Here is a 54,966-nt window from a genome sequence, read left to right as displayed (position 1 = left end):
GGTGCCTCTGCTCACCGCGTGGTTCGGGCTGGGCGAACTGGCGAAGTGGGTATTCGTCGCCCTCGCCGCTTTCTTTCCGTTGTTTGTCGCGACCCAACGCAGCGTCGCCAACCTCTCGCCGCAACTCAACGAAGCCGCGCAGGTCCTTCGCCTGAGCCTCGGCCAGCGTCTGCGTCGCCTGGTATTGCCGGGCGCCGCGCCGGGGATTTTCGCCGGGCTTCGACTGAGCCTGATCTACGCCTGGCTCGGCACCATCGGCGCCGAATATTTCATGCCGTCCAACGGCGGCATCGGCAGCCAGATGATCGGCGCCCAACAACTGCTGCGCATGGACCTGATCATGGCCGGGATGCTGCTGGTCGGCCTCACCGGCGCCCTGCTCAACCTCATTGGCCAACGCCTGGAAATCCGCGCCACCCGCTGGAGACACGCATGAACGCACCGATTGTCAGCTTCAACCATGTAGGCAAATCCTTCGACGTCGACGGTTTCGAACTGGAGGCGATTCGCGAATTCAACCTCGACATCGCCGAGGGCGAATTCGTCGCCATCGTCGGCTCCAGCGGCTGCGGCAAATCCACTTTGCTGCGTTTGCTGGTGGGCCTCGATACGCAATTTCGCGGTCAGATCACAGTCGATGGCAAAGCCGTCAACGGCATTGGCGGCGAGCGCGGCATCGTGTTTCAGGAACACCGTTTGTTCCCGTGGCTGACCGTAGCCGACAACATCGGGCTGGGTCTGGTCAACGAGCCGCTGAGCGCCGCTGAAAAACAGCAACGCATCAACGATTTCATCGAGCTGGTGGGCTTGCGCGATTTCACCCGCGCCTACCCGCATCAACTCTCCGGCGGCATGGCCCAGCGCGTGGCGATTGCTCGCGGACTGGTGGCGAGCCCACGGATCCTGTTGCTCGACGAACCCTTCGGCGCCCTCGACGCGCTGACCCGCCAGCAGATGCAGGACGAGCTGCTGGCGATTCGCGAACGGGCAAAGATCACCACGATTCTGGTCACCCACGATGTCGAGGAAGCGATCTTCCTCGCCGACCGCGTGGTGGTCATGGAACCGCGCCCCGGCCGGATCAAACAGGTGGTGGACATCGCCCTGCCCCATCCGCGCCAGCGCAGCAGTTTCGACTTCCACCAGTTACGCGAAGAACTGCTGCACGAACTGACCAGTGACGACCATTACCAACCGAGCGCACCGGTGCAGATCCGCGATCTGCCGCTGTCGTTCATTGCCTGCTGAACAGGAGCCTGTTGATGCCGCAACGTCCCAACTTTCTGGTGATTCTGGCCGATGACCTCGGCTTCTCCGACATCGGTGCCTTCGGCGGCGAAATCGCCACGCCGAACCTCGATGCCCTGGCCAACAACGGCCTGCGCCTGACCGATTTTCATACCGCACCGACCTGCTCGCCGACCCGCTCGATGCTGCTCACCGGCACCGATCACCACATCGCCGGCATCGGCACCATGGCCGAAACCCTGACCCCGGATCTGATCGGCAAACCGGGTTACGAGGGCTACCTCAACGACCGTGTCGTCGCGTTGCCGGAGTTGCTGCGCGAGGCCGGTTACCAGACCTTGATGAGCGGCAAATGGCACCTGGGCCTGACCGCCGAACTGGCGCCCCACGCCCGAGGTTTCGAGCGTTCGTTCTCGCTGCTGCCCGGCGCGGCGAACCACTACGGATTCGAACCGACCTACGATGAACACACGCCCGGCCTGCTGAAATCCACCCCGGCGCTGTACATCGAGAACGACACGTTCATCGACGAATTGCCGAAGGATTTCTATTCCTCCGACGCCTTCGGCGACAAGCTGTTGCAGTACCTCAAGGAGCGCGATCAGAGCCGGCCGTTCTTCGCCTACCTGCCGTTTTCTGCGCCGCACTGGCCGTTGCAGGCGCCCGCCGACATCGTCGAAAAATACCGTGGCCGCTACGACGCGGGGCCGGAAGTGCTGCGCCTCGAGCGTCTGGAAAAACTCAAATCGCTGGGGCTGATCGAGCCGGATATCGAGCCGCATCCGCTGATCCAGCTGACCGCGCAATGGGACGCGCTGAGCGATGAACAAAAACGCATTTCCGCCCGGGCGATGGAGGTCTACGCAGCGATGGTCGAGCGCATGGACTGGAACATCGGCCGCGTCGTCGACTACCTGCGCCAGCAGGGCCAGCTCGACAACACTTTCATCCTGTTCATGTCCGACAACGGTGCCGAAGGCGCACTGCTGGAAGCCTTCCCGAAATTCGGTCCGGAGCTGGTGACGTATCTGAGCCAGCACTACGACAACAGCCTCGAAAACATCGGGCGCGCCAATTCCTACGTTTGGTACGGGCCGAACTGGGCGCAGGTGGCGACCGCGCCGTCACGCCTGTTCAAGGCCTTCACCACCGAGGGCGGGATTCGCGTTCCGGCACTGCTGCACTATCCGCAGCTGCCGCTGAAGGGGCAGATCAGCCATGGTTTCGGCACGGTGATGGACATCACGCCGACCATCCTCGATCTGGCCGGCGTGCGCCATCCCGGCAAGCAGTGGCACGGCAAACCGGTGGCGCCGTTGCGTGGTAAATCGTGGCTGGGTTTCTTGTCCGGCGAAACGGCGCAGGTGCATGACGAACACACCGTTACCGGCTGGGAGTTGTTCGGGCGCCGGGCGATTCGGCAGGGGCAGTGGAAGGCGGTGTGGATCCCCGGGCCGGTGGGGCCGGCGACATGGCAGCTTTATGACCTGGGCAGTGATCCGGGGGAGATTCATGATTTGGCGTCGAGTCAGCCGCAGAAGCTTGAGGCGCTGATTGAGCATTGGCAGCGGTATGTGGAGGAGACCGGGGTGATTTTGAGTGAGTCGCCGTTTCAGCCGGATTGAGGGGGGCTGATGTAAGGCTATCGCCGGTTCGCCGGCGATAGCTTCGGATACCTTCAAGCCTGAGCCGTCTGCACTTCTTTCTGCTGGACTTCTTCCTTGCGAACAAACCTGTTCGCCCGCCCAAACGTCCCGAAATCGTTAAACCGAACCCCCATCTCCCGCATCACCTTATGCGCCACCGGCACCGTCAGCTGGCGAATATAAAACGGCTCCTTCACCACAAAATGATGAATCCCGTGACTGCTGCCGAAGTTGAAGCAGAACGCCTGCAACGGCCACAGCCACCACGGATTCAACACCTGGCACTGCTGCAGCACATTACCCGGCTCCACATCCCCGTAGTAATGCATGTTCGAACTGATGAAGTGCAGGCAAAAGGTGCGCAATACATTCGGGCCGATGATCACCACGGCGGCGATGTCGATCACCTGCATCACCGACAACGTGGTCGCTGACCATTCGATCGGCGAGCCCATCAAGTAAGCGATTCCATTGGAGGCATGGAACCCGAGAAACACATACCAAGCCCCCCAATGCACCAGCGCCAGAGGTGCGTAGACCTTCAGGGTGCGTTTGATGATGCTGAATTTATGCGCCCAGGTCTTGGCCCGAAGCATGCGGATGAACGCCGACATCACGTTGTCGCCGACCATCAGCAACCGCGCGAAACCCCACGGTTCGCCGTTGGTGATTGCCCGTTCTTCCATATCGGTTTCAGTGCCGGACACCTTGTGATGATTGAGGTGCAAATGGCGACGGATCCACGGGTTGATCGTGCTCGGCCGCGCCAGCCACACCAGGCCCATCATCAGGTTGTGCGGCACGCGCTGTTTGCGGAAATACATGCTGTGAATCAGGTCATGTTCGAGCTCATGGGTCAGCGAGGCGAAAAACGCGTTGAGCAACAGGCACGCCCACCACGCCATGTGCCCGGTGATGTAGAGCGCCGCCGAACCGATCATCCCGGCCAGGGCAAACGCCAGAATCCCCGCGCCGAGGGCGTCCTGATGCTTGAGAATCGGGTAGCGCTCGCGCAGCTCGACGCCCTTGGCCAGCACTACTTCGCGAATATGCGCTGATCGCTGGGCAGCATTGTGTCGCTGGGGACTTGCAGAAGTACGGTCCATGCTTCCATCCTCTGGTTATTGATGTTCGTATCCTGCCCCGCGCAGATTTCGAACGCGGTAGCCGAGAACGCCAACCTGTTGACCGGAAGCGCCAATCAGCATGAAGGAACCGACTTCTCTCGCCAGCTGGACCCGTGCCCTGCGCAAGCAACTCGACGCGCTGGGGCTGGACAGCACTGCCCTGTGTCAGCAGGCCGGACTCGATCCGCAACTGATGGACGACCCGAACGCCCGCTATCCGTTGTCCGCGACCACACGCCTGTGGGAAATCGCGGTGCAGGTCAGCGGTGATCCGGCAATCGGTTTGCGAGTGTCGCGGTTCGTCAGCCCCACGACGTTTCACGCGCTGGGCTATGCGTTGGTGGCCAGCGGCAGCCTGCGTGAAGTGTTCGAGCGGATCGTGCGTTATCACCAGGTGGTCAGCGACGCGCTGGAACTGGAGCTGACCCGCACCGAAGACCGCTATCGGTTTCGCCTGAAAATCCCGACCGACAACCCCGCTCCGGCCTTCGAAGCCATCGACGCCTTCGCCGCGATCTACGTGCGTACCTGTCGCAATCGCCTGGGCCGCGACTACGCACCACTGGCGGTTTATCTGCGTCGCCCGGAACCAGCCGATGCCCATCAATGGCACAAGGTATTCCGCTCGCCGGTGCATTTTTCCGCCGAAGAAGACCGCATCGAATTCGCCCTCACCGACTTCGACAGCCACCTCGACGACGCCAACCCGGAACTGGCCGAGCACAACGAGGCAGTGCTCAAACGCACCCTCGCCCAGCTCCAACCGCTGACCTGGGAGCGCAAGGTGCGCGACGCCATCGAAGAACAACTGCCCGAAGGCGAACCCAGCGCCGAACGCATCGCCCAGGCCCTGCACTTGAGCCTGCGCAGCCTGCAACGGCATCTGGCGGACGAGGGTTGTCGCTTCGACACCCTGCTGAATGAAAGCCGCGAGAACCTCGCGCTGCTGCACCTGCGCGATCCGCAATGCTCGCTGAGCGAGGTCAGTTATCTGTTGGGATTTGCCGACACCAGCAGCTTCAGCCGCGCGTTCAAACGCTGGACGGGGATGACGCCGGGGCAGTTTCGGGATCAGTTGCGCTGACGGGCCTGGAATTTGTACTGAATCGACCAGCCTCTTCGCGGGCAAGCCCGCTCCCACAAGAATTGGGGCGTACAAAAAAATCCGTGTCACACCTCGACCATTGTGGGAGCGGGCTTGCCCGCGAAAGCGCCCGTCAGGTCACCACAAACCCCAGTTCAAACACAGTGCGATTTGCATCACTACTCACCCGCACCCGCCCCCCATGCAACTGCATGATCGACTGCACGATTGCCAGTCCCAATCCGCCGGAATCTCCCGGCTCCGCGCGGGACGGGTCGACGCGGTAGAAGCGGTCGAACAGTTTGCCCAGATGTTCATCTGCGATGACCGGTCCGAGGTTGTGGACCTGCAGCCAGCACATGCCTGGTTCATCGCGTCGGCGCAGGCTGATGATCGAATCGGCGTCGGCATGGCGTACGGCGTTGGCCAACAGATTGCCCAACGCGCGTTGCAGCAGTTGCTGATCCGCCAGCAACTCTCCACTGAACGTGTTTTCGAGGCGGATTTCCCGGTCATCGGCCAGGGCTTCGAAGTAGTCGCACAACTCATCACCGATTTCGTGCAGTTCCAGCGTGCGCAGATCGAGCGCTCGCTCAGCCTGCTCTGCGCGGGCGAGAAACATCAGGTTTTCGGCCATGCGCTTGAGCCGTTCGAACTCTTCCATGTTCGAGGCCAGCACTTCCTGATACTCGGTGCTGCTGCGCGGGTAATTCAGTGCCTGGCCGTTGCTGGCGAGCAAGGTGTGCAGCGGCGTGCGGATTTCATGGGCGAGGTCGGCGGAAAACTGTGAGAGGCGCTGGAAGCCGTCGTCCAGCCGCACCAGCATGCCGTTCAGCGCGTGCACCGGTTCCAGCAATTCCGCTGGCGTGCCGGCGGTGGGGACGCGTTGGTCGAGGCTGCGCAGGTCGATGCCGCGCAGTGCTTCACTCAGCTTGCGCAGAGGCCGCAAGCCTCGGCGCAACAGCGCCAGGCCCAGCGTGAAAGCGAGTACGGCACCCAGGCCGACGGCCAGATACAAGCGCAGGCGATAGCTGCCGAGCATCTGTTCGCGCTCGCTCAATACCTTGCCGGCGATCACGGTCAGCGCTTCGCCGTTCGGCCCTTGAGCCTGACCTGACAACAGGGCCAGCTCGACACCGTCCGTTGCCTGCCAGGTCAGCACATCGCGGCGTTGCGGCGGTTGATCCCGGGGGATGGCCTGCACGGACGGCAGTGCGCGTTGGCGAGGGTTGATCGTGATCACATTCGAGCCATCCGCGCGTTGCACCAGCAGCAGACTGTCTAGGTTGCCGAGCATGTTCTGGTACAGCCGTGGCCGCGCCTGCAAGGCGTCGAGGCTGTCGCTGTCGGCGAGCAGCGCGCGCACCTGCTCCAGACGACCGAGCAACGCCATGTCGTCGCGCCAGGCGATTTCCGAGGCCAGCGAGCGATACAGGAACACGCCGATCGCGCTGAGTACCAACGCACAGACGGCGGCGAACGCCAGGGCCAGGCGCCAGGCGATGGATCTAGCGCGCATCGTCGGGCGCTTCGAGTTGATAGCCGACCCCGCGCACGGTGTGGATCAGTTTGGGCATGTACGGATCATCGACTTTCGAACGCAGCCGACGCACCGCGACTTCGACCATGTTGGTGTCGCTGTCGAAATTCAGGTTCCACACCTGCGAAGCAATCAGCGTACGCGACAGCACTTCACCCTGACGGCTGGCGAGCAAATGCAGCAGGGCGAACTCCTTGTTGGTCAGGGCGATGCGCTGACCGCCACGGCTGACCCGGCGGCGCAGCACGTCGATTTCCAGATCGGCGATGCTGTACGACTCGGCTTCGCGCATCGGCCCGCGCCGTAACAACGTCCGTACCCGCGCGAGCAATTCAGCGAAGGCAAACGGCTTGAGCAAATAGTCATCGGCTCCCAGTTCGAGGCCGCGCACGCGGTCTTCGATGGCGTCCTTCGCCGTCAGGAACAGCACCGGCGTGGCGCCGCGCTGACGGATCAGCTGCAGCAGTTGCCAGCCATTGAGGCCCGGAAGCATCACGTCGAGGATGATCAGGTCATATGCCTGCTGCTCAATGAAGTAGCGTCCATCGAGGCCATTCAGCGCCACGTCCACGGCAAAACCCGACTCACCCAGCCCTTTGGCGAGGAAATTCGCGGTTTTGGCTTCATCTTCTACGACCAGCAAACGCATGGCACACCTCGATTGATCAGAGACACAGGCTAGGCCCCTTCGGCGCCGTTGCCCATTACAAACTTGTAATCCGGCTGACGAGGTTTCGACGGGGACCGGCGGATAAGGTGGCGGCCTTCGCTTTTTGGAGCCTGCCCATGACCGTTAAATACTTGGTTGCCAGCCTGACAATCGGCCTCAGCAGCGCTACGTTTGCTGCGCCTGAACTGCCCCGTCACACCGATCTCGATCTGAAAACCGCACGGCTGCTGGCCGACACAGCGCTGGAAAACTGCACCGGCACGGTGTCGGTGCTCGACCGTGGCGGCAACCTGTTGGTGACCTTGCGCGGCGACGGTATCGGCCCGCACAACACCGCCGCCAGCCAACGCAAGGCCTACACCGCGCTATCGACGAAGACCCCGACCCGGTTGTTCGCCGAGCGCGCCCGCAGCAACCCGGAAACCGCCAACCTCAACACCCTCGATGAGCTGTTGTTACTCGGCGGCGGCATCCCGCTGTTCGCTGGCAAGGAACTGGTTGGCGCCATGGGCGTAGCCGGTTCCGGTGGCGGCGAGCAGGACGAAAACTGCGCGATCAAGGCTGCCGAAATCGTCGGCCTGTCCCTCAACCGTACTTGAACCCAGGAGCATCACCATGACCCCACTGCGCATGACTTTCGCCGCGCTTGGCTTGAGCGCTTTTTCGAGCCTGGCGCTGGCCGCCGGCAACCCTCTGAGCGTGCACGTACTCAATCTGGAAAACGGCCTGCCGTCGCCGGGCATCAACGTGACGCTGGAACGTCATGTCGGCCAGGACTGGCAGCCGCTGGTGCAGGGCACCACCAATGAACAGGGACGGATCGCCGAACTGTTCCCGTCGAACAAACCGTTCGAGGCGGGTGAATATCGGGTGGTGTTCAAGACCGGCGAGTACTTCGAAAAGGCGAAGCACGAGACGTTTTTTCCGGAGATTCCGGTGATCTTTAAAGTGAAGCAGACGGATCAGCACTATCACATTCCGTTGCTGCTGAGCCCGTATGGTTTCTCGACCTATCGCGGTTCGTAAGCCACATACAATTCCCCTGTGGGAGCGGGCTTGCCCGCGATGGCGTCGTGTCAATCGACATAGAGGACAACTGACAGCCCCCAATCGCGGGCAAGCCCGCTCCCACAGGGATAGTAGTGAACACTAAAGTGTGGCAAGTGCCCGCAGGCGATCAGTGTCGAGGATTTCGATTTCGCCATAACTCAAGCCGATAATCCCCTGCCCCTGTAACTCCTTGAGGATCTGGTTGGTGGTCTGCCGCGACAGCGACAGCATCGACGCCAGCTGTTCCTGGGGCAGTTGCAGCACGCGGCGTGGCGGATCGAGTTCGCCGTAGCCTTCGGCGATCATCAGCAGGCGATGAGCCAGACGCGCCGGGGCCGGCAGCAGGCTCAGCTGTTCGAGATTGATGAAGGTCAGGCGCAATTTGTGGCTCATCAGCAAGGCCAGATGCCGCCAGTAGACGGGATGTTCGTCGAGCAGTTTCAGCAGCGTGGCCTGGGGAATGTTCAGCAGGGTACAAGGCCCGACCGCGTAGGCATCGTGCGTGCGAGGCTGGCCGTCGAACAGGCAGATTTCGCCAAACCAGTGCGGCGCCTCCACCAGGCTCAGCAACGCCTCCTTGCCCTGCTCGCTGACCGCGCCGATGCGCACCGCGCCGTCGAGCACCGCGTACAGCCCGCATGGTGCATCGCCGCGCTGGAACAAGCGCTGTCCCGCCGCCAGCCGCCGCTCCCGGGCCGCCGCCAGCAGACTATCCTGAAAGGACGAAGGCAGATGACTGAACCATTGCCCGGTCAACAGACGCTCGCGCCAGACCTTATCCATGCGTTCTCCTAAAGATTGTCGCCTGCCTGACAGAGCGAGCCGTGAACCCGGGGCATGATTCGATCACCCTACAGGAGGAACAACAATGAAAAGCCTCGTCGATCATTTGAGTCAATACGCCGCTTACCACCGTGACCCGCGCAACATCGCCAGCCACTTTATCGGGATTCCGCTGATTGTGGTGGCGGTGGCCGTGCTGTTGTCGCGGCCGGAATGGTCGGTGGGCGGCTTGTGGATTTCCCCGGCGGTGATCGCGGCCCTCGCTTCGGCGTGGTTTTACCTGCGCCTGGAGCTGAAGCTCGGGGTTCTGATGACCGGGTTGATGGGGCTGTCGGTGTGGGCCGGGCATGTCCTGGCGCAGCAGAGCACCATGGTCTGGCTCAGCAGCGGTCTGGCGATGTTTTTGATTGGCTGGGTGATCCAGTTTGTCGGGCACCACTATGAAGGGCGCAAACCAGCGTTTGTGGATGACTTGAGCGGGTTGATTGTCGGGCCGCTGTTTGTGGTGGCCGAGTTGGCGTTCATGCTCGGGATGCGCCATGAGCTGAAAGAGCAGATCGAGGCGCGGGCGGGTGTGGTGCGGGTCAATCCGAATCGTGCGGCTGTCTGAACCACTGCCCGGCTCGCTCGTTCCCACGCTCTGCGTGGGAATGAATCCCGTGACGCTCCGCGTCACAGTGGACGCGGAGCGTCTATAGCGGCGTTCCCACGCGGAGCGTGGGAACGAGCGAGATCAAACGTTGGCGACTTTCTGCCAGACCTTCGGCTTGAAGAACAACGTCTCCCCCTTCGCCAACCCGGTCAGGCTGTCGTGGTCTTTCACCACTTCCGCCTCGATCAGATCCGTCTGGCCTTCAACCTTCAACGTCACCCGCGTGGTCGCGCCCAGCGGACGGATATCGCGGACTTCAGCGGCGTGGTGATCCTCCAGCTCATGCCGCGACAGCGACACTTCGTGCGGGCGGAACAGCACGTGATTGTCATCGCCCAGATGCAGACGGTTCGAATCGCCGAGGAAGTGATAGACGAAATCGCTGGCCGGGTTTTCGTAGACGTCGCCCGGTGAGCCGATCTGCTCGATCACACCCTTGTTCATCACCACGATGCGGTCGGCCACTTCCATCGCCTCTTCCTGGTCGTGGGTCACGAACACCGAGGTCAGGTTGATGTCTTCGTGCAGGCGCGCCAGCCAGCGGCGCAGCTCTTTACGCACCTTGGCGTCGAGGGCACCGAACGGCTCGTCGAGCAGCAGCACTTTCGGCTCTACCGCCAGCGCACGGGCCAGAGCGATACGCTGACGCTGGCCGCCGGACAGTTGCTCCGGATAACGATCCGACAGCCAGTCCAGTTGCACCATGTTCAGCAGCTCGTGAACCTTGGTCGCGATCTGGCTTTCAGTCGGGCGCTGGTTTTTCGGCTTCATGCGCAGGCCGAATGCGACGTTGTCGAACACGGTCATGTGGCGGAACAAAGCGTAGTGCTGGAACACGAAACCGACGTTGCGATCCCGCACGTCATGGCCGGAAACGTCCTCGCCGTGGAACACGATGTTGCCGTTATCCGGGGTTTCCAGACCGGCAATAATGCGCAGCAGGGTGGTCTTGCCGCAGCCGGACGGGCCGAGCAGCGCCACCAGTTCACCGCTGTGGATGTCCAGGCTGATGTTGTCCAGCGCCTTGAACGCATTGAAATTCTTGCTGACGTTACGCACTTCGATCGACATGAATTATTCCTCCGCGGCGCTGGCGCGCAGGCGGTTGATACGGTTTTCGCTCCACTGCTTGAGCAGCAGGATGAAGAGCGCCAGGATCAGCAACAGGCTCGCCACAGCGAACGCGGCCACGTGGTTGTATTCGTTGTAGAGGATCTCGACGTGCAGCGGCAAGGTGTTGGTCACCCCGCGAATGTGCCCGGAAACCACCGACACCGCACCGAACTCACCCATGGCCCGCGCGGTACACAGCACCACGCCATAGATCAGGCCCCATTTGATGTTGGGGACGGTCACGTGCCAGAACATCTGCCAGCCGTTGGCGCCGAGCAGGCGCGCGGCTTCCTCTTCCTGAGTGCCTTGTTCCTGCATCAGCGGGATCAGCTCACGGGCCACGAACGGCACGGTGACGAAGATTGTCGCCAGCACGATGCCCGGCAGGGCGAAGACGATCTGGATATCGTGATCCTGCAGCCACGGCCCGAACAGGCCCTGGGCGCCGAACATCAACACGTAGACCAGACCCGCGATCACCGGCGACACCGAGAACGGCAGGTCGATCAGGGTCACCAGCATACTCTTGCCGCGGAACGAGTATTTGCTCACGCACCACGCGGCGCTGACACCGAACACCAGGTTCAGCGGCACCGAAATCAGCACCGCAATCACGGTGAGTTTCAGGGCCGACAAGGCATCCGGTTCAAAGATCGCCGTGAAGAACGCGCCGAGGCCGTTCTTCAAACCCTGCGACACCACGATGAACAGCGGCAGCACCAGAAACAGGAAGAAAATCAGCCAGCCGAGGCCGATCAGGATCCGCCGCGAAGTGGCGCTGCCACGGCGGGCGGCGTTGGCCGAGGAAGCGGCCGCAATAGACGATTGGGACATGGTTCGCGCCTCCTTATGGGGTTTCGATGCGCCGCTGCAGCAAGTTGATCAGCAGCAACAGGACGAAGGAAACCACCAGCATCAACACGCCGATGGAGGTAGCGCCGGTGTAATCGTACTGGTCGAGCTTGACCATGATCAGCAGCGGCAGGATCTCGGTTTTCATCGGCATGTTGCCGGCGATGAAAATCACCGAACCGTACTCGCCGACGCCCCGGGCAAACGCCAGGGCAAAACCGGTCAGCCAGGCCGGCAACAGCGCCGGCAGCAGGATGTGACGAAATACCTGCAAAGGTTTCGCGCCGAGGCACGCCGCGGCTTCTTCGACTTCACGCGGGATGTCGGCCAGCACCGGCTGCACCGTGCGCACCACGAACGGCAAGGTCACGAAGGTCAGCGCCAGCGTGATCCCGAGCGGGGTGTAGGCGATCTTGAAACCGAGGTCGGCGGCGAACTGCCCGACCAGCCCGGTCGGCGTGTACAGCGCCGTCAGCGCAATACCGGCCACGGCGGTCGGCAGGGCGAACGGCAGATCGATCATCGCGTCGATCACCTTGCGCCCCGGGAACGTGTAGCGCACCAGCACCCAGGCCAGCAACGTGCCGATGATGCCGTTGATGATCGCGGCGCACAGCGCGGTGCCGAAGCTCAGCTTCAATGCGGCGAGAACGCGGGGCGCGGAGATGATCGTCCAGAACTGGTCCCAGGTGAGTTGGGCGGCGTGGACGAACATCGCCGCCAGCGGGATAAGCACAATCAAGCTGAGGTACACCAAGGTGTAGCCCAGCGTCAGCCCGAAGCCGGGTATGACGGGGGAGATACGACGCGACATAAAAGTCCTTGGTTTGAGAACGCGCAAAGCCCCGAACATAAATCCGGGGCTCGTTTTAGGCTATTGAAACTTACTGCGCCTGATAGATCTGGTCGAACACGCCACCGTCGTTGAAGAATTTCGGCTGTGCGGTTTTCCAGCCGCCGAAGTCCTTGTCGATGGTCACCAGTTCCAGTTTCGGGAACTGCTGGGCGTACTTGGCTGCCACGTCCTTGTCACGCGGGCGGTAGAAGTTCTTCGCCGCTATTTCCTGGCCGGCCGGGCTGTACAGGTGCTTGAGGTAGGCTTCGGCGATCTGCTCGTTGCCCTTCTTCTCGGCGTTCTTGTCGACCACGGCCACCGGTGGTTCGGCGAGGATCGACAGCGAAGGCACGACGATGTCGAACTTGTCCTTGCCGCCGTCTTCTTTCAGCGCCAGGAAGGCTTCGTTTTCCCAGGCCAGCAACACGTCACCCTGACCGTTGTTGACGAAGGTGATGGTCGAGCCACGGGCGCCGGTGTCCAGAACCGGAACGTGCTTGAACAGGGTCTGTACGTATTCCTTGGCTTTGGCTTCGTTGCCGCCGTTGGCTTTCAGGCCGTAGGCCCATGCCGCGAGGAAGTTCCAGCGCGCACCGCCGGAGGTTTTCGGGTTCGGGGTGATCACCGAGACGTCGTTCTTGACCAGGTCGCCCCAGTCCTTGATGCCTTTCGGGTTGCCCTTGCGCACCAGGAACACGATGGTCGAGGTGTACGGAGTGCTGGCTTCCGGCAGACGCTTCTGCCAGTCAGCCGGCAGGGTCTTGCCGAGCTTGGCGATTTCGTCGATGTCGCCAGCCAGGGCCAGGGTCACGACGTCGGCGCGCAGACCGTCGATCACCGCACGGCCCTGCTTGCCCGAACCGCCGTGGGATTGCTGGATTTTCACGGTGTCGCCGGCGTGCTCCGACTGCCAGTACTTCACGAACTCGGCGTTGTAATCCTGATACAGCTCGCGCGTCGGGTCATACGACACGTTGAGCAGTTCGTAATCCTTGGCAACCGCGGAACCGGCAAACACAGCACTGGCCAGGGCGGCCAAAGCGTAACGGCGAATCGACGACATGGTGAAAGCTCCTGGAATTCTTGGTGGTGGCTTTTTCTTATGGATTGCTGGAATCGGGTTGCTCGTTCAACGACCGCAGCCTGTGGCAGCTTCTGCCAACAGCTCCCCGCAGGAGCTGCCGCAGACTACGAATCAGGCCGGTTTGTTACCCGGTTGCTGCAGACGGAATTTCTCTTTGCGTTCGATCTGGACCACCTGGGCGTTATGCACAGTGATTTCCACCGCGCCGAAACGCAGGTCGCGCAAGGCGCTCTGGATTTCGCGCAAGATGGTGCTTTCGTCCTGACCGTCAACGCTACGCAGGGATGCGCTCATGGTGCTGCTCCTTTGTATGGGATATGCCTGGCAGTGGGCGGCACTGCGTTCGGCGTGGGAGCAATATAAGAGAGCTTTGGATATTCTTAAAAAGACTATTTAAGAATGTTTATATAACTGGAAAACATTATGTGGTGCAGCAAGGGTTTGCGGCGGATTTGCCCGTCGGCAAACCCGCCGTAGGCCGCCCTCAACCGATCAAGGGCGCCCGGTTCCAGTCGATTTGCGCTTCCGGGACCGGCCGTCCGAACCAGTAGCCCTGCCCCAGATCACAGGCCTGCCCCAGCAGGAACGCCGCCTGTTCCGCCTGCTCGATACCCTCGGCATGCACCTGCATGCCCATGCTGCGGGCTAGGGCGATGATCACCCGGACGATCGCCGCATCGTCCTCGTCCCACGGCAGGCCGGCAACGAAGCCCTGATCAATCTTGAGCTTCTGCACCGGCAGGCGCTTGAGCCGCAGCAACGACGAATAACCGGTGCCGAAGTCATCGATGGCCAGACGAATGCCCAGCTCGCGCAGACGATGCATCTGTTCCAGCGCGACTTCCGGATCGTCCATCACCGCACTTTCGGTGACCTCCAGTTCCAGATAGGCCGGATCCAGGCCGGTCTCGTGCAGCACCTGCGCAACCTGCTCGTACAACTCGCGACGGGCGAACAAACGTGACGACACGTTCACCGCGACAAACGACAGCACTACTCCCGCCTGCTGCCATTGGCACATCTGCCGGCAGGCCTGCTGCATGACCCAGGCGTCGATTTCCGAGATCAGCCCGGTGCGCTCGGCAATCGGGATGAACTCCGCCGGCGACACCAGGCCACGCTGCGGATGCTCCCAGCGCACCAGCGCTTCGACGCCGATCAGGCGACTGGTTTGCAGGTCGTGTACCGGTTGGTAGTAGACCCGCAGTTCCTGCTGCTCCAGCGCGCGGCGCAACTCGAAGGCGATTTCGACCCGCTGCTGGGCGTGAGCCGTAAGCTCTTCGGTGTACAGCGCGTAGCCATTGCGGCCGCTGCTCTTGGCCTTGAACAGCGCCGCATCGGCGTTGCGCAACAGCTGTTCGGCGCTCAGTGCATCACTGGGAAACAGGCTGATGCCGAGGCTGGCGTTGATGAACAGTTCATGGCCGTCGAGGCAGAATGGCTCCTTGAGCGCATCGAGAATACGCTGAGCCAGCGCTGCCGCCTGTGCCGGCTGTGGACAACTTTCCAGCAGGACCGCAAATTCATCGCCGCCCAGCCGCGCCAGGGTGATGCCCGGCCCGAACAACGCCTGCAAACGCGCCGCGACTGCCTTGAGCAAACGGTCACCAATGGTGTGGCCGAGGCTGTCGTTGATCAGTTTGAAATGGTCCAGATCGATCATCAGCAATGCGCAGCCGCGCTTGTGGGTCTGCGCCGATGCCAGCGCCTGTTCGGCGCGGTCGCTGAACAGCAGGCGATTGGGCAGGTCGGTCAGCGGATCGTGGTGGGCCAGGTGTTTGAGTTCGTGTTCGGAATCCTTGATCGCGCTGATATCGGAGAACACCGCGACGTAGTGGCTGAGCCGACCGTCTTCGTCGCGGATCACCCGGATCGTCTGCCACTGCGGGTAGATCTCGCCGCTTTTACGGCGGTTCCAGATCTCGCCGCTCCACTCGTCCTGCGCCTGCAACGTAGCGAACATCGCCTGATAAAAACCCGGCGGATGGTGCCCGGACTTGAACAGGCTGGGCTGCTGGCCAATCACTTCTTCACGCTGATAGCCGGTGATTTCCATGAAGGCGCGATTGACGTGCACGATCAGCCCCTGCCGGTCCGTGACCAGCACGCCCTCGCGGGTGCAATCGAATACCGCAGCGGCCTGACGCAGGCGTTCGCGATCCGCCTGGCGCTCACGCAATCGGGCGCCGATGCCCAGGCATTCGAACAGCCGCGACCGGGCCAGGAAGATCAACCCGGCGCTGAGCGCTACGAACAGATAGCCGTTGATCAGTTGCCAGCGCAGCAGTTCGTCAGAGTTATCAAAGAAACTGTTCAATAAATAGCCAGTGCCTTGCAGCCAGACAACGGCAAGGACCAGGTAAAGCAGCGCTGCACGCACAGCATCGCGGTATGTGGCAGACATTCGGCCGTCCATGTCCCTACAAAAATGTCGGGATTATAGGTCAAGAAACATCCAGCCATCTCTTATCTGAAAGGGCGACTGGTTTTATCTGTGTGCTTGGTGATAATGCAACGGCTGTTTTTTCTTTATCGAGGGCCCTATAGCCTATGTGGTACGAAGGTTTTCTTGGCTTGTCGGCCTGGTCACTGGTCGCCGTCACCCTGGTGATGACCCACGTGACGATCGTTGCCGTCACGGTCTACTTGCACCGCTACTCGGCCCATCGCTCTCTGGAGCTGAATGCCGGGCTGAAGCATTTCTTCCGTTTCTGGCTGTGGCTGACCACAGCGCAGAACACCCGCGAGTGGACCGCCATCCACCGCAAGCACCACGCCAAATGCGAAACCGAAGACGACCCGCACAGTCCGGTCGTCAAGGGTCTGTCCACTGTCCTGCGCAAAGGTGCCGAGCTGTACCGCGAAGAAGCGCAGAACCCGGAAACCCTGCGCATCTACGGCAAGAACTGCCCCGAAGACTGGATCGAGCGCAACCTCTACAGCCGCTACCGGCTGCTGGGCGTAGCGATCATGGCCGTCGTCGACCTGTTGCTGTTCGGCACCATCGGCATCACCATCTGGGCAATCCAGATGATGTGGATCCCGGTCTGGGCGGCCGGCGTGGTCAACGGTCTCGGCCATGCCGTCGGTTACCGCAACTTCGAATGCCGCGACGCGGCGACCAATCTGGTGCCATGGGGCATCCTGATCGGCGGCGAAGAGCTGCACAACAACCATCACACCTATCCCAACTCGGCCAAGCTGTCGGTCAAGAAGTGGGAGTTCGACCTCGGCTGGGCCTGGATCCAGGTCTTCAGCTTCCTGCGTCTGGCCAAGGTTCAGCGTGTTGCCCCGATCGCCCACCGCGTCGAAGGCAAGGGCAGCCTGGACATGGACACCGCCATGGCGATCCTCAACAACCGCTTCCAGATCATGGCCCAGTACCGCAAGCTGGTGATCGGCCCGCTGGTCAAACAGGAACTGGCCAAGGTCGATCATTCGGTACGCCACCAGTTCCATCGCGCCAAGCGTCTACTGTCGCGGGAAACCAGCCTGCTGGAAGATCGCCACCACGCGCGCATCCAGAGCATGCTCGAGCACAGCCAGGCGCTGAAGGTAATCTACGAGAAACGTCTGGCCCTGCAGCAGATCTGGGTCAAGACCAGCGCAAATGGCCACGACATGCTCGCCGCCATCAAGGAATGGGTACACGAGGCCGAGGCCAGTGGCATCCAGTCTCTGCGTGAATTCGCCGACCAGTTGAAAACCTACTCGCTGCGCCCTGCCGCCGTCTGATGCCGTTGATCGGTGCGCCCCCATTCCAGGGCGCACCCTTCGGAACTTCACCCCCGATCCCCTATCTCAAAGACACTTCGCCACCCCCGGCGGGCTTTCCCGTGGCCGTTGTCGACTTCCCGGCACGCCCTTTGAGATTCGTGTCGATGGTCAACAACAATCAAAAAGACTCATCCCCTCCCCAGTGGCCCGAGGCCGCGCAGACCCTGATGGCGTTGATGCACGCCCAGGGCGAAGTCGCCCGACTGAGCGAACGTGAACAGCTGTTCAGTTCGCTACTGGTCAGCGTCAACGCCGTGCTTTGGGCCTTCAACTGGGAAACCCGTCAGGTGCTGTATGTCAGCCCCGCCTACGAACGGATTTTCGGCCGCTCCGCCGCCCTGCTGCTGGCCGACTACAACCAGTGGCGCGACAGCATCTACCCGGACGATCTGGAATACGCCGAACGCAGCCTCGCCGAAGTGCTGCACAAAGGCGCCGTGGAAGACCGCGAATACCGGATCATCGACGCCGACGGCCAGGTGCGCTGGATCAGCGACAAGTGCTTCATCAACCGTCAGGACGAACCGGGGCAACCGGTGATCATCGTCGGCATCGCCGAAGACATCACCGACAAGAAGCAGATGGAAACCGAGCTGCAACGCCTGGCCACCACCGACGTGCTGACCCAGAGCAGCAATCGCAGGCACTTCTTCGAGTGCGCCCACCGCGAATTCGAAAACGCCCGCCTGCAGGGTGCGCCACTGGCGTTCCTGCTGCTGGACATCGATGACTTCAAAGTGATCAACGACACCTACGGCCACCCGGAAGGCGACAACGTGCTGCAACGAATTGCCGAATGCGGTCGTGCCTCGTTACGCCGGGGCGACCTGTTCGGGCGGATTGGCGGTGAAGAGTTTGCTGCGGTTTTCCCGGGCTGTGCGCCGGACATGGCGATGCAGGTGGCCGAACGGCTGCAACGGGAAATTCAGCGCTTGAACTTCAACCACGGTGATCAGACGTTCGGCATCACCGTCAGCCAGGGCCTGACCAGCCTCACCCCGGAAGACGAAAGCCTCGACACACTGTTCGCCCGCGCGGACGCGGCGATGTACGAGGCCAAACGGCAGGGCAAGAACCGGATCATTTCCGCCTGATTCAAGAGCGGATGCGCAATCAAGCCGCTATTTGCGCATCCGCATCAGCTCCGGCAAGCCGATTTTGAGCAAGCGCGCCGTGCGGCTCTTCGCCAGCTCCTCAACGCCCTCATGCTCGGTCAGCCGCGCCATCTGCGCCGCCATGTTCATCACCAGTGCCTCGCGGGAATACACCCCGCCACCGAGCTGGTAGACCGAGGCAATCAGCTCGCGCAGTTCCAGCGGCAGGCGCCAGCGGGTGCGTAGCGCCGAACCATAAGCTGCACCGAATTCCGCCAGCGCATCGCCGACTTCTTCCAGTTCATCCAGCTCGCCGCCGGCCTGCTTCCACTCTTGAAGACAACGCAGCAACGCCAGATCGCCGAGGCGATGGAGCATCCCGGCGCAGTAGCAGCGTTCCTGATCCAGATCGAGCAGACGCGCCAAGGTGCGGGCGTACTCGGCGGTGTGCAGCGACAAGCCCCAATAGCGCTCGGCGTAATCCGCCAGGCACGGGTCGCTGAGTCGGGCGCTGCGTTTGAGTGCAAGGCCAAGAATCAGATTCATGCTTTGCCCGGTGCCCAGGCGATGCAGCGCCTGCGCCAGGGTCTGCACCGGCGCGCCATGATGCTGAGCGGCGCTGTTCGACGCTGCAATCAACACGGCGGTGATCTGCGGATCGGTGCGGATTTCCTCTTCCAGCAGCTTCAGGTCCAGGCCGTTGGGGTTGAGGCTGCGTTTGACCGCCACCTGCACGTCAGTCATCAGCGGTGCGCCGTCGGCCTGCTCGCGGCGACGTTCGAGGAAAACCGAGAGGGTCATGCCCGGCGCCAGCGCCGGTACTTCACAGAACACTTCTTCGCCGGCATTCAGCAGCAATCCCTGCAAACGCTCGGTCAGGCTTTCCATGTTCAGGGGTTTGGCCAGGTAGGCGGTCGGCGCCAGCGGCAGGGCTTCGCGCACGCTGGCGCTGTCGTTGCGACTGCTCATCAGAATGAACGGCAGCGGCGGATTGCGTTTGCGCTGGCGGACACTGCGCAACACGCTCAAGCCATCGACGCCGGGCAACTCCCAGTCGACGATCGCCAGGTCATAGGGGACTTCGCTGAGCAGCGACATCGCCTCCTGGCCATCAGCGCACAGGTCCAGCCGCGCATCGCAGCGCACATTCAGCAACACTTGTTTGAGCAGGTCACGAGACCACGGGTCGGCCTCGGCAATCAGGACTCTTGGTACAGCGGGTAAATCGACGGCCGTCATGCTCGCCCTCCCTTGCAATGCTTGAACCTTAGCCAATGCTGGCGATTCGGTACAACCTGAAAACCGCGCCCGTGTTTCTCCAGGCATGAAAAAACCCGCCGAAGCGGGTTTTTTGTCGATCCGATCACGCGGTGCTACGGATTACAGCTCCGAGAAGCACTCTTCGATGATCGCCAGGCCTTTGTCCAGTTGCTCGTCCGGCGAGGTCAGCGGTACCAGGACGCGCAGCACGTTGCCGTAGGTGCCGCAGGACAGCAGGATCAGGCCCTTGTCACGCGCCTTGGCCACGACGGCAGCGACTGCGGTCGGGTTTGGCTTGTGGCTGTCGCCGTTTTCGAACAGCTCGACCGCGATCATGGCGCCCAGGGCACGGACTTCGCCGATCACCGGGTACTTGGCCTGGATGGCTTTCAGGCCGGTGACCAGACGCTCGCCGACAGCCTTGCAGCGGTCCAGCAGTTTTTCTTCTTCGAACACTTCCATCACGGCCAGGGCCGCGGCGCAAGCGATCGGGCTACCGGCGTAGGTGCCGCCCAGGCCGCCTGGAGCGATGGCGTCCATGTACTCGGCCTTGCCGCACACACCGGCCAGCGGGAAGCCGCCAGCGATGGATTTGGCGAAGGTGGTCAGGTCGGCAGCAACACCCATCTGTTCCATGGCGAAGAAAGTGCCGGTACGGCCAGCGCCGGTCTGCACTTCGTCAGCGATCAGCAGGATGCCGTGCTGGTCGCACAGGGCACGCAGACGCTTCATGAATTCTTTCGGTGCGACGTAGAAACCACCTTCACCCTGTACAGGCTCGATGATGATCGCGGCGATGTCTTTCGGCTCGGCGTCGTTCTTGAAGATGCGTTCGATGGAAGCGATCGAGTCGTCGATGCTCACGCCGTGCAGTTCGTTCGGGTACAGCGCGCGGAAGATGCCGCCTGGCATCAGGCCCATGCCGGCCGAGTAAGGCACGACTTTACCGGTCAGGCCCAGGGTCATCATGGTGCGACCGTGGTAAGCGCCGGTGAAGGCGATCACGCCAGCGCGGCCAGTGGCGGCACGAGCGATCTTCACGGCGTTTTCAACGGCTTCGGAACCGGTGGTCACCAGCAGGGTTTTCTTGGCGAAGTCGCCCGGTACGCGAGCGTTGATTTTCTCGCACAGCTCAACGTACGGCTCATAAGCCAGAACCTGGAAGCAGGTGTGAGTCAGCTTGTTCAGCTGCTCGGTCACGGCAGCGATGATTTTCGGGTGCACGTGGCCGGTGTTCAGTACAGCGATACCGCCAGCGAAGTCGATGAATTCACGACCTTCAACGTCGGTCACGGTCGCGTTCTTCGCGGACTCGGCGAAGATCGGGTGAATCTGGCCAACACCACGTGGAACAGCTGCGGTACGACGGGCCATCAGTTCAGCGTTAGTCTTGCTCATTACAGTCCTCATTCGCCGCTCATCGGGCGGCGTGGTTCAAGGATAAAGCGGGAGGAATCGGCGGTGGCAGCATGCGATGATCGACTGCCACGGCGTTCCCGGCCGCAGAGAAAATTCCGGTTTGAAACGACGCAAAGGGACAGCGCTCTCGTGCCCTTTGCGTTTACTGCGATCTTCTACCGAGGCTTAGATGCCCAGGCAGAGGTATTTGATTTCCAGGTAATCTTCGATGCCGTACTTGGAGCCTTCACGGCCCAGGCCCGAGGCCTTGATGCCGCCGAACGGCGCGACTTCGTTGGAGATCAGCCCGGTGTTGACGCCGACCATGCCGTATTCCAGGGCTTCAGCCACACGGAACACACGGCCCAGGTCGCGAGCGTAGAAGTACGAAGCCAGACCGAACTCGGTGTCGTTCGACATCGCGATCACGTCGGCTTCGTCTTTGAAGCGGAAGAGCGGCGCCAGCGGACCGAAGGTTTCTTCCTTGGCCACGGCAGCGTCTTTCGGCACGTTGGTCAGGATGGTCGGCTCGAAGAAGTTGCCTTCCATCGGCTTGCCGCCGGCCAGAACGGTTGCGCCTTTGCTCACCGCGTCAGCGATGTGCTCTTGTACCTTGGCCACGGCTTTCTCGTCGATCAGCGGACCCGTGGTGGTGCCTTCTTCCAGACCGTTGCCGATCTTCAGCTTGGCGACTGCCACTTTCAGCTTCTCGGCGAACGCGTCGTAGACCGAATCCTGAATGTACAGACGGTTGGCGCAGACGCAGGTCTGGCCGTTGTTGCGGTACTTGGAAATAATCGCGCCTTCGACGGCCTTATCCAGGTCCGCGTCGTCGAACACGATGAATGGCGCGTTGCCGCCCAGTTCGAGGGAAACTTTCTTGATGTCCTTGGCGCATTCCGACATCAACTGACGACCGATTTCGGTCGAGCCGGTGAAGGACAGTTTGCGCACGATCGGGTTGCTGGTCAGCTCGCTGCCGATGTCGCCGGCGCTGCCGGAGACCACGCTGAACACACCTTTAGGAATGCCGGCGCGCTGGGCCAGTTCGGCCAGAGCGAATGCGGAGAACGGGGTTTGAGAAGCAGGCTTGAGCACCATGGTGCAACCGGCAGCCAGGGCCGGGCCCGCTTTACGGGTGATCATCGCCGCCGGGAAGTTCCACGGGGTGATGGCAGCGGTAACGCCGATCGGCTGCTTGATCACGATCAGGCGCTTGTCCGGCTGGTGGCCCGGAATCACGTCACCGTAGATGCGCTTGGCTTCTTCGGCGAACCACTCGATGAACGAAGCGGCGTAAACGATTTCGCCCTTGGCTTCGGCCAGTGGTTTGCCCTGCTCGAGGGTCATCAGGCGAGCGAGGTCGTCCTGGTGCTCGATCATCAGTTCGAACCAGCGACGCAGTTTGCCTGCACGCTCCTTGGCGGTCAGTGCACGCCAGGCCGGCAGCGCCTTGTCGGCGGCTTCGATGGCACGGCGAGTTTCAGCAGCGCCCATCTTCGGCACGGTGCCCAGAATCTCTCCGGTGGCCGGGTTGTTGACCTTGATCGTCTGACCGTTGTCCGCGTCGACCCATGCGCCATCGATGAAGGCTTGCTGGCGGAACAACTGGGTGTCTTTAAGCTGCATGTCGGCTTTCCTTAACAGCACCGCGCAAGGCGCGGAGCAAAATTATGATTGTAGAAAGGCGCCTCGCAAGGCTGCCGTCAGGGAAATCATTTACCGGGCTGGCACATAAATAGCGCACGACTCAAAACGCGTGCGGCTCAGCACCTGGATAAGGAGCGTTTGAAATCTCAAACGAATCCTAGGTTCAAAGGGGTTGAAGGACAATAGGGCGTTCGAAAAAAAGAACAAAAACGCCGCTTTTGCTGAACATTTCAGATCAACGTACCAACAGCCCCGATCGCATGGAAACCATAGAACAGCCTCCCCAAAGCGCCAAGCGAGCCTTTTGCAGGACGTTACAGCTTTATGGAATGCAGGGGTTTCTTACCGACATGCATGCTGACAATCCACGCCCAAACCCGGCATGGACGCCCCGAGCCGACCTAGGTATGATGTCGCCCGCTGCACCAGTAGCTCAGCTGGATAGAGTACTGCCCTCCGAAGGCAGGGGTCGTGGGTTCGAATCCCGCCTGGTGCGCCATGAACAAAACGAAAAAGCCCCGGACTGCAAGGTCCGGGGCTTTTTTGTGTCTGCTGGCTGGCGACTCACTCCGTCGTCCAGTCAAACTCGTCGTATTCATCATCGTCTTCTTCGTCCTCGATCAAGTCATCATCGAGAACGTCTTCCTCCAGATCCTCTTCGGCCTGTTTGGCCAGAAGAAACTCCTTGCGACTCTCCGTTACTGCCCGCCGCAGTTCCTCACCCTTCACCGGGCAGTTGAGCATTTGGGCGATGCGGTCGATTTTTTGGGCCACGGCATCCTCCAGCGCATCGGCAATGACCCGATAGTGCGCGTTTTTGCGGGTCAATGCCAAATGGCGGATGGCTGATACGGTCAGTTCTTGCGGATTTTTTCCAGTCGCAGGTCGAGATTCACGTTCGGGTAGCGCTTGTGCAGGTTGTTGAACAGGTTGTCGGCCGCTTGCGACTGGCCGGACTCGCGCAGGCGCAGGACTTCGCGCAGTTGCTCGTCGAGACCGTTGACCGGGGCGGCGGCGCGCTTGCTGACCTTGGCTTCGTCTGCCGTGTCGGCGCTGATCGACTCGCTCTGCATCGGTGCAGCCATTTCCGCCATCGGCGCGGGAGCTGGCGCAGAAAGCGCCCCGGCGGGGGTCGACAACGATCGGGCCTCCTGACGGAGCACAGGCGCGGCCGGTTTGGCAGCAGGGGCGAAATCGTATTGAGCCACGGGTTCCGGCGCGCGCTGCACCAGCGACAGCATCAGCGCGATGCCGACCAGACTGGCAAAAGCCACCTGGTAGCGCGGTTGCTGGCAGGCCTTGAGCCAGCGTTGCCACAGGTTTTGCCGTGGCGCCGGGGTTTCACGGTGGGCGGCGTTGAGGATCAGCGCATCGAGATGCGCCGGCGGCTCGCCGTTGTGCTGTTCGCGCACGTGCTTGAGCAGTTGCTCTTCGGGTGTCGGGCGGGCGTCCGTCATGTCAGTACCTCCTCGGCCAGCAGCCGACGCAGTTTTTGCTGGGCGTAGCGCAAGCGGCTCTTGACGGTTTCCAGCGGTGTTTCGGTGAGGCTGGCGATCTGCGCCAGGTCGAGGTCGCCGTGGGCGCGCAGCAGGAACACTTCGCGCTGGTCGGCGGGCAAGGATTGCAGGGCGCTCTCCAAACGCTCGCTGTCGCGGCTTAGGTTGAGCAGTTGTTCGGGATCGGAGGCGTCGTCGCTGACGGCGTGGGATTGTTCGTCGTAACTGTCATGCAGCGGTTGCCGGGCGCCGTGTTTGCGCCAGTGGTCGATCAGGCGATTGCGGGCAATCTGGAACAACCATGTACGAAAGGTCGCCCGGCCTTGTGGCTGACTGGCACTGCGGATCAGGCTCAGCCAGGTCTCCTGGAAAACCTCATCGGCCAGTTCAGGTTTGCCACTCAAACCGAGCAGAAACCGGTAAAGACTCTGCCGATGACGGGCGTACAGGATCTCGAACGCCTTGCCGTCACCCTCGCGATAACGGACCAGCAGCGATTCGTCGCTGCTGGTCTCAAGACTGTCGGCGGAAGCAAACAGCTGTGTGATGAAGCCTTTGAGGCGGCTCACTATTCAATCCGTCGCTCAGTGGAGATTACGTTGGAGGCGGTGGAGATACGCAGGCTCTGCGCCAGTTCAACCAGCTGCACGAACTCGTTGCGCAAGCCGAAGCGGTCATCGCCACGGGCACCTCGCGCCAGGGCTTCGGTGTCCTTCAAGCTGAAATCGCCGGTGTAGCGACCGTCCTTGAGTTGCTGGGAAAACGCGGCGACGGCGGCAGCGAAACGCAGATCCTCACTGGCCGGCGCAACCTGGCTGGCAATCGGCCGCTCGATCAGCAGACTTTTCCCACCCTCAGGCTTTTGATATCGCACACGCAGCATTGCCAATTCTCCTTTCTTCTCGGAAACCACTGCATCGGTTTTTCCGTAACGCAGCGGTTCCAGCCAGCCCTTCTCGCCTGTCGGGACGATTTCATACAACGCCGTCACCGTATGGCCTGCACCGATTTCACCGGCATCGACCTTGTCATTGCTGAAATCCTCACGCTTCAGTGCGCGGTTTTCGTAGCCAAGCAGGCGATATTCGCTGACCTGCGCCGGGTTGAACTCGACCTGCAATTTGACGTTTTTCGCCACCACGGCGAGGGTCGAACCGAGTTGATCCACCAGCACCTTGCGCGCTTCGCGCAGGTTGTCGATGTAGGCGTAGTTGCCGTCACCGGCATCGGCCAGTTGTTCCATCAGGTGTTCATTGTAGTTATCCACACCGAAACCCAGGGTGGTCAGGGAAATCCCGGTCTTGCGTTTATCCACAGCCATTTGTTTCAGACTGTCGAAGTCGCTGATGCCGACGTTGAAGTCACCATCGGTGGCCAACAGGATGCGGTTGATGCCTTTGGGGATGAACGCCTGCTGCGCCATCTGATAAGCCAGCTCGATGCCTGAAGCGCCAGCGGTCGAGCCACCGGCGGTCAACTGCTCGATGGCTGTGCGAATTTTCGCTTTTTCACGCCCGGAAGTCGGCTCCAGCACCACTCTGGATTCGCCGGCATACACCACCAGCGACACCCGATCCTGCTCGCGCAATTGATCGACCAGCAATTTCAGGGTGCTTTTGACCATCGGCAAGCCTTCACGGCGGTCCATCGAGCCGGACACATCCACCAGAAACACCAGATTGGCCGGGGCCAGTTCCGCCACCGCGCGGTCGGAGGCCTTGATGCCGATACGCAGCAAACGGGTGTGCGGGTTCCACGGTGAGGCAGCCAGTTCGGTAGTCACGCCAAAGGGCGAGCCATCGCTCGGCAGCGCGTAGTCGTAAGGAAAGTAATTGACCATCTCCTCCAGCCGCACCGCGCCTTCCGGCGGCAGTCGACCCTGATTGAGCAGGCGCCGCACATTGGCGTAGGCGCCGGTGTCGACGTCGGCGCTGAAGGTCGAGACCGGAGTTTCGGCGACGCTGTGGATCGGGTTGTCGGCCAGCTTGGCGTACTGCTCGCGCTGTTCGTCGCGATAGCCTTGTGGATAACTTTCACCGGCCGGCATCGGTGCAAAACTGGCGATCGGCGCCGCCAGTGCACTGCGCTTGGCCATCGCGCTATCGACCATGACCGCTTCGGGCTGCACGGAGGATTTCAGTTCGGCCTGCGCCGGCGGCGGCGCGACGGTGGTTTCCGGGCTGGAGGAAACACCGCAACCGGCAACCACCAGGAACACACTGGCAGCAAGGGGGCGCAGAAGCGTGGAAGGAAGGGACATGGGGGCTGACCTCGGGGAAGAATTGATCCATTCATCCCCTGAGACGGGCAGCCCTGTCAGTTCGGGTTAAACCTCGCCGAAAATTTTTTCAGCGGTGATAACGCCGCACCGCACTGCTGTTGCGCAGCACGTGGCCTTTGATCTTTTCCATCAGCTGGGCGCGGGTCAGGCCGGCAGGCAAGGCGTCCGGGGCCAGATCCAGGGCGTAGATCTGAATGATGTAGTGGTGGGCGCTATCGCCAACCGGCGGGCATGGGCCGATGTAGCTGGTGGTGCCTTTGCTGTTGGTGCCACCGACGCCTTCAAGGGCCGATTTGGCGCCGACGCCGGCGGGAATCTGCCGGGTCGTGGCCTTGATCCCGTAATGAACCCAGTGATCGACGCCCGCGCCTTTCTGGCCGTCCGGATCGTGCATGACGATGGCGTAGCTCAGGGTTCCGCTCGGGCCGGCATTCCAGCTCAGGGCCGGCGACTGGTTCTTGCCGCCGCAACCGGCCGCATCGCTGGCCGCCGCCGAGGTGAACAGGCGGTTATCCGACACGCCGGGAATGCTGAGGGTGAAACGCTCCTGGGCCTGCGCAGGAAACTGCACGCAAAGGGCGACGGCAACGGCCGCCAGCCAAGGGTTGAGAGAGGTCAATCGGGTCATTCCGGGAGCACCTTGTGCAGTTGGGCCTTCGTCGGCCTGCAAACTATAGCCGTACCGTTCGTGCCGTGGCAGTGGGAAATGGCTGAACCTCGCAATGCGGCCCAAACTCGTAAGAGAAATGCCTGTGAGGAGCACGACCATGACCCTGCACCGTGTCGCCCGTTTCGCCGATGTGCCTGAAGACCGTGGGCTGGAGGTGCAAATCGGCGACTGCAAGATCGTCCTGCTGCGCGCCGCCGGCCAGTTGCGCGCCTTTCAGGGGGAATGCCCGCACGCCGGCGCGCCGCTGGCGGAAGGCGCGTTGTGTCACGGCCGGCTGATCTGCCCGTGGCACAAGGCAGCCTTTCGCGCCGAGGATGGCGCGTTGTGCGAGCCTCCGGCGCTGGACAGCCTCAAGCGTTATCCGCTGGAACTGCGCGGCGACGAGGTGTGGGTCGATGACCAGCCGCTGCCGGATCCGCACACCCCGCCGCAGGACGATCCGCGCACCTTTGTCATCGTCGGCGCCGGTGCCGGGGGAACCGCCTGCGCTGCCGCTCTGCGGGAAAAAGGCTTCGGCGGGCGAATCGTGCTGATCGACCGCGAGCCGGACGCCGGCTACGACCGCACGGTGCTGAGCAAATTCGTGTTGTCCGGGGAAATGCCGGCGCCGGAAACCCCGCCTCTGCGCGATGACGATTTTTATCGCGAACAGCACATCAACCGGGTTTCAGGCGAGGTCAGCGGGCTCGATGCCGATACCAAAACCCTTCACCTGAGCGATGGCCGCACACTGCATTACAGCGCGGCGGTGCTGGCCACCGGCGCAACGCCAAACGCGCTGAAACTGCCCGGCGCCGACCTGCCCCAGGTGTTTGTCCTGCGCTCCAAAGCTCAGGCGCAATCCATCATGGACGCCGCCCGACCCGGCCAACGCGCGGTGATCATCGGTGACAGTTTCATTGCGCTCGAATGCGCTTCGGCCCTGCGCCAGCACGGTCTCGAGGTGACGGTGCTGGCGCGCCATGCGATTCCCTTCGCGGCGCAATTCGGTGAAGCCGTCGGCAAGGCGATCCGCGCGCTGCATGAAGAAAACGGCGTGAAATTCATCACTGATCACGAAGCCAGGGAGATCACCGGCGATGGCAAGGTCGAGGCGGTGTTGCTCGACAACGGCCTGCGTCTGTCGGCAGATCTGGTGTTGGCGGGAATCGGCGTACATCCGGCCACCGAAGCGTTCGGCGACTTGCCGCGCGAGGACGATCAATCACTGTTGGTCGATGCCAGCCTGCGCGTCACCGACAACCTGTGGGCGATTGGCGATATCGCCACCTTCCCGCTGAACGGCCAGCCACAACGCATCGAACACTGGCGCCTGGCCCAGCAGCACGCGCGGATCGCCGCCGCCAACCTGCTCGGTGGCGATGAGCATTACCTCGACGTGCCATATTTCTGGACCTGGCATTTCGGCCGCAACTACGACTATCTCGGCCACGCCGAGGCGTGGGATGCGGTCGAATTTATCGGCGAACCCGAACAGCCGCCGTTTATCGGGCTGTTCGGGAGCAAGGGCGTGGTGGTGGCAGCAGTCGCCTGCGAAGAGGAACGAGCGATGGCCCTGCTGGCCGAACGCATGAAGCAACCGCTGCCGATGGATGAAGCCTGGCGACTGATTCGCGCCGTCAGGTGATCCGGTTCAGCGGCTCGCGGTTGTCGTCGTCCTCGGCGTGCAGAAAAATCACCCGAGGATGTTCCAGTGGCGCCAGCGGTGGCGGCAGCTCTTCGGGGTGGACCGGCCACAGATGCGGCACCACGTGACTGACGTCACCGTCCTGATCGTTGTGGATGGTCATCACGCCCGGCCCGCGCAGTTTCTGAAAGCGCTCGTCGCACAGCTTGAAGCTGCGGCTCAGCCCTTCATCGTCGACCACCGGTGACGGCAGGCGACGCTGGGCGAAGCTTCGGCTCTTGCGTTGCTGATAGCGCGCCCAGCCGATCAGGATCACCGCGTTGACCAGCGCCACCCACAGATAAATCTGCAAGGTGCCGAGGGCTTCGAACGCCGAGTTGTCGATGCGCGGCCCGCCTTCGTGGGTCTCGATCAACGGCCACAGGCCGCGCACCAGCAGATACAACAGGCCGACCCAGGCCAGCACGGTGAAGAACGCATCGACCACCACCAGAAACGGCCGTTGGCGGGTCCGGATGATTTTCATTTGATAACCTCCTCTTCGTCGTCCCCGATCGGTTTGATACCCCGGTCGGGACTGACCCAGCGCGCACGCTTCTGGTGTTGGCCGAACAGTACTTTGGGGAAACTGACCAGCGTGGTCAGCAGGCTGACGAACCAGAACGCGATCGGGTACCACACCACCCAGAACATGGTCTTGCCAAGGCCCGGTTCGTAACGCCGGTCAATGATGATGCTGACCGCGAACTGCACCAGGCAGACAAACGCCAGCAGCAATCCGGTAAACGCCGGCGGCATGAGGTGGTCGACGGCAATGGCTTCAGGCATGACCACGAACTTGCCGACGCCCCAGAAGATCACCGACAACAGGAAGGTGAATGCCCAACCGGTCGACAGGCAGTATTCGAACAGCAGCGGCCACAGGTAACGGTGGCGGTACTGCCAGATCCCGCGAATGTTCTTGAACAGCACTTCGGCGCCGCCCTGGGCCCAGCGCAGACGCTGTTTCCACAGACCGCGCAGGGTTTCCGGCATCAGGATCCAGCAAAGGGCACGGGGCTCGTAAAAGATGCTCCAGTGGTCCAGTTGCAGCTTCCAGCTGATGTCGATGTCTTCGGTGATCATGTCCGGGCTCCAGTAGCCAACCCGGTTCAGAGCGGTGCGACGGAACGCGACGATCACACCGGACACGGTGAAGATCCGCCCGAACACCCGCTGAGTGCGCTTGATCAGCCCGATGATCGACGAGAACTCGCCGACCTGAACCCGCCCGACCAGAGTCGAACGCGTGCGGATCCGTGGGTTGCCGGTCACCGCACCCAGTCGTGCGTTGTCGAGCATCGGCGCCACCAGATAAGCCGCCGTGTTCGGCGCCAGCAGCGCGTCACCGTCGATGCACACCAGATATTCGCTGCGCGCAGCGATGGCGCCCATGCGCAGGGCCACGGCCTTGCCCTGGTTTTCCGCCAGGTGCAGCACCCGCAATCGCGGATCTTCCTTGGCCAGCGCATCCAGTACTTCGGCGGTGTTGTCCTTGGAGCCATCGTTGATCGCGATGACTTCGATGTTCGGGTAATGCTGCGCCAGCGCCGCGTGGATGGTGTCGGCGGCGTTGTCGCCCTCGTTGTAGCAAGGAATCAGGATCGAAATCAGCGGTTCGCCTTCCAGCGGTGGCGGCAGGGTGTCGTCCTTCCACGGCCAGTGCCGTTCCCAGTGCAGCCAGAAATACAGGCCACCGGAAATCCACAACCCGGACATGAACAGCGGGTAGAAGAACACGAAGTCCATCAGGAATTGCCCGGTGACCAGGAAGATCAGCCCCAGCGGGACGCCGAGGACGATCGCCAGAACAAGCAGGGCCAGCAGTCTATCCAGCATGTCATGGGTTCCATTTGTTGGAGAGTGCAGGCCGCACGGTTTTCATGTCCGGCAGGTTCTCGAGGAAGTTGTCCGGGTAGTAGCCGAAACTGGTGGCGCCCTGACGCTTGAGGCGGCCCATCCAGTCGGCCAGTTGTGCGCCGTCGATGTCGGCCTGGTCCTTTTTCGTCCAGTCCCGGGCCTGCAATTCGAACACCGTGCGATCCAGCGCACCGGGGCGCTGTTTGATCTTCGCTACCAGCTCTTCAAGCCACGGACCGGATTGCGCATGGGTCTGTTTTTCCATGAGCGGCATGGCCATCGGCGCCGTCCAGTCGTAGCTCACGAGGAAGTCGTCGAGGTTCTGCGCGAACCACGCTTCGCTGTGCGGATTGAGCACCGGCTCGGCGAAGATGTTCCGTGCGGTGAGCACTTGCGGGCCACGAATCGCGCGCACCTTGGCGGTCAGCTCATTGGTGAAGTCGATCAGGTAGCGACTCTTGAAGCGCGTCCAGCGCTGCATCGCCGCCGGATCGTCACGCAGGGCGGCGATCGAGCCCGGCAGACCGTTGGCGGCATAGGCCTTCAGCGCCTGAGGGCCGGCGTCTTCGAAGTCCGAAAGCACCGCGTCGTCGTGGTAGAGAATGCCGTCGACCGAAGTCAGGCGCGCCACGTCTTCGTAGATCTCGCCAATGATCCGCCGCACTTCGGGATCGAACGGCGACAGGCGTTTGTATTGATCCGGGTCGACAGCGGTCGTGCCGGTTTTCGGATCCCAGCGCGTCACCCGTGGCAGCTTCGAATCCAGCTCGAAACTCAGCACCGGCATCCACGCAAAGACCTTCACGTGAGCCCGGGTGCGCAATTGCCAGGCGACGCGGTCGAACAGGTCGGCGCGCATCGGCAGATGACGGTTGGGGAAGTACAGCGAATGCACCAGGCCATCGCCCTTCGGATCGGCGAACGCTTGCAGGAACACCGTGTTGGCGCCCATGTCGGCCATGCGCTGGATCAGTTTGCCGAGGTTGATTTCCTGCTGCGCCGGATCCGGGTCGTAGACGTTGTCCAGGTCCACATGCACGACGCGCATGGTGAAATCCGATTGCACGCCGACCACGCTGTTGGCGAAGTGCTCGCCGTCAGGGTCGGAAGCCACCAGGAAACGCGGCCCGCTCATCAGGTTGTCGAGGGCATCGAGGCCGTCATCGAGGGTCAGGGCCATTTCATAGCCCTCTTCGCTGACCACGGTCAGCGATGTGCCGTCCGCCGTCCCGTAAGGCCAGACCCAGATGCGCGGCTTTTTACCGGTGTTCTTGCGGATTTTTTCCGAAATGGCCTGCACGTCAGCGCGGATCCGCGCCTGGAAATCGGCTTCGGATTCGTAGCGTTTGCTCACCGGATCGTAGCGTCGGGTCGCGGCCGCCGGCTGCAGGTTGCCTTGCGGGTTGGCGAGGATGCCTTTGTGGCTGGCGTCGGTGTGGGCGGCGATTTCCACCAAGCCCGATTGGGAGATTTCCCGCACTTGAGCCCAGGTCAGGAAGTCCGAGCGCGGACGCGGCGTGCCAGCGAAGTCCACCGGTTGGTTCAGCGGCGTATCTATCCAGGTGCCGACCGGCGCCAGCAGCGCATGCCAGTTGTAGGCGCGCAACACCGGCAGTACGCGGGTGTAGAAGCTTGAGTAACCGTCGTCGAAGCTGAGCAGGATCGCCTTGGGCGGCAGTTCCGGCCCGCCTTTGCGCGCGGCCATGATCTGGTCGACCGTCACCGGTTTGTAGTTGTTCTCCCGCAACCAGGCGAGCTGTTCGAGCAGGCGCTCGGTGCGCACCGCCACCACTGCCTGATCGGGATCACGGTCTTCGACGTCGTGGTAGGCAATGCCCAGCACGTGGTTTTTCGGCCAGGGCTTTTCATTGGCTGCCAGCGGTCGCTCGGACGGCGGCACGAAGGCCGGGGCTTGCTGGGCGCAGGCGCTGACCAGCAGCACTCCCAGCAGAAGGATGAAACGCGAAATCAAAGGCATCTTCAAACTCTTCTAGAAGCGGAAAGTGAGGTCGACGAGCAGACGCAGATCGGTTTCCCGGTCACCGTCGTAGGGCCGGTTGATCACGCTGAACAAACCGCCCACCTCGAACACGTCGTTCCAGGCGTAGCGCTGGCCGTAACCGAGCAATGCCATGCCGCCGGTGCCGTGATCACGCTGGCTGTAAGTACCCGCACCGGCCTGGAACTGCTGGCTCCAGACGGTTTCGTAGCGGTGGTACAGCACGTGATTGACGTTCAGCAGCGGCATGACGCTGAAGTCCGACTTCGGGTTGAAGTACGGCACGTCATCGGACTTGGAGTTGTGGCTGGTGCCCACTTCCAGGCCCGCGTCGACTTGCAGGTTCGGCGCGCTGTAGACGCCCTCTTTTCCGGTCAGCAAGGCTTCGACGCGGTTGTTGCCGTCGCTGAAGTGCGACGGGCTGACCGACAGCCGCCACTCGCGGCTCTCGTTGGCGCGCCAGCGGATGAAACCGCTGCCGCCGTTGGCCTTGATGTCGCTGTTCAATGCCCGCAGCGGGGTCTCGGCCAACAGGTATTCGAGGCTGCCGCCGTATTGCCAGTGATCGTCGATGTCGCGGGCAATCGCCAGACGCGCGCCCTGCTTGTCGCCGAAACCATAGGAATGGTTCGACACTTCGGCTTCGAGGGTCATGTCGCGGGTGCGACGCTCCAGACCGACACGCTGGAAGCGATGGTGGCCGGTGCCTTCGGCGAAATCGCCAGTGGCGTATCCGGCCCCGGCGAACACTCGCCAGTCTTCATTGATCGGCGGGCTGTAAAGGGTGGTCTGGATGCCGAAATCCCGGCTGCCGGTAACCGCACCGGCATCGCCACCGTTGCCGCCGTTGGCCTTGCCGCCGTAGGCCTCGACGCGCAGCTCGGACATGTCGTGCACTTCGCGCTCACGGGCCAGACGCTGGACCTGACGGTTGTCGGGGAAACGCGCCACCACGTCATCGGTCAGCGCATCCATCTGCCGCCATTCCTGCAAGTCCATGGCGGTGCGGGCCTGTGCGACTTCCAGGCCCATGTCGCGCGGCGCGATGCTCTCGGTTTCCTTGAGCTGATTTTCCGCGCGGCGCGGCCAGTTGCGGGCCAGGTACAAGTCCGCCTGGGCCAGGCGCAGGCCGATGTTGCCCGGCGCCTGATCCACCAGGGTCTGCAAGCGTTCTTCGCCGTGAGGCAGGTCGGAACCGTAAGTGCCGGCCTGCGCCGCCAGTTGCTGGGCGTCCATCCATTCGTCGTTGGGGTTGCCGATCGGCAGGCCCTTGAGTTCGATGCGCGGTTTCTGTGTCTTCGCCTGATCTTCAGCGACTTTGCGCGCCTCTTCGGCGCGGTCGCTTTCCAGCAGCGCGTAATACAGCGCCGTGGTGTCTTCGAGTCGGTCGCCGACATCGGCGTCCGGCGCCGCCAGCACCTGACGGTAAAGATCGGTGGCGATTTCCGGCTGCCGCTTATCCAGATAGGACGCCGCCACCCAGCGCAGGGCGTAGGTCGGAATCTTCACGCCTTCGGCTTGCAGCTTCTGGTATTCGCTGATGACTTCGGCGGTGCGCGCCCGGGCCTTGAGTGCGCCCATGCGGTCGATGCGCCAGCGGGTCACGTCGTCGTGGGCAGTGGCGTCCGGGGTCCAGGTGGCGAGCAACTGGTCGTAGTCGGCCAAGGCACGATCGGCGATCACGTAGCGTTCTTTTTCGCTGCGGGTGGCCAGTTCGGCAAGGCGCACGCGTTCGGCGGCCAGATCGCCTTCCAGACGCCGCAGGGTGACGGGATCGATCAGCCCCGGACGCTGCTTCGCCAGACGCAGCGCCGGTTCCGGCAGACGCGCCTTTTGCAGGGCGACCACGTATTCGCGGGCGACTTCCGGTTTGTTGCCGGCGCGAATGAAAGCCTGGTCGTATTCGAACAGCGCGTCGTACGGCTTGCCAGCGCGATTCAGGGCGTAGCCCAGCGCCAGTCGGCGGGAAGGATCATCGGGTTTGGCGGCGACCAGCGAACGGGCGCGGATCCCCCCTTCGTCAGGCTTGCCGGAATCGGCCTGGGTCAGCGCCAGACCGAGTTGCAGGTCGGCGTTGTCCGGCTCCAGGGTCAGGGCTTTGTTGTAGACCTGGATCGCCTGATCCCAGCGTTTGAGGTTGCGGTAGGCCCGGGCGGTGGCGGTCAGCGCCTGAACCGGCAGTGCCCGGCCACGACCCTGAGTCTCGTAGACCTGCACCACTTCGGCGTCGAGCCCGGCCCAACCGGCAATTTGCAGGTGATCGCTGACCTGGCCGGTGGTGGCCTGGGCCGGCGGCACCTGACGCAAAACGGTCAGCGCGGGCGTGTAATGCCCGGCCCGGGCGTCGAGCACCATGTGATCGTAGGCCGTATCGGCCAACGCGAACGCCGGCCAGAGCAACTGGCTGCACAGCGCGACTCGAAACAAAGGGCGTAAACCACGATGTAATACAGGAACATCAATACGCGGCATTCGTCAGCATCCTTACATGGCCAGCCGGGTAGCAACGCCCCCCCCTTGCCCATTTCGTAACGGAGGCCAAGCAAAAAACGCTCAGCCAAGCTTATCCAAGCAGTCTTGCACGCAAGCGTAGATCAATATTCAGAACACAATAATTGTTCAGATTCGTGACGAAGGATTTCCCGACCGGCCGCAAACCCGGACGCCAGACAGCAAAACGCCCGGCGTCTGCGGGTGCAGAGGCCGGGCATTTCGGTGACGCGCGGGGCGTTTACTGAGGCTGTTCGATGCTGCCGAACTTGCTCATCAGGAAGCCGACGAACTGCTCGACGGTCATCTTCTGGCCGTTGAATTCCACCTGATTGGCGGCGTAATGCAGTTTGGTGACAACGTTGGTGCCATCCAGGGTCGCCAGCTGCGAACCGACGGCCATGCCGGCGAACATGTCGGCGCCAGCGCTGGCCTGGTCAACGATGGCCTTGGCATCGGTCTGACCGTCGATTTGCGCCTGGACGCTGAGCAGATCGACCAGCATTGGCTTAGACACCAGCACATTCACGTCAAGCAGCGCGATCAGCTGTTTGCCCAGTTGATCCGGCGGCAGGTCCATCGACTGTGGCTTGGCCAGATCGAGCACCAGACTCGCGCGGCTTTCGCCGTTGGCGGTTTTCAGCGACAGGTCTTCCAGTGCCAACTGCGGCCCGGCTGCCAGCAGTTTCTGCAGGTCGGCCTTGACCTGGGTGGACTCGGCCTCGGTCAGGTTCAGCTCCGGTGCCGGCAGGCCGGCGGCGGTGGCTTCGGCAGCAGCTTTTTCGTAAGGCTGGAGCTTGGTCTGGTAGATCTGCATCAGCGACATGGCCGACGGAATGTCGAGGTTTTTCAGGCTCATGGCCAGGTTGGCCGAACCGATCTTCTTGTCGTTGAGGGTCACTTCGCCGACCTTGTAGTCGGCACGGCCGGAGGCGTTGCTGCCGTTCTCTTCGGTGCGGTTCTTCATTTCGAAGTTCTTCACGCCCAGCACCGATTGTTTGACGCCGAAGGTGGTCTTGCTGCTGGTCAGTTCCAGGGTGTTCTCGCCGGTGTAATAGCCGTAGGTGCTCTTGACGAGGTTGCTGGCCAGGGTCAGGCCATTGAGTTCGATCTGCACCGGCGCCTGATCTTCAGCGACCGTGGTCAGGTGCAGGCTGTCCATGTAGCCGTTGGCCTTGACCTTCTGCGCCTGGGCGCTGGCGGAAATGTCCATGTTCAGGCCGGAAAACTTCAGGCTCGACTTGTCGTCCAGTGCGGCTTCCAGCGGCAACAGTTCGAGGTTGCCGGTGGTGGACTGGTCGTAACCGATGTTGACCACACCTTTGAGCGGCGCGGCACCCTTGGTGGCGGCAAACCATTTTTCGGTGATCGGGGTCTTTTCCAGTTCGTAGTGACTGGTGGCCATGACCGGTAGCCATTTGAGCGACACCAGTCGCGAGAACGGCAGCGGGCCGTGTTCGATATGGTCGACAAACAGCAACTCGACCGGCGCCTCGCCGAACATTTCACCCTCGCCCTTCAGGCGATAGTGCGCGGTGCTGCTGAAGGTGTTGCGCTCAAGCGATACCAGTTCCAGCGACGCACTGCCGTTGGAGCCGGCCATGGCGGTCTGCAACTCGCTGTTGGCGTTGGCGACGGCATTGTTCAGCACGCCTTCGATTTTGGTGCCGGTGTACCAGGCCCCGCCTACGCTGATGGCGCCGATGGCCACAACAATTCCGAGAAGCACGCCTGCTGATTTATTCATGAATGACCTGATCGATTTCCGTGGCTGAAAGTGTGGTCGTCTTCCCTGAACCCGTGACCGGGCCGTGGCGCGACTCCGCTGAATTTAGCGGTGGAGATTAGCACTGGCAGTGCGACGCGGCCCAATGTTTAAAGGTTAAAGAGTGTCGACAAGTCATGGACAAACAAAAAGATCGCCGGGTTCGGCGATCTTTTCGGGATCAGGAATATTGCACCTCGATCTCATCGAGCTGATGGTCGAAGCTTTTCAGCCGCGCGGTCCAGGTGTACACCAGCACTTCGAAATCCCGGTCGATCACCGCCCCGCCCGGCCCGTCGCTGCGCGGGTCGCAGAAGTCCAGCTGATAGCGCTCGCGGGCCATGGCCGTGGCGACGTCCGACAGTTCGCGGGCGTTGTTGAGCCAGTGCCAGCCGTCGTCGGCGACTTGCCGGTCGAGGGCCAGACATTGTTTTTTCAGGGCTTCGAGGCTTTTTTCCAGCGGCGTGCCGGTGAGTTCGCCCATGACTTCGGCGAAGGTCCGCCCCGGTTGCCAGTAGCTGCCCCAGAAGTAGCGGTCGAACACGGTTTCGACTTTGCGCAGCGCGACTTTGGTGTCCCAGATCAGCAGCAGCGTCTTGCTCTGCTCAAGCTGGCGTTTCTTGAGTCGCTGGCTTTGCACCAGCGCCGACGCCACGACCACGATCGCCATGACCGCGATCAGCGCCACGGTGCTGTCGAGGAAGACCATTGCCTTGTCGATCTGGTGGGCCAGCATGATGCCGTAGAAATAGGTGGCCGACAGCAGCACCAAGGCTACCAGGGCGCACCAGAAGCCGAGAGCGTAAGGGTTTTTCATTATTGGTTTCCCCTAGACCTGCGCTAGCGATGTGCACTGAAAAGGCGCCTGGTTCGGGGCGCCCTTTCAATACTTCAAAGCATAGCAACGGCCTCAGGGTTTGCTGGCGCTCGAGGCTTGCGTTCGTCCGCTTTCCCAACCGCCGCCCAGGGCGAGGAACAAATCGATCTGGCTCATGGCAACCTGGGTGTTGGCGGCGGCCAGTTGCGCGGTGACGTCGGTGTAGGTGCGGGTGGCCTGCAGGTCGGCGAGGAACGACTCGCGGCCGGCCTGGAAGAAGCGGTGCGTCTGGTCGGCCGCCAGTTTCGCCGACTGCTCGGCATCGGCCAGCGCATCGCGGCGTTGCAGCAGCGCGGAGTACTGGGACAGGCCGGTCTGGGTTTCGCGGATAGCGTTCAGCACGACACCGTCAAAGTGCGCCAGCGCGCCCTGGGTTGTGGCTTCGGCTTCGCGGATACGGGCCCGGGCGCCGTTGGTCGGCACACTCCAGCTCAGCGACGGACCGAAGCCCCAGCGGTTGGTGGACGGTTTGCCAAGGTTGTCCAGAATACCGACGGTGCCGATTGTCGCGCCGAAACTGATGTCCGGGTACAGCTCGCCGGTGGCGATACCGACTCCAGCCGTCGCGGCCGCCAGACGCCGCTCGGCCTGGCGGATGTCCGGCCGACGCTTGAGCAGCGCAGCGCCATCGCCGACCGGCACCAGTTGAGCGATTTTCGGCAGTTCGGCGCAGGTCGCGGTGCCGGCCGGCAATTGATCGACAGGCTTGGCCAGCAGCATCGACAGCCGGAACAACCCGGCCTGCCGCGCCGCCTCATAGCGCGGCATGTCGGCGCGTAGGGATTTGAATTGGGTCTGCGAACGGGTGACCTGGGTTTCGTCGCCGCGCCCGGCATCGCGCAGACGCTGGATCAGGGTGGTGCTCTGGGATTGCAGGTCGAGGGAATGCTGGGCGATTTCCCGTTCCTCGTTCGCCGCGCAGACCTGGGTGTAGGCCCGCACCACGTCGGCGACCAGGGTGATGCGCGCGGTATCGGCCGCGGCCTGGGTTGCGTCGGCGTTGGCCTTTGCCGCTTCGATCCCGCGTTGCAGCGTGCCCCACAGGTCGAACTGGTAGGACGCGCTGATACCGATATCGCCGATGTTGGCCACCGGTACTTTCTCCGGCAGCAGGAATGCCTCGCCGGATTCCTGCAAGCGTTGCGCGCCCATCTTCACGCCGCCGCTCCAGCCACCGGCCGCCTCGGCTTCATCGACCTGCGCACGGGCCCGCGACAGGTTCGCCGCTGCCACCCGCAGATCGGTGTTGGACGCCATGGCCTGCTGCACCAGTTGATCCAGGCGCGGATCCTGATACAGCCGCCACCAGTCCGCCGGCACCGGGGCCGACACCACCGGCTTGCCGGCCACCGCCAGGTCGCCCTGGAAATCCTTGCGCTGGATCGCCGCGTCTTCGGGCACGTGGTAGTCCGGCCCGACCATCGAGCAGGCCGACAGCATCATGCCCAAACCGGCGATCATCAGGGCCCTGCTCATTTGGCGGGCTCCTGCGGTTGATCGTCGATGATCGACACGGTGGCGGTGCGCCCGGCGATCATGCGGAAGTCATCCGGCACGTCGTCAAAGGCGATACGCACCGGAATCCGTTGCGCCAGTCGCACCCAGCTGAACGCCGGGTTGACGTTGGGCAGCAGGTTGCTGCCGCTCGAACGGTCACGGTCTTCGATACCGGCAACGATGCTTTCGACATGCCCGCGCAGGCGGGCGCGGTCGCCGATCACACGGATATCCACCGACTGCCCGATGTGGATGCCGTCGAGTTTGGTTTCTTCGAAATAGCCGTCGATGTGGAACGAATTGCTGTCGACCACCGACAGCACCGGACGCCCGGCGGTGACGAATTCCTGCGAGCGCGGCGCACGGTCGTTGACGTAGCCGTCCACCGGGCTGCGGATCACCGAGCGATCGAGGTTGAGCTGAGCGCTGTCCACCGCCACCAGCGCTTCGGCCAGGGCCGATTGCGCGCGGGCCACTTTCGACTGGCTTTCTTCCAGCTGTTCGGCCGGCACCAGATTGCCCAGACCACGGTTACGCTTGGCTTCACGCTGCGCCTGGGCGAGGGTTTCTTCGCGATCAGCGACCGCCGCCTTGGCCTGGCGCAACGCCAGTTTGAAACGGTCCTGGTCGATGCTGAACAGCACCTGGCCGCGTTTCACCAACTGGTTGTCCTTCACTTCGACCTGCTGGATCAGCCCGGACACGTCCGGAGCGATCTGCACAATGTCGGCGCGAATGTGGCCGTCGCGGGTCCAGGGCGCGAACATGTAATACATCACCATGCGCCAGACCACGACGACGGCGAAAGTCACGATCAGCAGCGTCAGGACGACGCGACCGAGGGTCAGAAACGGTTTTTTCATGTCATCAGGTATCGACTGAGTGAATCCACGCCGTACAGCATCACGGCGTAGAGAGCCACGTTGAACAATGCCCGGTGCCAGACCAGACGGTAGAAATGCAGGCGTGTGAGCACGCCGTGTACCAAAACAAACAGCACATAAGTGATGCCCATCAACACCAGCAGGGTCGGCAGGAAAATGCCGCTGATGTCCAGATCACCGATCATAGGGGCGCTCCTTCGGGCAGCGGTTCTTCGGGCTCGGCACTGGAAACGAATTCCACGCCGGGCAACAGCGCCAGGCGCAAACCGCTCAAGGCGTGCAACAGGTTTAGTCGGGTTTCTTCATCGCCGTGGCCGTTGAGCGCACGACGGGTGCGATCCATGGTCATCAGCAAGGCGCTTGGCGCCGGCAAGCGTTCCCCGGCCTTGAGGCAGGCCCGGAAATATTCGCCGACCTCTGCCACCACTTGCTTGAGCAATGCGTTGGGCGCGCCCGTCACTCGCGGTGTATAGGCGAGCAGGTCGAGCAGGTTCAGCCCCACGCGTACTTCGCGCATGGCGATGCCGGTGTCCTGGCCGGTCAGCGCCAGACGCGGCAGGTGCTGCATCAGGCGGTCGAGCAGTTGCACGCCCAGTTGCCGGTGTTCGGCGAGGTTGGCCGGTTCGGTCATGCTGACGATGTCTTTCCAGCTGAAACGGGTCAGGCGCTTGGCCGCCAGCTCGGCGCCGAACGGCCGGGCGATCAGCGTCCAGATGAACGCGAACAACAGCCCCATCGGGCCCGCCAGGTTGGAATTGACGAAGGCGAAGAAGTCCGCGTCGTAAGCACCGGAAATGCTGATGAACGACGAGGTGTTGACCAGCGTCAGCAGCATGCCGAGGTAGAAACGTGGCTGCACCGTCAGGGTGCCGACACAGATGAACGGCACCGCGAACGCCAGCACCAGCATCGGGAAGTCATGCAGGTTCGGCAGCACCAGAAAGAGGTAAAGGCTGGCAAACAGCACCGACATCCCGGTCCAGAAAAAGAACCGGTAGATCTGCGGCGCCGGGTCGTCCATCGAGGCGAAGAAGCTGCACGACACAGCCGCCAGAATCACCGCACTGCCGCCGTCGGTCCAGCCCAACAGGATCCACAGTACCGAGGCGACGATAATCGCCAGGATGGTCGAGGCCACCGAATACAGCATCAGCCCACGGTCGATGAATGGCGTCAGGCGACCGAGGCGCCAGTGACGATAAACCGCGCGCCAGCTATCCTGGCGCTCGCACAGGATCGAGTCCTGCAGACTGCGGCAGTCCTGCCACAGATCGATGAATTCGCCGAGGCGGTACAGCGCATTGGAAAACAGCAACTGTTTGCGATCTTCGAGGGCTTCGGCGCTCGGTTGCAGCGCTTCGAGCTGATCCCGCAGGGCTTGCCAGCGGTCGAGATCGGCGTCTTTGTGGCCGAGCCATTCGCGGGTCGCGGTGAGCAGCGGCGCGAACTTTTCCACCAGCTCCGGCGTGCGCCGTTCGAGGGCGTACAGCGAATCCTCAAGGGCATCGATCACCGGCAGCAGGTGGATCATCCGCCCACGCAGTTCCTTGGTGTTGCGCACCGTCTGCGGCCGCGCGCCTTCGTGCGGCAACTGGCCGATCATCAATTCCAGGCTGTTGAAACTGCCAACCATGGCCATGCGCAGGGCGGTGACTTCTTCGGGTTGGACGTCGCGGCTGAGGAATTTCAGGCTGTAGGTCGTGGCGTCGGCGAACCATTTGCCCACGGCATCGTTGAACACCGGTGCCAGGCGCCGTGGCCAGAACATCGCACCGACCACCGCCGCCACGGCGATGCCGAGAAAGATCTCTTCGGTCCGCGACTCGGCCACGTCCCACACCGCCAGCGGGTTATCCACCACCGGCAGGGCGATCAGCGGCAAGGTGTAGCCGGCCAGCATCAGCGCGTAGTTGTTGGCGGTGCGCAGGTGCAGGGACAAGAACAACAAAATCCCCGTCCACAGGGCGATGACCACCACCAGCACGTACGGGCTCTGGACGAACATCGGCACGAACAGCACTGCCGCCGCCGCACCGAGAAACGTGCCGATCGCGCGATACAGCGCCTTGGAGCTGGTCGGGCCGAGGAACGGGCTGGAAACGATGTACACCGTGGCCATCGCCCAATAAGGACGCGGCATTTGCATGAGCAAGGCGATGTACAGCGCGATCATCGAGGCCGCGAACGTGCGGATCCCGTAGAACCAGTCCCGCGCCGGGGGCATGCCGGAAAAGAACCCGTTCACGGATTGATCACCGTTGGCGGAGTGGCCGCCTCAAAAGCTCTCAGTACCCGAAGCGTAGCCTCCAGATCGCGCTGGTCGATGCCTTCGAGCACTTCATGACGCAGGCGCACCAGTTGCGCTTCGACCGCTTGCACCAGCTCACGGCCGGTGTCGGTCAGGCTCAGGCATTTGGCGCGACGATCCTGGGCATCTTCGGTGCGGCAGACAAAACCGGCGTGACACAACTGGTCAAGCAGGCGCACCAGCGACGGCGACTCCATCCCCGCCGCCTGCGCCACCTGCACCTGGCGCACACCCTCGCCCAGCCGCCCGATCATCAACAACGGGACGGCGCAGGCTTCGGAAATTCCATAGTTGACCAGCGTGGTCTGGCAGATCTTCCGCCAATGCCTGGCGGCCACCACCATGGCACTGCTGATGTTCATCTGGAGAGCGTCGAGGTTATTCGGCACGAGGGAATGCACACACTGTTAGTTTGCTAACTATCAATATCGCATTGGTGGGGAAATTCAGTCAAGTTTTGAAACAAATTGGGTTGCGTGCTTCAGCTCAGCGTCTTTTCGCGTTTTCGTAGACGTCGCCTCGCTCGCGCTTACCCACGGCGACTACCGAGACAACCACTCGCTCTTCGATCACTTGGTAAACCAGTCGATAACCGGACGCTTTGAGTTTGATCTTGTAGCAATCAGGCATGCCGTGGAGGGAGTCAGCCGGAATACGGGGACGCTCAAGACGCTCAGCCAACTTCTTTTTAAATTGATCACGCAACGTATGACCCAGTTTGTTCCACTCTTTGTGAGCGGAAGGCAGAAATTCGAGCTTATAGGTCATCCAGGCTTACCGGTATGGGAGTCTCGTGACTGCGAGAACGAACGATTTCTGCCAACTCGAGATCATCGAGCCGCTCCATCATGGCTTCGTAAACGTCAGCCGGCACCATGTAGCCCATGACCCGGTTGTGATTCAGGACAGCAACTGCTCCTCCGTGCGCGCCGTTTAGCACTGCGGAGGGGTTTTTCTTCAGTTCAGAAACACTGACAGCCATATCGGCCAGAACACTTTGCATAATAAAAGACCTCAATTGAGGTCGTAATTCTGGTCTAAGGAAGCATTACTGGCAACCGGGTGAGTTGATTCAGCTTACGAACGGCAAGCTGATAATTACCCCCGCCCCTTCCTCAACATCACATCCAACTGATCCACCACCTCCGCCCAATCCGCATCATCGAGAATCTCGTCCCGCAGGAAATCCGCCTGGCTCTTGGTCCAGAAAAACGCGTCGCACAGGTGCAGTTCGGGCTTGAGCGGGGAATGGGTGGCGATGAACTGGTCGATGCTGACCGGGTCGCTGTCCAGGCCGAGTTGCTTGAACAGGGATGGGAGGCTGTGCGTCGGGTTTTCCATGTCGGAACTCCTGCGAGATTTATAGGGTGTGAAAGATTTTTCTCGAGCAAGCTCGCTCCCACAGGTTTGGCGCAGAACCTGTGGGAGCGAGCTTGCTCGCGATTGGCGTCGGCACAGACGCTAAAAAACCTACTGACTCAACTCCCGCACCTGCGCATGCGGCACCATTTTCAGGAATTCGGGCATGCTCATGTGCAGCAGGTTGTTGTGGTTGCCGGCTTCCAGGTAGATGTCCTTCTGCCGGGTCAGCAGCGGGTCGATGACCATGTCCAGGCCGTAGGAATCGCCCAATGGCGGCACCGCGCCGCGCTCACAGTCGTCGAAGATGTGCGCCAGATTGCTTTCGCGGGTGATTTGCCATTCGCCGCTGCTGCGCACTTTGCTCAAGTCCAGGTGGCAGCTGGCGGGCAGCACCGCCATCAGGTAGTGCCCGTGACGGTCGTCCAGGATCACCGATTTGGCCACCCGTTCTGCGGCAATCCCGGAGACCCGCGCCGTTTCCAGGCTGCTGGACGAGTGCGGGTGGGTGACGATGTCATATTCGCATTGCGCCCGGTTGAGGCTGCTCTGCACTTTCTTGGCCATACGCATGATGCACCTCGGTGCCCGCCGACGCGGCGCGGCGGACGGTAATGAAACGCTGTGGCTGTCCTTGAAAGTCTAGTCCGGCGAGCTGCAAACACCGGGAAATCCGCCCACTGGCGAGGCAGGCGAATTGATCAAAAATCATCCAGCCGCAGCCTCAACTAGACTGTAAGAACAAGCCCTGACTCTCGCGGAGGGTCACGTGAACATCCGTTGCTGTGCGCTTGCCCTGTTTCTGCTGAGTGGATCGGTGGTTGCGGCAGACAGTCCGTTTACCGCCGTCAGCCCGGTTGGCCTGTGGCTGATCATCCTGGGCATCACGTTTCTGATCGCCGAAGCCGCACTGCCCAACTACGGGGTGATCGGCCTCGGCGGCATCGTCATGTTCGTGATCGGCGCGCTGATCCTGAGCAACGCCGAACTGCCGGTGCCGATGATGATCGGCCTCGGGCTGGTCAGCGCCCTGTTGCTGATCGCATTGCTGATCCGTGCCCTGAAAACCCGACCGCGCCAACCGGTCAGCGGCGATGCCGGCCTGCTCGGCAGTGTCACGGCGGTGACGGTGGTGCAACCGGAAGACAGCCGCAACGGCTGGGTGCAATTACAAGGAGAACGCTGGCAGGTGCTGAGCGCCACGCCGCTGCACACCGGGCAACCGGTGCGGGTGGTCGGGCGCAAGGGCCTGTTGCTGCAAGTGTCCGCGACTGACGCGGCACCGCTCGGAGAGTGATCATGGGTCTGCAAATCGGTTTTGTCGCGCTGCTGCTGTTGCTGATCGCCCTGGCCGGCTCGACGTTCCGCATCCTGCGCGAATACGAACGCGGCGTGGTGTTCCAGCTCGGACGCTTCTGGCAGGTCAAGGGGCCGGGGCTGATCCTGCTGATTCCGGTGGTGCAGCAAATGGTCCGGGTCGATCTGCGCACCATCGTCCTCGACGTGCCGCCACAGGACGTGATCACCCGCGACAACGTGTCGGTGAAGGTCAACGCGGTGCTGTATTTCCGCGTGCTCGACCCACAGAAAGCGATCATCCAGGTCGAAGATTTCCTCATGGCCACCAGCCAACTGGCCCAGACCACCCTGCGCGCGGTACTCGGCAAACATGAGCTGGACGAACTGCTGGCCGAGCGCGAACGCCTGAACATCGACATCCAGCAAGTGCTCGACGCCCAGACCGACGCTTGGGGAATCAAGGTCGCCAATGTCGAAATCAAGCACGTCGACCTCAACGAGTCGATGGTGCGCGCCATCGCCAAGCAGGCCGAAGCCGAGCGGGAGCGGCGCGCCAAGGTGATCCACGCCGAAGGCGAATTGCAGGCCTCGGAAAAACTCATGCAGGCCGCCGAAATGCTCGGTCGCCAGCCCGGCGCCATGCAGCTGCGCTACATGCAGACCCTGAGTTCGATTGCCGGCGACAAGAGCTCGACCATCGTCTTTCCGTTACCGATCGAACTGCTCAAGGGGATGGCGGATCTGTCGGCGAAATCGTGAGCGCGCGCAAGCGTTCCAACGCGGCATAGGGCGCACGGGCGCAATGTTCGACCCGTGCCTGCAACAGCGCCGATGCTTCGCGGCGCTTGTGTTCGCCATCGACGACAAAGGGTTGTGACGGCTGCTTCGCGTGCTGCGCCGTCGCCGCCAGCGCCTGTTCACACTGCGCGCCGCTCAGCTTGAAAAACCGCGCCAGCCGCCCGCTTATCGCGTCGGGCAATTCGCTGTAATTGAGCACCAGCCCGGCAGAATCACGGCAATGCACCCACCCGGCCTCCAACAGGCGCCCCAGCCGCCGGGCGATGAAATCCTCGCGGCCCACGAACGGCAAATCATCGTCCAGCACACAATCGCCGAGCGCACCCGGCACCATGTGCAGGCCGGGGCGACGCAGGTGCGAGACGGCGATTTCCAGCGGATCGCGATAGACAAACAGCCACGGCGTATCGGGGAAGCATTGCTGCAGCAACGGCCATTCACCGATGCTCCAGGCGTCGAGTTTGATCACCAGTCGCTGCTCCGTACCGCACCGCCGCTGACCGTACGCCGAAAGCAATCCGGCGATGGCCGCACGGCGTTCTTCGTCCGGCAGAGCGCTACGCAGCAAGGCATCTAGGGGCGGCGGCTCCGAGACCACGATGTGATCGTCGAGCCGGGCGAGCATCTGGCTGATCAGCGTCGAACCGCATCGCGAGGCGTGCAGGATAAAGGCACTCGGCGGCAGACCCGGACTGAGCGCTTGCCAATCCATGAGCGTCGACAAGGGTGTTTGCCGGCGGAACGCCTGATTGAACGGCAGACGCAACGCGTCTTCGACGGCCTCACGAAAGAACGGCTGATACAGCGGCGTGTCGCCAAACCAGCACCAGTCGACCTGCCATTGCCCGGCAGTTTTCCAGATGCGGATCGGCAACCAGCCGTCGAAATTCACAGACGCCATTGTTCGTTCCATGAGCGACGGCCGTTACGCATCGCCGCCAGCAGTTCTTCACGGGAAAAATGCAGACCGCGCTCAGTGGCCAACGCCAGCGTCTGGTCGATGAAGGTTTCGGGGTCGTGCAATGCCTGCAACGTTGCGGACAGCAACGGATCCGAGACCAGCAACCGTTGAAATCGCTGCAGCGCCGTCTCCGCGCCATCGGGCAGCGGAGTGCTCGGCAAACCGTCAACAATCATCTGCTCCAGCCAGGGCGCGGGGCGGCAATCGAGCACCAGATGAACCCGAGCCGTGCTGTCGCGATTGTCGACCCGATGCGGCCGGGCGAGATCGAGAAACCAGCATTCTCCCGCCGTCATCGGCATCCGCTGGCCGTCGAGCCAGAAGTCCACGGCGGGCGGACTGAGCAGTGGAATATGCAGGCGCAAATCGGCGTCCGCACCCTCAAGATCGTAGTCGCGATGCTCATGAATCTGCCCGCCCGGCCCTAGTCGCAGCAGCCGCGCACTGACGATTTCCAGCGGCAGATCCCGCAGCGCCTGCTGCCAGCGACGATCATTCAGCCAAGGGGTGCGTTGCACGGGTTCGGCACTGCCGGGGGACAGTTCGGTCAGCGCGTCGGCGGCGGAGATCAGCGCCACGCCGCTCCAGTCGCCGGCGAAATAAGCGGTGTTGAAATGACCGCGCCAGGCAGCGTCGTCAATCGCCGCCAGCGCCTGCAACAGCAACGGCAGGTCCACCGTCACCGGCAACCGTGAGAACGCCAGCCGGCTCATGCCTTGGGCAACACCGCAGTTTCGCCGAGCCAGGTCAGCAAGCGGTCCAGACAGGCTTCGACCGTCAGCGTGCCGGTGTCGAGCACCAGCGAAGCCTGGGCCGGCGCCTCGTAAGGTGCCGATACGCCGGTGAACCCGGCCAACTCGCCGCGTCGGGCCCGGGCGTAATGCCCTTTCGGATCGCGCTGCTCGCACACCGCCAGCGCGGCGCTGCACCAGACCTCGCGATAGTCCTCGTCCAAACGGCGGGCAAACACTTCGCGCAGATCCGCCAGCGGCGCGATCATCGCCAGAATCACGATCTGCCCGTTCTCCACCAGCAACGCTGCCAGCTCACTGGCGCGGCGGATGTTTTCCAGGCGGTCGGCATCGGTAAAACCCAGGTCGCGGTTGAGCCCGACCCGCAACCCATCGCCATCAAGCACCACGCTTTGCAGACCGCGACTGAACAACTCGGCATGCAACGCCTGGGCAAGGGTCGACTTGCCCGCCGCCGGCAGACCGGTCAGCAGCATCGCCGTGCCGCGATGGCCGTTGCGGGCCTCGCGTTGGGCACGGCTGATACTGGCGGTCGGCGCCAATACGTCACTGCGCGGAGGCATGGGCCACCGGCACCGAAATATTCCCCGAGGCCCACGCAGCTTCGCGGTTGGCCAGGGCGGTGGCAATCGACTGGACTTCGGTCGACTGCACCTGATCCGGCAGCGGGTCGAGACCAGCGCTGGCGAAAATCTGGCCGTAGGCATTGCGCAGATCGGCGTAGGACAGATCGCGCCGCAGATCGGCCTGCAAGGTGTTGAGCTCGCCCTGAATCAGGTCCAGCTCACCAATGCCGTCGGCCTGACGACGGTTACGCAACTGACCGACGATTTGCCCGTCGATGTCCGACAGTTGCTGGTTGGTCTTGAACTGGCGCAGCGCCTCCTGATAGTTGGCGTTCGCCACGTAAAGCTGCGCCAGCACTGCAATCGACATCGCCTGGCGCCGTGCAGCAGCGACTTCTTCACCGGCCTTGGCCACGTCGATGGCCGCCGGGGCAGAGATCACGTTGAACAGGTTCCAGGTGACCTTCACGCCGTAGTCGGCCCAGCCCTGCTCGACCAGAAACGAGTTGCTGTCGTAATGTCCGCCGGCGGAGAACTCCAGGCCCGGCAGCAGACGCAGCATGGCCTTGCGGGTTTCGGCGGCGCTGATCCGGGTCTGGTAATCCTGCTCGCGCAGTTCCGGACGGCTGGTCAGGGCTTCCTGTTCGAGTTTGCTCAGATCGACCTTGAGTTCCGGGATCTGATAACCGTCATCGGTGGCCAACGTCAGGTTGGTGCCCAGCGGCAGGTTGATCAGCGTCGCCAGTTCGGTTTTCGCCAGCGACAGCGCGCGGCGTTGTTCTTCCAGTTGCCGGGTCGCTTCGATCAGCGAACGCTGGTAGCCGAGGGACTGCACCGGATCGCCGATGCGCTGTTCGCTCATGCTTTCGCTATTGCGCCGGGCGGTGTCGACCCGCGCCATCAGGCTGTCGATCTGCTTGAGCAGGCGTTCGGCGGCCATCGCCCGCCAATAGGCCGAGCGCACGTCCTGAACGATGGTGTTGATCACCTTGCGCCGGCGTTCCTGAACGATCAGGCGCTGGTCGCCCTGCTGCTTGGCGCTGATGTAGCTGACGCCGAAATCGAGGACGTTCCAGACCATGGTCAGGTCGGCGACGTCGCGGTCGCGGTCCTGAGAGGTCGACGGTTCCAGGGACTGGGTGCCGGTGCGCACACTCTGGCTGCTGGAGGCGCTGACGTTGTTACGCCCGACGTAACCGGCGTCCAGCGCCATGCGCGGCAGCATGTCGAAACTGGCGAGGTCGAGCTGCCGCTTGGCCAGCGCTTCCTCCATGATTTTCAAGCGGCCTTCGAGGTTGTATTTCACCGCGCGGGCCATGGCCTGGTGCAGGGTCAGCGGACCGCTCAGCGGCTCCTGGCCCTTGTACATGCTCTGCAGGTCGGCCCGGGCCCGTTGCTCGCTGACGCTGCGTTCGATCGGTTCACTGGTCACTGCACATCCGCTGATCGCCAGCGCCAGCAGGCTGGCGCCGAACAACTTCTGACTTTTCTTCATCCCTGGATCGCCCCTAGGTCCCGCATATATTGAGTTGTAATGTTGGTCAGGCCGGCATTTCGCTGATGCCGACCTGTTGCAGCGCCGCCGCCAGGTTGTCGACCCGGTGCTGCTCGCTGTCCTTGATCTGTTGCAGTTGCTGGCCAAGGGTCGGCGCGCCGAACACATCGCGCAGGCCTTGGGAAATATCGCCGCCCTTGATCGACTGGCTGCCGAAGGCATTCAGCGAATCGCGCTCGGTGCTGCTGTCCTGATTGAACAGGCTCGACAGCGTGCTGCTGCCGAACACCCCGCCATCGCCGCCGCCGAATCCGAGGAAGCCATGACCGGAACCGTCACCCAGGTTGTCGCTGCTGCTGAAGACCTGGGCAATGAAGCTCGGGCTCAGCGCACCGCGATTGATGAAAATATCCCCCAGCGGACGGATGCCGTTGCCGATCACCCGCTGCTCGAACAACGGCGCGAAAGTCAGCGGCGAACCGAGGTCGCCGGTGGGCGGCGTGAAGACGATCGGTTGCAGCGGAACGTTCGGCGGTGGTGGCGGCGCGACCGGATCGCTGCTGCGGAATTCCGGATCCGGCGTCACGACGATCAGCGGAGAAGTCGGTATCACAGGAGGCACAGGCACCACCGGCACCGTGTTGATCACGTAATTGGCGGAGCTGCTGACACTGCTGCCACTGTTGCCCGACAGGTCGCTGACCCCGGCCGTGTTGAGGCTGATCGCATTGCTGGCGCTGTTGACGTTGGCGTTCGGCGTCAGGGTCGCCGTCCAGGTCTTGCCACCGTCGCTGCTGCTCAGGTTGGACAAGGTGCCGTTGGCTACGCTGAGGTCCGACAGGTCGAAACCGCTCACCGCTTCATTGAAGGTGATGGTCACCTGCGAAGTCTGGCCGACGCCCAGGTTCGGATTGGCGATCACCACCGTGGCGGTCGGCCGCTCGCTGTCGAGGGCGTAGTTGTTCGACACCGCCACCGTGCTGCCGGCATTGCCCGCAAGGTCGGTGACGTTGCTGGTGTCCAGCGCAATGAAGTTGCTCGGGTCAGTGACATTCGCGGTCGGCGTGAAGGTCGCGGTCCAGGTCTTGCCGCCATCGCTGCTGGTCAGGTTGCTCAGGTCGCCGTTGGTCACGCTCAGGTCGGACAAGTCGAAATTGCTCACCGCCTCGCTGAACGTGAAGGTCACCGTGGTGCTCTGGCCGATGCCCAGATTCGGATTGGCGACCACGATGTTTACCGTCGGCCGGGTCGCATCGAGGATGTAGTTGTTGGAGATGGCGATGCTCGCCCCGAGGTTGCCGGCCAGATCCTGAACACCGGCGGTGTCGATCAGGATCAGGTTGGTCGGGTCGTTGACGTTGGCTGTCGGCGTGAAGGTCGCGGTCCAGGTCACGCCGCCGTCGCTGCTGGTCAGGTTCGACAGCGAACCGTTAGCGACGCTGATGTCCGACAGATCGAACCCGCTCACTGCTTCGCTGAAGGTGATGGTTACGGTGGTAGTTTCACCGATGCCCAGCCGATTGTCGGCGACCACGATGGTGGCGGTCGGCAGCGCGGTGTCGATCGCGAAGTTGTTGGAATCGGTGTTGCCGACGCCACTGTTGCCCGACAGGTTGGCCACCCCGGCGTTGTTCAGGGTGATCAGGTTGCTGCTGTCGGTGATGTTGTTGGTCGGCGTGAAGGTCGCGGTCCAGGTGATGCCGCCGTCGCTGCTGCTGACGTTGCTCAACGTGCCGTTGGCGATGGTCAGGTCGCTGTTGTCGAACCCGCTGACCGCTTCGCTGAAAGTGATGGTCACCAGCGAAGTTTCCCCGGCCTTGAGCGCAGTGTCGGCAACCACAATGGTGGCAGTCGGCACTTGGGTCTGCACTTGGTAATTGGCCGAGTTGGTGGTGCCAGTGCCGGTGTTACCGGCCAGGTCGGTGATGCCGGTGTTGTTCAGGACGATCAGGTTGGTCAGATCGGTAACGCCGATGTTCGGCGTGAAGGTGGCCGTCCAGGTGATGCCGCCGTCGCTCGACGAAACGTTGCTCAGGGTGCCGTTGGCAACGCTCAGGTCGGAGTTGTCGAAACCGGTGACCGCCTCGCTGAAGGTGATGGTCACCAGCGCGGTTTCGCCGGGCCGCAGGTCGCTGTCGGTCATGACGATGGTCGCCGTCGGACGCTGACTGTCGACCGCGTAGTTGTTGGAATCGGTGGTGCCGCTGCCAGCGTTTCCCGCCAGATCGGAGATGCCGGTGTTGTCCAGGGTGATCAGGTTGGTGGTGTCGGTGATGCCCGCCGCCGGCGTGAACGTCGCGGTCCAGGTGATGCCGCCGTCGCTGCTGCTCACCGCGCTCAGCGTACCGTTGGCGATGGTCAGGTCGGCATTGGTGAAACCGGTCACCGCTTCGCTGAAGGTAATGGTCACCAGGCTGGTCTGGCCGACGCCGAGCGCCGTGTCGGCGACCACGATGGTGGCGGTCGGACGCACGGTATCGATCGAATAATTGTTCGAATCGGTGGTGCCGCTGCCGGCATTACCCGACAGGTTCTGCACGCCGGAGTTGTCCAGCGTGATCAGGTTGGTGGCGTCGGTGATGTTGGTGGTCGGCGTGAAGGTGGCCGTCCAGGTAATGCCGCCATCACTGCTGCTCACCGCGCTGAGCGTGCCGTTGGCAATCGTCAGGTCGGCGTTGGTGAAACCGGTCACCGCCTCGCTGAAGGTGATGGTCACCAGCGAGGTTTCGCCGATTTTCAGCGCGTTGTCGGCAATGATGATGGTCGCGGTCGGCACCACGGTGTCGATGGTGTAGTTGTTGGAGTTGGTCGTGCCGCTGCCGGCGTTGCCCGAAAGGTCGGCGATGCCGGTATTGGCCAGCACGATCAGGTTGGTCGCGTCGTTGACGCCCAGGTTCGGCGTGAACGTTGCCGTCCAGGTTATGCCGCCGTCACTGCTGCTCACGGCGGTCAGCGTACCGTTGGCAATGATCAGGTCGGCGTTGGTGAAGCCGCTGACCGCTTCGCTGAAGGTAATAGTCACCAGCGAGGTTTCGCCGGCAGTGAGGTTGCTGTCGGCGACCACGATGGTCGCGGTTGGCCGCACCGTATCGATCGCATAATTGTTGGAATCGGTAGTACCGCTTCCGGCGTTGCCCGACAGGTCGACGATGCCGGTGTTGTCCAGGGTGATCAGGTTGGTGGTGTCAGTGATGCTGGCGCTCGGGGTGAACGTCGCGGTCCAGGTGATGCCGCCGTCGCTGCTGCTGACCGCGCTCAACGTGCCGTTGGCGACCGTCAGGTCGGCGTTGGTGAAACCGCTGATCGCCTCACTGAAGGTGATAGTCACCAGCGAGGTTTCACCGATCCGCAGGTTGTTGTCGGCCACCACGATGGTCGCGGTCGGGCGCACGGTATCGATGGCGTAATTGTTGGAGTCGGTTGTGCCGCTGCCGGCGTTGCCGGTCAGATCCGCGATGCCGGTGTTGTTCAGCGTGATCAGGTTGGTCGCGTCGGTGATGCTGGCGGTCGGCGTGAACGTCGCCGTCCAGGTAATGCCGCCGTCGCTGCTGCTCACGGCAGTCAGCGTGCCGTTGGCAATGGTCAGGTCGGCGTTGGTGAAACCGGTGATCGCTTCGCTGAAGGTGATGGTCACCAGTGAGGTTTCGCCAATTTTCAGGGCGTTGTCGGCCACCACGATGGTCGCGGTCGGACGCGCGGTGTCGATCGCGTAATTGTTGGAATTGGTGGTGCCACTGCCGGCGTTGCCGGCCAGATCGACGACCCCGGTGTTATCCAGGGTGACCAGGTTGGTGGTGTCGGTAATGTTGGTGGTCGGCGTCAGCGTGGCGGTCCAGGTGATGCCGCCGTCGCTGCTGCTCAGGCCGGTCAGGGTGCCGTTGGCCACTGTCATGTCGGCGGTGGTGAAGCCGCTGACCGCTTCGCTGAAGGTGATGGTCACCAGCGACGTTTCACCCACTGCCAGATTGGTGTCGGCCACAACAATGGTCGCGGTCGGGCGCACGGTATCGATCACATAATTGGCCGAATCGGTGGTGCCGCTGCCGGCGTTGCCGGCAAGGTCAGCGATACCGGTCTTGTCCAGGGAGATCAGGTTGGTGGTGTCCGTGATGCTGGCCGTCGGGGTGAACGTTCCGGTCCAGGTGATGCCGCCGTCGCTGCTGCTCACGGCGCTCAGCGTGCCGTTGGCGATGGTCAGGTCGGCGTTGGTGAAGCCGGTCACCGCCTCGCTGAAAGTAAAGGTCACCAGCGAGGTATCGCCGATCTTCAACGCCGTGTCGGACATCACGATAGTCACGGTCGGCCGTGCGGTGTCGATCGCGTAATTGACCGAGCTGGTCGTGCCGACGCCCGCCACGCCATCGCTGATGGCGGTCACACCGGTGTTGTCGAGGGTGATCAGGTTGGTGCTGTCGGTAATGTTGTTGGTCGGCGTGAAAGTCGCGGTCCAGGTCAGGCCGCCGTCGCTGCTGCTGACCGATGTCAGCGTGCCGTTGGCAACCGTCAGGTCGGCGTTGGTGAAGCCGGTGACTGCCCGGCTGAAGGTGATGGTCACCAGCGAGGTTTCGCCGATTTTCAGGGCCGTGTCGGCCATCACGATGGTCGCGGTCGGTGGTTCCACATAGGCGGTGTTGAGTGTGCCGCCGTTGTTGTAGATCGCCGCGAAGGCCAGCGGTACAGAGCCCGTCACGCCACCGCCCAGTTCTGCGCCGCCGGAACCGCTGCCGGCCGCGTTGCCGCTGATGGCGCTGAAGTTGGCAGCGGTGATCAGTACCGTGCCGCCCTGGTTCCAGATCGCGCCGACACCCCGTCCACCGTCGCCGCCGTTCAGGTTGTTGCTGCCCTGGCCGCTGCCGCCACCACCACCGCCGCCCGCGCCGATGTTGTTGCTGATGACCGAGGTGCCGACGATTTTCAGCGTGCCGGTGGAAGCGTTGTAAATGCCGCCGGCCGCATTGCCGCCGACGCCGCCAACCTTGTCCCAGCCAGCGCCGCCACCGCCGCCACCGATGGAAATCGTGCCGTTGCTGGCCGTGCCGCCATTGCCGCCATTGCTGTAATAGGACACGCCCACCCCGCC

At 62.4% G+C, this 54,966-nt stretch carries 50 protein-coding genes and 1 tRNA gene; 13 read left to right on the top strand and 38 right to left on the bottom strand.

What is annotated here, in order from left to right; all coding sequences use genetic code 11:
• The 3 genes from K5E37_RS25655 to K5E37_RS25645 all read left to right on the top strand — a co-directional run.
• The coding region (locus K5E37_RS25655; protein ID WP_221535477.1) for an ABC transporter permease at positions 1-436 on the top strand (436 nt) is incomplete at its 5' end.
• Positions 433-1,248, top strand: coding sequence for an ABC transporter ATP-binding protein (locus K5E37_RS25650; protein ID WP_207984681.1), 816 nt, complete (start codon positions 433-435; stop codon positions 1,246-1,248). The genes K5E37_RS25655 and K5E37_RS25650, both read left to right, overlap by 4 nt.
• Before the next feature lie 14 nt (positions 1,249-1,262).
• Complete coding sequence (locus K5E37_RS25645; RefSeq protein WP_221535476.1) at positions 1,263-2,873, top strand: arylsulfatase; 1,611 nt, start codon at positions 1,263-1,265, stop codon at positions 2,871-2,873.
• A 53-nt stretch (positions 2,874-2,926) separates the two neighbouring features.
• Here K5E37_RS25645 and K5E37_RS25640 read toward each other — a convergent pair whose 3' ends face one another.
• Positions 2,927-4,000 (bottom strand): fatty acid desaturase, encoded by a 1,074-nt coding sequence (locus tag K5E37_RS25640; RefSeq protein ID WP_221535475.1) that lies wholly within the window; start codon positions 3,998-4,000, stop codon positions 2,927-2,929.
• A 100-nt stretch (positions 4,001-4,100) separates the two neighbouring features.
• On the opposite strand from K5E37_RS25640, the gene K5E37_RS25635 reads away from it, so the two are divergent.
• On the top strand, positions 4,101-5,105 hold the full coding sequence (locus tag K5E37_RS25635; protein WP_085608575.1) for an AraC family transcriptional regulator: 1,005 nt from the start codon (positions 4,101-4,103) through the stop codon (positions 5,103-5,105).
• 133 nt (positions 5,106-5,238) lie between these two features.
• On the opposite strand, the gene K5E37_RS25630 is transcribed toward K5E37_RS25635, so the two are convergent.
• Together K5E37_RS25630 and K5E37_RS25625 are read right to left on the bottom strand one after the other, a co-directional pair.
• The gene (locus K5E37_RS25630; protein WP_221535474.1) at positions 5,239-6,624 is read right to left on the bottom strand and encodes a heavy metal sensor histidine kinase; all 1,386 of its coding nucleotides are present in this window, start codon (positions 6,622-6,624) and stop codon (positions 5,239-5,241) included.
• Positions 6,614-7,294 (bottom strand): heavy metal response regulator transcription factor, encoded by a 681-nt coding sequence (locus K5E37_RS25625; protein WP_007952810.1) that lies wholly within the window; start codon positions 7,292-7,294, stop codon positions 6,614-6,616. The genes K5E37_RS25630 and K5E37_RS25625 overlap by 11 nt, the downstream gene beginning before the upstream one ends.
• 137 nt (positions 7,295-7,431) lie before the next feature.
• On the opposite strand from K5E37_RS25625, the gene K5E37_RS25620 reads away from it, so the two are divergent.
• Entirely contained in the window at positions 7,432-7,914 is a 483-nt protein-coding gene (locus tag K5E37_RS25620) for a heme-binding protein (protein ID WP_221535473.1), read from the top strand.
• Between the two features lie 16 nt (positions 7,915-7,930).
• Positions 7,931-8,341 carry a hydroxyisourate hydrolase gene (gene uraH, locus K5E37_RS25615; RefSeq protein WP_221535472.1) on the top strand — a complete coding sequence of 137 codons (411 nt, stop codon included), beginning with the start codon at positions 7,931-7,933 and terminating at the stop codon, positions 8,339-8,341.
• A gap of 123 nt (positions 8,342-8,464) precedes the next feature.
• On the opposite strand, the gene K5E37_RS25610 is transcribed toward uraH, so the two are convergent.
• Positions 8,465-9,148 carry a Crp/Fnr family transcriptional regulator gene (locus K5E37_RS25610; protein WP_207984673.1) on the bottom strand — a complete coding sequence of 228 codons (684 nt, stop codon included), beginning with the start codon at positions 9,146-9,148 and terminating at the stop codon, positions 8,465-8,467.
• Between the two features lie 85 nt (positions 9,149-9,233).
• Here K5E37_RS25610 and K5E37_RS25605 point away from each other — a divergent pair, with 85 nt between their 5' ends.
• Positions 9,234-9,758, top strand: a complete 525-nt coding sequence (locus K5E37_RS25605; protein ID WP_221535471.1) for a DUF962 domain-containing protein — start codon at positions 9,234-9,236, stop codon at positions 9,756-9,758.
• A 123-nt stretch (positions 9,759-9,881) separates the two neighbouring features.
• Here K5E37_RS25605 and K5E37_RS25600 read toward each other — a convergent pair whose 3' ends face one another.
• The 6 genes from K5E37_RS25600 to dibA all read right to left on the bottom strand — a co-directional run bounded on the left by K5E37_RS25600 (position 9,882) and on the right by dibA (position 16,088).
• Positions 9,882-10,871: a sulfate/molybdate ABC transporter ATP-binding protein gene (locus tag K5E37_RS25600; protein ID WP_064382696.1), complete on the bottom strand. Its 990-nt coding sequence runs from the start codon at positions 10,869-10,871 to the stop codon at positions 9,882-9,884.
• Between the two features lie 3 nt (positions 10,872-10,874).
• Positions 10,875-11,747 (bottom strand): sulfate ABC transporter permease subunit CysW, encoded by an 873-nt coding sequence (gene cysW / locus K5E37_RS25595; RefSeq protein WP_007952817.1) that lies wholly within the window; start codon positions 11,745-11,747, stop codon positions 10,875-10,877.
• 13 nt (positions 11,748-11,760) lie between these two features.
• The gene (gene cysT, locus K5E37_RS25590) at positions 11,761-12,579 is read right to left on the bottom strand and encodes a sulfate ABC transporter permease subunit CysT (protein ID WP_007952818.1); all 819 of its coding nucleotides are present in this window, start codon (positions 12,577-12,579) and stop codon (positions 11,761-11,763) included.
• A 70-nt stretch (positions 12,580-12,649) separates the two neighbouring features.
• On the bottom strand, positions 12,650-13,663 hold the full coding sequence (locus K5E37_RS25585) for a sulfate ABC transporter substrate-binding protein (protein WP_007952819.1): 1,014 nt from the start codon (positions 13,661-13,663) through the stop codon (positions 12,650-12,652).
• Between the two features lie 132 nt (positions 13,664-13,795).
• Entirely contained in the window at positions 13,796-13,978 is a 183-nt protein-coding gene (oscA, locus tag K5E37_RS25580; protein WP_007952821.1) for a sulfur starvation response protein OscA, read from the bottom strand.
• A gap of 190 nt (positions 13,979-14,168) precedes the next feature.
• On the bottom strand, positions 14,169-16,088 hold the full coding sequence (gene dibA / locus K5E37_RS25575) for a phosphodiesterase DibA (protein ID WP_085608570.1): 1,920 nt from the start codon (positions 16,086-16,088) through the stop codon (positions 14,169-14,171).
• 146 nt (positions 16,089-16,234) lie between these two features.
• Between dibA and desA the strand changes: the two genes are divergently transcribed.
• Both desA and K5E37_RS25565 read left to right on the top strand, forming a co-directional pair.
• A complete protein-coding gene (gene desA, locus K5E37_RS25570) occupies positions 16,235-17,419 on the top strand; it encodes a delta-9 fatty acid desaturase DesA (RefSeq protein WP_085608569.1) in 1,185 nt (394 codons plus the stop codon).
• A 146-nt stretch (positions 17,420-17,565) separates the two neighbouring features.
• On the top strand, positions 17,566-18,555 hold the full coding sequence (locus K5E37_RS25565) for a sensor domain-containing diguanylate cyclase (protein WP_221535470.1): 990 nt from the start codon (positions 17,566-17,568) through the stop codon (positions 18,553-18,555).
• Positions 18,556-18,582: 27 nt separating this feature from the next.
• On the opposite strand, the gene K5E37_RS25560 is transcribed toward K5E37_RS25565, so the two are convergent.
• From K5E37_RS25560 to gabD, 3 genes are all read right to left on the bottom strand, one after another.
• Positions 18,583-19,794, bottom strand: coding sequence for a response regulator (locus K5E37_RS25560; RefSeq protein ID WP_221535469.1), 1,212 nt, complete (start codon positions 19,792-19,794; stop codon positions 18,583-18,585).
• Between the two features lie 141 nt (positions 19,795-19,935).
• Positions 19,936-21,213 (bottom strand): 4-aminobutyrate--2-oxoglutarate transaminase, encoded by a 1,278-nt coding sequence (gabT, locus tag K5E37_RS25555; protein ID WP_007957613.1) that lies wholly within the window; start codon positions 21,211-21,213, stop codon positions 19,936-19,938.
• A 186-nt stretch (positions 21,214-21,399) separates the two neighbouring features.
• Positions 21,400-22,842 carry an NADP-dependent succinate-semialdehyde dehydrogenase gene (gabD, locus tag K5E37_RS25550; RefSeq protein ID WP_064382691.1) on the bottom strand — a complete coding sequence of 481 codons (1,443 nt, stop codon included), beginning with the start codon at positions 22,840-22,842 and terminating at the stop codon, positions 21,400-21,402.
• Positions 22,843-23,285: 443 nt separating this feature from the next.
• On the opposite strand from gabD, the gene K5E37_RS25545 reads away from it, so the two are divergent.
• Positions 23,286-23,362 (top strand) — tRNA-Arg (locus K5E37_RS25545).
• Positions 23,363-23,427: 65 nt separating this feature from the next.
• Here the strand turns inward: K5E37_RS25545 and K5E37_RS25540 are convergent.
• The 5 genes from K5E37_RS25540 to K5E37_RS25520 all read right to left on the bottom strand — a co-directional run bounded on the left by K5E37_RS25540 (position 23,428) and on the right by K5E37_RS25520 (position 27,268).
• Positions 23,428-23,697, bottom strand: a complete 270-nt coding sequence (locus tag K5E37_RS25540) for a hypothetical protein (protein WP_011331897.1) — start codon at positions 23,695-23,697, stop codon at positions 23,428-23,430.
• A 20-nt stretch (positions 23,698-23,717) separates the two neighbouring features.
• Complete coding sequence (locus tag K5E37_RS25535; RefSeq protein ID WP_221535468.1) at positions 23,718-24,320, bottom strand: hypothetical protein; 603 nt, start codon at positions 24,318-24,320, stop codon at positions 23,718-23,720.
• Entirely contained in the window at positions 24,317-24,898 is a 582-nt protein-coding gene (locus tag K5E37_RS25530) for an RNA polymerase sigma factor (RefSeq protein ID WP_260404492.1), read from the bottom strand. The genes K5E37_RS25535 and K5E37_RS25530 overlap by 4 nt, the downstream gene beginning before the upstream one ends.
• A gap of 29 nt (positions 24,899-24,927) precedes the next feature.
• A complete protein-coding gene (locus K5E37_RS25525) occupies positions 24,928-26,619 on the bottom strand; it encodes a VWA domain-containing protein (RefSeq protein ID WP_221535466.1) in 1,692 nt (563 codons plus the stop codon).
• A gap of 88 nt (positions 26,620-26,707) precedes the next feature.
• Complete coding sequence (locus K5E37_RS25520) at positions 26,708-27,268, bottom strand: YbhB/YbcL family Raf kinase inhibitor-like protein (RefSeq protein WP_007957638.1); 561 nt, start codon at positions 27,266-27,268, stop codon at positions 26,708-26,710.
• Positions 27,269-27,407: 139 nt separating this feature from the next.
• Here K5E37_RS25520 and K5E37_RS25515 point away from each other — a divergent pair, with 139 nt between their 5' ends.
• Complete coding sequence (locus K5E37_RS25515; protein ID WP_221535465.1) at positions 27,408-28,937, top strand: FAD-dependent oxidoreductase; 1,530 nt, start codon at positions 27,408-27,410, stop codon at positions 28,935-28,937.
• On the opposite strand, the gene pgaD is transcribed toward K5E37_RS25515, so the two are convergent.
• The 15 genes from pgaD to K5E37_RS25440 all read right to left on the bottom strand — a co-directional run bounded on the left by pgaD (position 28,930) and on the right by K5E37_RS25440 (position 44,588).
• Positions 28,930-29,463: a poly-beta-1,6-N-acetyl-D-glucosamine biosynthesis protein PgaD gene (gene pgaD / locus K5E37_RS25510; protein WP_085608561.1), complete on the bottom strand. Its 534-nt coding sequence runs from the start codon at positions 29,461-29,463 to the stop codon at positions 28,930-28,932. The genes K5E37_RS25515 and pgaD overlap by 8 nt on opposite strands.
• Positions 29,460-30,815: a poly-beta-1,6-N-acetyl-D-glucosamine synthase gene (gene pgaC, locus K5E37_RS25505; RefSeq protein ID WP_007957644.1), complete on the bottom strand. Its 1,356-nt coding sequence runs from the start codon at positions 30,813-30,815 to the stop codon at positions 29,460-29,462. Before pgaC ends, pgaD begins: the two co-directional genes overlap by 4 nt.
• A 1-nt stretch (position 30,816) precedes the next feature.
• On the bottom strand, positions 30,817-32,814 hold the full coding sequence (gene pgaB / locus K5E37_RS25500; protein WP_221535464.1) for a poly-beta-1,6-N-acetyl-D-glucosamine N-deacetylase PgaB: 1,998 nt from the start codon (positions 32,812-32,814) through the stop codon (positions 30,817-30,819).
• 12 nt (positions 32,815-32,826) lie between these two features.
• Positions 32,827-35,307, bottom strand: coding sequence for a poly-beta-1,6 N-acetyl-D-glucosamine export porin PgaA (gene pgaA, locus K5E37_RS25495; protein ID WP_221535463.1), 2,481 nt, complete (start codon positions 35,305-35,307; stop codon positions 32,827-32,829).
• Positions 35,308-35,566: 259 nt separating this feature from the next.
• Positions 35,567-37,072: a YdgA family protein gene (locus K5E37_RS25490; protein WP_221535462.1), complete on the bottom strand. Its 1,506-nt coding sequence runs from the start codon at positions 37,070-37,072 to the stop codon at positions 35,567-35,569.
• Positions 37,073-37,271: 199 nt separating this feature from the next.
• Complete coding sequence (locus K5E37_RS25485; protein WP_007957651.1) at positions 37,272-37,907, bottom strand: hypothetical protein; 636 nt, start codon at positions 37,905-37,907, stop codon at positions 37,272-37,274.
• Between the two features lie 93 nt (positions 37,908-38,000).
• Positions 38,001-39,443 (bottom strand): efflux transporter outer membrane subunit, encoded by a 1,443-nt coding sequence (locus K5E37_RS25480; RefSeq protein ID WP_085608556.1) that lies wholly within the window; start codon positions 39,441-39,443, stop codon positions 38,001-38,003.
• Entirely contained in the window at positions 39,440-40,327 is an 888-nt protein-coding gene (locus K5E37_RS25475) for an HlyD family secretion protein (protein WP_007957655.1), read from the bottom strand. Before K5E37_RS25475 ends, K5E37_RS25480 begins: the two co-directional genes overlap by 4 nt.
• On the bottom strand, positions 40,324-40,533 hold the full coding sequence (locus K5E37_RS25470; protein ID WP_007957657.1) for a DUF1656 domain-containing protein: 210 nt from the start codon (positions 40,531-40,533) through the stop codon (positions 40,324-40,326). Before K5E37_RS25470 ends, K5E37_RS25475 begins: the two co-directional genes overlap by 4 nt.
• Positions 40,530-42,593, bottom strand: a complete 2,064-nt coding sequence (locus tag K5E37_RS25465) for an FUSC family protein (RefSeq protein ID WP_221535461.1) — start codon at positions 42,591-42,593, stop codon at positions 40,530-40,532. The genes K5E37_RS25470 and K5E37_RS25465 overlap by 4 nt, the downstream gene beginning before the upstream one ends.
• On the bottom strand, positions 42,590-43,018 hold the full coding sequence (locus tag K5E37_RS25460; protein WP_011331882.1) for a MarR family winged helix-turn-helix transcriptional regulator: 429 nt from the start codon (positions 43,016-43,018) through the stop codon (positions 42,590-42,592). The genes K5E37_RS25465 and K5E37_RS25460 overlap by 4 nt, the downstream gene beginning before the upstream one ends.
• Before the next feature lie 124 nt (positions 43,019-43,142).
• On the bottom strand, positions 43,143-43,424 hold the full coding sequence (locus K5E37_RS25455) for a type II toxin-antitoxin system RelE/ParE family toxin (protein ID WP_115076110.1): 282 nt from the start codon (positions 43,422-43,424) through the stop codon (positions 43,143-43,145).
• A complete protein-coding gene (locus tag K5E37_RS25450; protein ID WP_039773014.1) occupies positions 43,414-43,659 on the bottom strand; it encodes a type II toxin-antitoxin system Phd/YefM family antitoxin in 246 nt (81 codons plus the stop codon). The genes K5E37_RS25455 and K5E37_RS25450 overlap by 11 nt, the downstream gene beginning before the upstream one ends.
• A gap of 95 nt (positions 43,660-43,754) precedes the next feature.
• The gene (locus tag K5E37_RS25445; RefSeq protein ID WP_221535460.1) at positions 43,755-43,997 is read right to left on the bottom strand and encodes a DUF2789 domain-containing protein; all 243 of its coding nucleotides are present in this window, start codon (positions 43,995-43,997) and stop codon (positions 43,755-43,757) included.
• A 129-nt stretch (positions 43,998-44,126) separates the two neighbouring features.
• Complete coding sequence (locus K5E37_RS25440; RefSeq protein ID WP_221535459.1) at positions 44,127-44,588, bottom strand: aminoacyl-tRNA deacylase; 462 nt, start codon at positions 44,586-44,588, stop codon at positions 44,127-44,129.
• A 196-nt stretch (positions 44,589-44,784) separates the two neighbouring features.
• On the opposite strand from K5E37_RS25440, the gene K5E37_RS25435 reads away from it, so the two are divergent.
• Both K5E37_RS25435 and K5E37_RS25430 read left to right on the top strand, forming a co-directional pair.
• The gene (locus K5E37_RS25435) at positions 44,785-45,312 is read left to right on the top strand and encodes an NfeD family protein (RefSeq protein WP_221535458.1); all 528 of its coding nucleotides are present in this window, start codon (positions 44,785-44,787) and stop codon (positions 45,310-45,312) included.
• 2 nt (positions 45,313-45,314) lie between these two features.
• Positions 45,315-46,073: a slipin family protein gene (locus K5E37_RS25430; protein ID WP_007957673.1), complete on the top strand. Its 759-nt coding sequence runs from the start codon at positions 45,315-45,317 to the stop codon at positions 46,071-46,073.
• On the opposite strand, the gene K5E37_RS25425 is transcribed toward K5E37_RS25430, so the two are convergent.
• From K5E37_RS25425 to K5E37_RS25405, 5 genes are all read right to left on the bottom strand, one after another.
• Positions 46,039-47,013 carry a sulfotransferase family protein gene (locus K5E37_RS25425; protein WP_221535457.1) on the bottom strand — a complete coding sequence of 325 codons (975 nt, stop codon included), beginning with the start codon at positions 47,011-47,013 and terminating at the stop codon, positions 46,039-46,041. The genes K5E37_RS25430 and K5E37_RS25425 overlap by 35 nt on opposite strands.
• Positions 47,001-47,786: an aspartyl/asparaginyl beta-hydroxylase domain-containing protein gene (locus tag K5E37_RS25420; RefSeq protein WP_221535456.1), complete on the bottom strand. Its 786-nt coding sequence runs from the start codon at positions 47,784-47,786 to the stop codon at positions 47,001-47,003. Before K5E37_RS25420 ends, K5E37_RS25425 begins: the two co-directional genes overlap by 13 nt.
• Positions 47,783-48,388: an adenylyl-sulfate kinase gene (cysC, locus tag K5E37_RS25415; protein WP_221535455.1), complete on the bottom strand. Its 606-nt coding sequence runs from the start codon at positions 48,386-48,388 to the stop codon at positions 47,783-47,785. The genes K5E37_RS25420 and cysC overlap by 4 nt, the downstream gene beginning before the upstream one ends.
• Positions 48,372-49,886, bottom strand: coding sequence for a TolC family protein (locus K5E37_RS25410; protein ID WP_007957681.1), 1,515 nt, complete (start codon positions 49,884-49,886; stop codon positions 48,372-48,374). The genes cysC and K5E37_RS25410 overlap by 17 nt, the downstream gene beginning before the upstream one ends.
• A 46-nt stretch (positions 49,887-49,932) precedes the next feature.
• A partial coding sequence (locus tag K5E37_RS25405) for an S-layer family protein (RefSeq protein WP_221535454.1) occupies positions 49,933-54,966 on the bottom strand: 5,034 nt, incomplete at its 5' end.

It is taken from the genome of Pseudomonas sp. RIT778, from assembly GCF_019718735.1.
Classification (GTDB): Bacteria; Pseudomonadota; Gammaproteobacteria; order Pseudomonadales; family Pseudomonadaceae; genus Aquipseudomonas; species Aquipseudomonas aphyarum.
Note: the sequence above shows the minus strand (reverse complement) of the source record. Positions and strands in the feature narration are given on the sequence as shown.

Bases quoted from the DNA above. Each gene is read 5' to 3' on its own strand.
- K5E37_RS25650 (WP_207984681.1), top strand. From the start codon at position 433: ATGAACGCACCGATTGTCAGCTTCAACCATGTAGGCAAATCCTTCGAC.
- K5E37_RS25645 (WP_221535476.1), top strand. From the start codon at position 1,263: ATGCCGCAACGTCCCAACTTTCTGGTGATTCTGGCCGATGACCTCGGC.
- K5E37_RS25640 (WP_221535475.1), bottom strand. From the start codon at position 4,000: ATGGACCGTACTTCTGCAAGTCCCCAGCGACACAATGCTGCCCAGCGA.
- K5E37_RS25635 (WP_085608575.1), top strand. From the start codon at position 4,101: ATGAAGGAACCGACTTCTCTCGCCAGCTGGACCCGTGCCCTGCGCAAG.
- K5E37_RS25630 (WP_221535474.1), bottom strand. From the start codon at position 6,624: ATGCGCGCTAGATCCATCGCCTGGCGCCTGGCCCTGGCGTTCGCCGCC.
- K5E37_RS25625 (WP_007952810.1), bottom strand. From the start codon at position 7,294: ATGCGTTTGCTGGTCGTAGAAGATGAAGCCAAAACCGCGAATTTCCTC.
- K5E37_RS25620 (WP_221535473.1), top strand. From the start codon at position 7,432: ATGACCGTTAAATACTTGGTTGCCAGCCTGACAATCGGCCTCAGCAGC.
- uraH (WP_221535472.1), top strand. From the start codon at position 7,931: ATGACCCCACTGCGCATGACTTTCGCCGCGCTTGGCTTGAGCGCTTTT.
- K5E37_RS25610 (WP_207984673.1), bottom strand. From the start codon at position 9,148: ATGGATAAGGTCTGGCGCGAGCGTCTGTTGACCGGGCAATGGTTCAGT.
- K5E37_RS25605 (WP_221535471.1), top strand. From the start codon at position 9,234: ATGAAAAGCCTCGTCGATCATTTGAGTCAATACGCCGCTTACCACCGT.
- K5E37_RS25600 (WP_064382696.1), bottom strand. From the start codon at position 10,871: ATGTCGATCGAAGTGCGTAACGTCAGCAAGAATTTCAATGCGTTCAAG.
- cysW (WP_007952817.1), bottom strand. From the start codon at position 11,747: ATGTCCCAATCGTCTATTGCGGCCGCTTCCTCGGCCAACGCCGCCCGC.
- cysT (WP_007952818.1), bottom strand. From the start codon at position 12,579: ATGTCGCGTCGTATCTCCCCCGTCATACCCGGCTTCGGGCTGACGCTG.
- K5E37_RS25585 (WP_007952819.1), bottom strand. From the start codon at position 13,663: ATGTCGTCGATTCGCCGTTACGCTTTGGCCGCCCTGGCCAGTGCTGTG.
- oscA (WP_007952821.1), bottom strand. From the start codon at position 13,978: ATGAGCGCATCCCTGCGTAGCGTTGACGGTCAGGACGAAAGCACCATC.
- dibA (WP_085608570.1), bottom strand. From the start codon at position 16,088: ATGTCTGCCACATACCGCGATGCTGTGCGTGCAGCGCTGCTTTACCTG.
- desA (WP_085608569.1), top strand. From the start codon at position 16,235: ATGTGGTACGAAGGTTTTCTTGGCTTGTCGGCCTGGTCACTGGTCGCC.
- K5E37_RS25565 (WP_221535470.1), top strand. From the start codon at position 17,566: ATGGTCAACAACAATCAAAAAGACTCATCCCCTCCCCAGTGGCCCGAG.
- K5E37_RS25560 (WP_221535469.1), bottom strand. From the start codon at position 19,794: ATGACGGCCGTCGATTTACCCGCTGTACCAAGAGTCCTGATTGCCGAG.
- gabT (WP_007957613.1), bottom strand. From the start codon at position 21,213: ATGAGCAAGACTAACGCTGAACTGATGGCCCGTCGTACCGCAGCTGTT.
- gabD (WP_064382691.1), bottom strand. From the start codon at position 22,842: ATGCAGCTTAAAGACACCCAGTTGTTCCGCCAGCAAGCCTTCATCGAT.
- K5E37_RS25535 (WP_221535468.1), bottom strand. From the start codon at position 24,320: ATGACGGACGCCCGCCCGACACCCGAAGAGCAACTGCTCAAGCACGTG.
- K5E37_RS25525 (WP_221535466.1), bottom strand. From the start codon at position 26,619: ATGTCCCTTCCTTCCACGCTTCTGCGCCCCCTTGCTGCCAGTGTGTTC.
- K5E37_RS25520 (WP_007957638.1), bottom strand. From the start codon at position 27,268: ATGACCCGATTGACCTCTCTCAACCCTTGGCTGGCGGCCGTTGCCGTC.
- K5E37_RS25515 (WP_221535465.1), top strand. From the start codon at position 27,408: ATGACCCTGCACCGTGTCGCCCGTTTCGCCGATGTGCCTGAAGACCGT.
- pgaD (WP_085608561.1), bottom strand. From the start codon at position 29,463: ATGAAAATCATCCGGACCCGCCAACGGCCGTTTCTGGTGGTGGTCGAT.
- pgaC (WP_007957644.1), bottom strand. From the start codon at position 30,815: ATGCTGGATAGACTGCTGGCCCTGCTTGTTCTGGCGATCGTCCTCGGC.
- pgaB (WP_221535464.1), bottom strand. From the start codon at position 32,814: ATGCCTTTGATTTCGCGTTTCATCCTTCTGCTGGGAGTGCTGCTGGTC.
- pgaA (WP_221535463.1), bottom strand. From the start codon at position 35,307: ATGCCGCGTATTGATGTTCCTGTATTACATCGTGGTTTACGCCCTTTG.
- K5E37_RS25490 (WP_221535462.1), bottom strand. From the start codon at position 37,072: ATGAATAAATCAGCAGGCGTGCTTCTCGGAATTGTTGTGGCCATCGGC.
- K5E37_RS25485 (WP_007957651.1), bottom strand. From the start codon at position 37,907: ATGAAAAACCCTTACGCTCTCGGCTTCTGGTGCGCCCTGGTAGCCTTG.
- K5E37_RS25480 (WP_085608556.1), bottom strand. From the start codon at position 39,443: ATGAGCAGGGCCCTGATGATCGCCGGTTTGGGCATGATGCTGTCGGCC.
- K5E37_RS25475 (WP_007957655.1), bottom strand. From the start codon at position 40,327: ATGAAAAAACCGTTTCTGACCCTCGGTCGCGTCGTCCTGACGCTGCTG.
- K5E37_RS25470 (WP_007957657.1), bottom strand. From the start codon at position 40,533: ATGATCGGTGATCTGGACATCAGCGGCATTTTCCTGCCGACCCTGCTG.
- K5E37_RS25460 (WP_011331882.1), bottom strand. From the start codon at position 43,018: ATGAACATCAGCAGTGCCATGGTGGTGGCCGCCAGGCATTGGCGGAAG.
- K5E37_RS25455 (WP_115076110.1), bottom strand. From the start codon at position 43,424: ATGACCTATAAGCTCGAATTTCTGCCTTCCGCTCACAAAGAGTGGAAC.
- K5E37_RS25450 (WP_039773014.1), bottom strand. From the start codon at position 43,659: ATGCAAAGTGTTCTGGCCGATATGGCTGTCAGTGTTTCTGAACTGAAG.
- K5E37_RS25445 (WP_221535460.1), bottom strand. From the start codon at position 43,997: ATGGAAAACCCGACGCACAGCCTCCCATCCCTGTTCAAGCAACTCGGC.
- K5E37_RS25440 (WP_221535459.1), bottom strand. From the start codon at position 44,588: ATGCGTATGGCCAAGAAAGTGCAGAGCAGCCTCAACCGGGCGCAATGC.
- K5E37_RS25430 (WP_007957673.1), top strand. From the start codon at position 45,315: ATGGGTCTGCAAATCGGTTTTGTCGCGCTGCTGCTGTTGCTGATCGCC.
- K5E37_RS25425 (WP_221535457.1), bottom strand. From the start codon at position 47,013: ATGGCGTCTGTGAATTTCGACGGCTGGTTGCCGATCCGCATCTGGAAA.
- K5E37_RS25420 (WP_221535456.1), bottom strand. From the start codon at position 47,786: ATGAGCCGGCTGGCGTTCTCACGGTTGCCGGTGACGGTGGACCTGCCG.
- cysC (WP_221535455.1), bottom strand. From the start codon at position 48,388: ATGCCTCCGCGCAGTGACGTATTGGCGCCGACCGCCAGTATCAGCCGT.
- K5E37_RS25410 (WP_007957681.1), bottom strand. From the start codon at position 49,886: ATGAAGAAAAGTCAGAAGTTGTTCGGCGCCAGCCTGCTGGCGCTGGCG.